53 protein-coding genes and 1 other annotated feature (2 of these 54 cut by a window edge) are annotated in these 57,671 nt (G+C 46.6%); of the genes, 46 read left to right on the top strand and 7 right to left on the bottom strand.

Annotated elements, in window-relative coordinates:
• The 7 genes from AXG56_RS10955 to AXG56_RS10925 all read left to right on the top strand — a co-directional run.
• Positions 1 to 617, top strand: partial view of a carbohydrate ABC transporter permease gene (locus tag AXG56_RS10955; protein WP_008633264.1) — the 3' portion only. Its footprint begins 337 nt before the window's first position; only the last 617 of its 954 coding nucleotides appear in the window; its start codon lies beyond the left edge, outside the window; it ends in the stop codon at positions 615 to 617.
• Positions 614 to 1,435: a carbohydrate ABC transporter permease gene (locus AXG56_RS10950; RefSeq protein ID WP_008633261.1), complete on the top strand. Its 822-nt coding sequence runs from the start codon at positions 614 to 616 to the stop codon at positions 1,433 to 1,435. The genes AXG56_RS10955 and AXG56_RS10950 overlap by 4 nt, the downstream gene beginning before the upstream one ends.
• A 25-nt stretch (positions 1,436 to 1,460) precedes the next feature.
• A complete protein-coding gene (locus AXG56_RS10945; protein WP_062514453.1) occupies positions 1,461 to 2,567 on the top strand; it encodes a Gfo/Idh/MocA family protein in 1,107 nt (368 codons plus the stop codon).
• Positions 2,564 to 3,607 carry a Gfo/Idh/MocA family protein gene (locus AXG56_RS10940; protein WP_062514451.1) on the top strand — a complete coding sequence of 348 codons (1,044 nt, stop codon included), beginning with the start codon at positions 2,564 to 2,566 and terminating at the stop codon, positions 3,605 to 3,607. Before AXG56_RS10945 ends, AXG56_RS10940 begins: the two co-directional genes overlap by 4 nt.
• Positions 3,608 to 3,752: 145 nt before the next feature.
• A complete protein-coding gene (locus AXG56_RS10935; RefSeq protein ID WP_008633253.1) occupies positions 3,753 to 4,823 on the top strand; it encodes a peptidyl-alpha-hydroxyglycine alpha-amidating lyase family protein in 1,071 nt (356 codons plus the stop codon).
• 335 nt (positions 4,824 to 5,158) lie between these two features.
• On the top strand, positions 5,159 to 5,902 hold the full coding sequence (locus AXG56_RS10930; protein WP_062514450.1) for an SDR family NAD(P)-dependent oxidoreductase: 744 nt from the start codon (positions 5,159 to 5,161) through the stop codon (positions 5,900 to 5,902).
• A gap of 5 nt (positions 5,903 to 5,907) precedes the next feature.
• Positions 5,908 to 6,333 (top strand): GNAT family N-acetyltransferase, encoded by a 426-nt coding sequence (locus AXG56_RS10925; RefSeq protein ID WP_035388300.1) that lies wholly within the window; start codon positions 5,908 to 5,910, stop codon positions 6,331 to 6,333.
• A 106-nt stretch (positions 6,334 to 6,439) separates the two neighbouring features.
• Here AXG56_RS10925 and AXG56_RS10920 read toward each other — a convergent pair whose 3' ends face one another.
• Complete coding sequence (locus AXG56_RS10920) at positions 6,440 to 7,600, bottom strand: ROK family transcriptional regulator (RefSeq protein WP_062514448.1); 1,161 nt, start codon at positions 7,598 to 7,600, stop codon at positions 6,440 to 6,442.
• Positions 7,601 to 7,722: 122 nt separating this feature from the next.
• Between AXG56_RS10920 and AXG56_RS10915 the strand changes: the two genes are divergently transcribed.
• From AXG56_RS10915 to AXG56_RS10800, 26 genes are all read left to right on the top strand, one after another.
• A complete protein-coding gene (locus AXG56_RS10915) occupies positions 7,723 to 8,733 on the top strand; it encodes a TRAP transporter substrate-binding protein (RefSeq protein ID WP_008633245.1) in 1,011 nt (336 codons plus the stop codon).
• A gap of 219 nt (positions 8,734 to 8,952) precedes the next feature.
• Positions 8,953 to 9,435, top strand: a complete 483-nt coding sequence (locus AXG56_RS10910; RefSeq protein ID WP_026578105.1) for a TRAP transporter small permease — start codon at positions 8,953 to 8,955, stop codon at positions 9,433 to 9,435.
• 11 nt (positions 9,436 to 9,446) lie between these two features.
• On the top strand, positions 9,447 to 10,745 hold the full coding sequence (locus tag AXG56_RS10905) for a TRAP transporter large permease (protein WP_026578106.1): 1,299 nt from the start codon (positions 9,447 to 9,449) through the stop codon (positions 10,743 to 10,745).
• 23 nt (positions 10,746 to 10,768) lie between these two features.
• Positions 10,769 to 13,159, top strand: coding sequence for a TIM-barrel domain-containing protein (locus tag AXG56_RS10900; RefSeq protein ID WP_062514446.1), 2,391 nt, complete (start codon positions 10,769 to 10,771; stop codon positions 13,157 to 13,159).
• Positions 13,160 to 13,174: 15 nt separating this feature from the next.
• On the top strand, positions 13,175 to 14,572 hold the full coding sequence (uxaC, locus tag AXG56_RS10895; protein ID WP_062514444.1) for a glucuronate isomerase: 1,398 nt from the start codon (positions 13,175 to 13,177) through the stop codon (positions 14,570 to 14,572).
• Between the two features lie 14 nt (positions 14,573 to 14,586).
• Positions 14,587 to 15,630, top strand: a complete 1,044-nt coding sequence (locus AXG56_RS10890; RefSeq protein WP_008633230.1) for a mannonate dehydratase — start codon at positions 14,587 to 14,589, stop codon at positions 15,628 to 15,630.
• On the top strand, positions 15,630 to 16,472 hold the full coding sequence (locus tag AXG56_RS10885) for an SDR family oxidoreductase (protein WP_026578110.1): 843 nt from the start codon (positions 15,630 to 15,632) through the stop codon (positions 16,470 to 16,472). The genes AXG56_RS10890 and AXG56_RS10885 overlap by 1 nt, the downstream gene beginning before the upstream one ends.
• A gap of 11 nt (positions 16,473 to 16,483) precedes the next feature.
• Positions 16,484 to 17,116 (top strand): bifunctional 2-keto-4-hydroxyglutarate aldolase/2-keto-3-deoxy-6-phosphogluconate aldolase, encoded by a 633-nt coding sequence (locus tag AXG56_RS10880; RefSeq protein WP_062514442.1) that lies wholly within the window; start codon positions 16,484 to 16,486, stop codon positions 17,114 to 17,116.
• On the top strand, positions 17,113 to 18,114 hold the full coding sequence (locus AXG56_RS10875) for a sugar kinase (RefSeq protein WP_062514440.1): 1,002 nt from the start codon (positions 17,113 to 17,115) through the stop codon (positions 18,112 to 18,114). The genes AXG56_RS10880 and AXG56_RS10875 overlap by 4 nt, the downstream gene beginning before the upstream one ends.
• A gap of 117 nt (positions 18,115 to 18,231) precedes the next feature.
• The gene (locus AXG56_RS10870) at positions 18,232 to 18,789 is read left to right on the top strand and encodes a hypothetical protein (RefSeq protein ID WP_026578112.1); all 558 of its coding nucleotides are present in this window, start codon (positions 18,232 to 18,234) and stop codon (positions 18,787 to 18,789) included.
• Between the two features lie 159 nt (positions 18,790 to 18,948).
• Positions 18,949 to 19,200, top strand: coding sequence for a hypothetical protein (locus tag AXG56_RS10865; RefSeq protein WP_235601495.1), 252 nt, complete (start codon positions 18,949 to 18,951; stop codon positions 19,198 to 19,200).
• An 11-nt stretch (positions 19,201 to 19,211) separates the two neighbouring features.
• Positions 19,212 to 19,670 carry a DUF1648 domain-containing protein gene (locus AXG56_RS10860; RefSeq protein ID WP_062514438.1) on the top strand — a complete coding sequence of 153 codons (459 nt, stop codon included), beginning with the start codon at positions 19,212 to 19,214 and terminating at the stop codon, positions 19,668 to 19,670.
• Positions 19,671 to 19,708: 38 nt separating this feature from the next.
• On the top strand, positions 19,709 to 19,915 hold the full coding sequence (locus AXG56_RS19315; RefSeq protein WP_153017417.1) for a hypothetical protein: 207 nt from the start codon (positions 19,709 to 19,711) through the stop codon (positions 19,913 to 19,915).
• A 23-nt stretch (positions 19,916 to 19,938) separates the two neighbouring features.
• Positions 19,939 to 20,466, top strand: coding sequence for a GrpB family protein (locus tag AXG56_RS10855; RefSeq protein WP_082794470.1), 528 nt, complete (start codon positions 19,939 to 19,941; stop codon positions 20,464 to 20,466).
• 136 nt (positions 20,467 to 20,602) lie between these two features.
• Positions 20,603 to 21,229: a TetR/AcrR family transcriptional regulator gene (locus tag AXG56_RS10850; RefSeq protein ID WP_008633207.1), complete on the top strand. Its 627-nt coding sequence runs from the start codon at positions 20,603 to 20,605 to the stop codon at positions 21,227 to 21,229.
• Between the two features lie 2 nt (positions 21,230 to 21,231).
• Positions 21,232 to 22,713 (top strand): DHA2 family efflux MFS transporter permease subunit, encoded by a 1,482-nt coding sequence (locus tag AXG56_RS10845; protein WP_008633206.1) that lies wholly within the window; start codon positions 21,232 to 21,234, stop codon positions 22,711 to 22,713.
• A gap of 117 nt (positions 22,714 to 22,830) precedes the next feature.
• The gene (locus AXG56_RS10840) at positions 22,831 to 23,559 is read left to right on the top strand and encodes a ZIP family metal transporter (RefSeq protein WP_062514436.1); all 729 of its coding nucleotides are present in this window, start codon (positions 22,831 to 22,833) and stop codon (positions 23,557 to 23,559) included.
• Positions 23,560 to 23,592: 33 nt separating this feature from the next.
• Positions 23,593 to 25,227 carry a spore germination protein gene (locus AXG56_RS10835; protein ID WP_062514433.1) on the top strand — a complete coding sequence of 545 codons (1,635 nt, stop codon included), beginning with the start codon at positions 23,593 to 23,595 and terminating at the stop codon, positions 25,225 to 25,227.
• 15 nt (positions 25,228 to 25,242) lie between these two features.
• Complete coding sequence (locus AXG56_RS10830; RefSeq protein WP_008633199.1) at positions 25,243 to 26,337, top strand: GerAB/ArcD/ProY family transporter; 1,095 nt, start codon at positions 25,243 to 25,245, stop codon at positions 26,335 to 26,337.
• Between the two features lies 1 nt (position 26,338).
• On the top strand, positions 26,339 to 27,469 hold the full coding sequence (locus AXG56_RS10825) for a Ger(x)C family spore germination protein (RefSeq protein ID WP_062514431.1): 1,131 nt from the start codon (positions 26,339 to 26,341) through the stop codon (positions 27,467 to 27,469).
• A gap of 137 nt (positions 27,470 to 27,606) precedes the next feature.
• Positions 27,607 to 28,971 carry a hypothetical protein gene (locus tag AXG56_RS10820; protein ID WP_026578117.1) on the top strand — a complete coding sequence of 455 codons (1,365 nt, stop codon included), beginning with the start codon at positions 27,607 to 27,609 and terminating at the stop codon, positions 28,969 to 28,971.
• 237 nt (positions 28,972 to 29,208) lie between these two features.
• Complete coding sequence (locus AXG56_RS19460; protein WP_161484912.1) at positions 29,209 to 29,370, top strand: hypothetical protein; 162 nt, start codon at positions 29,209 to 29,211, stop codon at positions 29,368 to 29,370.
• Positions 29,371 to 29,493: 123 nt separating this feature from the next.
• Positions 29,494 to 31,068 carry a sensor domain-containing diguanylate cyclase gene (locus tag AXG56_RS10815; RefSeq protein WP_062514429.1) on the top strand — a complete coding sequence of 525 codons (1,575 nt, stop codon included), beginning with the start codon at positions 29,494 to 29,496 and terminating at the stop codon, positions 31,066 to 31,068.
• Positions 31,069 to 31,147: 79 nt separating this feature from the next.
• Complete coding sequence (locus AXG56_RS10810; protein WP_062514427.1) at positions 31,148 to 32,077, top strand: aldo/keto reductase; 930 nt, start codon at positions 31,148 to 31,150, stop codon at positions 32,075 to 32,077.
• Positions 32,078 to 32,134: 57 nt separating this feature from the next.
• Complete coding sequence (gene pcp, locus AXG56_RS10805; RefSeq protein ID WP_026578118.1) at positions 32,135 to 32,746, top strand: pyroglutamyl-peptidase I; 612 nt, start codon at positions 32,135 to 32,137, stop codon at positions 32,744 to 32,746.
• 363 nt (positions 32,747 to 33,109) lie between these two features.
• Positions 33,110 to 34,540, top strand: coding sequence for a peptide MFS transporter (locus AXG56_RS10800; RefSeq protein ID WP_051348920.1), 1,431 nt, complete (start codon positions 33,110 to 33,112; stop codon positions 34,538 to 34,540).
• Positions 34,541 to 34,578: 38 nt separating this feature from the next.
• Here AXG56_RS10800 and AXG56_RS10795 read toward each other — a convergent pair whose 3' ends face one another.
• The 3 genes from AXG56_RS10795 to AXG56_RS10785 all read right to left on the bottom strand — a co-directional run bounded on the left by AXG56_RS10795 (position 34,579) and on the right by AXG56_RS10785 (position 37,170).
• Complete coding sequence (locus AXG56_RS10795; protein ID WP_062514425.1) at positions 34,579 to 35,085, bottom strand: DoxX family protein; 507 nt, start codon at positions 35,083 to 35,085, stop codon at positions 34,579 to 34,581.
• Positions 35,086 to 35,297: 212 nt separating this feature from the next.
• Entirely contained in the window at positions 35,298 to 35,498 is a 201-nt protein-coding gene (locus tag AXG56_RS10790) for a hypothetical protein (RefSeq protein ID WP_008638683.1), read from the bottom strand.
• Between the two features lie 328 nt (positions 35,499 to 35,826).
• A complete protein-coding gene (locus AXG56_RS10785) occupies positions 35,827 to 37,170 on the bottom strand; it encodes a sodium-dependent transporter (RefSeq protein WP_062514423.1) in 1,344 nt (447 codons plus the stop codon).
• A gap of 101 nt (positions 37,171 to 37,271) precedes the next feature.
• Positions 37,272 to 37,485: a binding site (T-box leader), on the bottom strand.
• A gap of 285 nt (positions 37,486 to 37,770) precedes the next feature.
• Between AXG56_RS10785 and AXG56_RS10780 the strand changes: the two genes are divergently transcribed.
• The 12 genes from AXG56_RS10780 (at position 37,771) to AXG56_RS10725 (ending at position 55,143) form a co-directional block, all read left to right on the top strand.
• The gene (locus AXG56_RS10780; RefSeq protein WP_062514421.1) at positions 37,771 to 38,202 is read left to right on the top strand and encodes a VOC family protein; all 432 of its coding nucleotides are present in this window, start codon (positions 37,771 to 37,773) and stop codon (positions 38,200 to 38,202) included.
• A 368-nt stretch (positions 38,203 to 38,570) separates the two neighbouring features.
• On the top strand, positions 38,571 to 40,184 hold the full coding sequence (locus AXG56_RS10775) for a DUF6583 family protein (RefSeq protein WP_008638692.1): 1,614 nt from the start codon (positions 38,571 to 38,573) through the stop codon (positions 40,182 to 40,184).
• A gap of 39 nt (positions 40,185 to 40,223) precedes the next feature.
• Entirely contained in the window at positions 40,224 to 41,438 is a 1,215-nt protein-coding gene (locus AXG56_RS10770) for an ABC transporter permease (protein WP_062514419.1), read from the top strand.
• Complete coding sequence (locus AXG56_RS10765; RefSeq protein WP_062514417.1) at positions 41,407 to 42,432, top strand: ABC transporter permease; 1,026 nt, start codon at positions 41,407 to 41,409, stop codon at positions 42,430 to 42,432. Before AXG56_RS10770 ends, AXG56_RS10765 begins: the two co-directional genes overlap by 32 nt.
• 15 nt (positions 42,433 to 42,447) lie before the next feature.
• Positions 42,448 to 43,173 carry an ABC transporter ATP-binding protein gene (locus AXG56_RS10760; protein ID WP_062514415.1) on the top strand — a complete coding sequence of 242 codons (726 nt, stop codon included), beginning with the start codon at positions 42,448 to 42,450 and terminating at the stop codon, positions 43,171 to 43,173.
• 256 nt (positions 43,174 to 43,429) lie between these two features.
• On the top strand, positions 43,430 to 47,392 hold the full coding sequence (locus AXG56_RS10755; RefSeq protein ID WP_062514413.1) for a cell wall-binding repeat-containing protein: 3,963 nt from the start codon (positions 43,430 to 43,432) through the stop codon (positions 47,390 to 47,392).
• Positions 47,393 to 47,422: 30 nt separating this feature from the next.
• Entirely contained in the window at positions 47,423 to 49,894 is a 2,472-nt protein-coding gene (locus AXG56_RS10750; RefSeq protein ID WP_062514411.1) for a cell wall-binding repeat-containing protein, read from the top strand.
• A 253-nt stretch (positions 49,895 to 50,147) separates the two neighbouring features.
• On the top strand, positions 50,148 to 51,332 hold the full coding sequence (gene pgsB, locus AXG56_RS10745) for a poly-gamma-glutamate synthase PgsB (RefSeq protein WP_026578124.1): 1,185 nt from the start codon (positions 50,148 to 50,150) through the stop codon (positions 51,330 to 51,332).
• A gap of 14 nt (positions 51,333 to 51,346) precedes the next feature.
• On the top strand, positions 51,347 to 51,796 hold the full coding sequence (gene pgsC / locus AXG56_RS10740) for a poly-gamma-glutamate biosynthesis protein PgsC (RefSeq protein WP_008636774.1): 450 nt from the start codon (positions 51,347 to 51,349) through the stop codon (positions 51,794 to 51,796).
• A gap of 12 nt (positions 51,797 to 51,808) precedes the next feature.
• Positions 51,809 to 52,963, top strand: coding sequence for a CapA family protein (locus AXG56_RS10735; protein WP_008636772.1), 1,155 nt, complete (start codon positions 51,809 to 51,811; stop codon positions 52,961 to 52,963).
• Between the two features lie 31 nt (positions 52,964 to 52,994).
• On the top strand, positions 52,995 to 53,333 hold the full coding sequence (locus AXG56_RS10730; protein ID WP_026578125.1) for a hypothetical protein: 339 nt from the start codon (positions 52,995 to 52,997) through the stop codon (positions 53,331 to 53,333).
• A 160-nt stretch (positions 53,334 to 53,493) separates the two neighbouring features.
• Entirely contained in the window at positions 53,494 to 55,143 is a 1,650-nt protein-coding gene (locus tag AXG56_RS10725) for a gamma-glutamyltransferase family protein (protein ID WP_062514409.1), read from the top strand.
• A gap of 66 nt (positions 55,144 to 55,209) precedes the next feature.
• Here the strand turns inward: AXG56_RS10725 and AXG56_RS10720 are convergent, their stop codons facing one another.
• The 3 genes from AXG56_RS10720 to AXG56_RS10710 form a co-directional block, all read right to left on the bottom strand.
• On the bottom strand, positions 55,210 to 56,541 hold the full coding sequence (locus AXG56_RS10720; RefSeq protein WP_062514407.1) for a hypothetical protein: 1,332 nt from the start codon (positions 56,539 to 56,541) through the stop codon (positions 55,210 to 55,212).
• Positions 56,542 to 56,676: 135 nt separating this feature from the next.
• On the bottom strand, positions 56,677 to 56,901 hold the full coding sequence (locus AXG56_RS10715; RefSeq protein WP_008636768.1) for a hypothetical protein: 225 nt from the start codon (positions 56,899 to 56,901) through the stop codon (positions 56,677 to 56,679).
• Positions 56,901 to 57,254 (bottom strand): helix-turn-helix domain-containing protein, encoded by a 354-nt coding sequence (locus AXG56_RS10710; RefSeq protein ID WP_062514404.1) that lies wholly within the window; start codon positions 57,252 to 57,254, stop codon positions 56,901 to 56,903. The genes AXG56_RS10715 and AXG56_RS10710 overlap by 1 nt, the downstream gene beginning before the upstream one ends.
• 118 nt (positions 57,255 to 57,372) lie before the next feature.
• Here AXG56_RS10710 and AXG56_RS10705 point away from each other — a divergent pair, with 118 nt between their 5' ends.
• Positions 57,373 to 57,671: the 5' portion of a lactoylglutathione lyase family protein gene (locus AXG56_RS10705; protein WP_026578129.1), read on the top strand. The gene runs 196 nt beyond the window's last position; the window shows 299 of its 495 coding nt (coding positions 1-299); it begins with the start codon at positions 57,373 to 57,375; the stop codon falls past the right edge of the window.

Below are 57,671 nucleotides of genomic sequence, written 5' to 3'. Positions count from 1 at the left end.
CTTTGATGCTGTTTGCCCCGGTCAAAGGCATCCGTTTCATGAGCAGCGTTTACTTCTTTCCTTTCCTCATGTCGACGGTCGCCATCGGTCTCTTGTGGGTGCTCATGTTCGATCCGATTAACGGTATCGTCAATAATATCGTGTCCCTCTTCGGTGTAGAAAACGTCGCCTGGCTCAGTCAAGCCGACACCGCCATGTTCGCCGTCCTGCTTGTTGTCGTCTGGCAGTTCGCCCCTTTCTATATGATTCTCTTCAAAGCGGCGATCGTCGGTATTCCGGAAGACCTGTATGAAGCAGCCAAGATGGACGGAGCGAACGCTTTACATAAGTTCATCCATATCACGCTGCCGATGCTGATGCCGACTATTGTGAGCAGCTCTATTCTCGCTATCGTCGGTTCCCTGAAGGCGTTTGATATCTTCTATATCATGACAGGCGGCGGCCCGAACCATGGGACCGAGCTGATGGGCACCTATATGTTCAAACAAGCTTTCGTCAATTTCAATATGGGGTATGCGAGTGCGATCGCCTTCCTGATGTTTTTCATCGCTTTGATTGTGACCATCATCATTCAGATGCTTGATTTCTATCGTAAAAAGAAAGGAGCACTGCTATGACAGCGACATTCAAGCGCATTCCGTTATATGTCTTTGCCATTCTTCTGCTCGTCTTCACCGGCTTTCCGTTCCTGTATATGATTTCGACGGCATTGAAGACGCAGGCCGATTTCTTTGAAAAGCCGTTTGCCTTCTTTTCTTCCTTCAACTTAGAGAACTTCGCCGCCGTGTTTGAAATGGGGCTGACCCGTTACTTCTTCAACAGTATTCTGATTTCCGTGCTTGCTGTCGGCATCGTCATGTTCATTGCAGCACTCGCGAGTTATCCGCTGAGCCGGATGAAATTCAAATTCAACCGCGTTCTGTTCCTGCTTTTCATCTCCGGGATGATGCTGCCGATCCATGCGACGCTGATCCCGATTTTCAAGTTTACGGAAAACATCGGCCTATATGATACGATCTGGGCGCTGCTCGGACCGTATATCGCCTTTAGTCTGCCGATATCGATCTTCATCCTGACACAATTCATGCAGGAAATTCCGAAATCGCTCGAAGAAGCAGCGAAGATGGATGGGTGTACCCACTTCGGCGTCTTCTGGCGGGTGATTTTGCCGATGCTGACTCCGGCATTGATGACGGTGCTGATCTACAACTTCATCCACTTATGGAATGAGTTCATCTTTGCCCTTGTGCTGATCTCAAGTCCCGAGAACATGACGCTCCCGCTTGGTCTCCAAGACTTTAAAGGAGAATTCTCCGTCAACGTCCCCGGCTTGATGGCAGCCCTTACCCTTGCCAGTCTTCCGATCCTGATCGTGTACTTATTCTCACAGGAGAAAGTCGTGAAGGGACTTGCCGGCGGGGCCGTGAAAGAATAATAGAGAGAAAGAAGAGGTGGAAGAAATGACAATTCGCGCAGGAATAATCGGTTGTGGAACGATCAGCGATATTTATTTGAAAAATAGTCAGGAATTTGCGAGCTTCGATATCATCGCTTGTGCCGATGTCGATCTGGACCGCGCTCGTGAGAAAGCAGAGGCTTACGGCGTCGAGCGCGCCCTCACGGTAACGGAGCTGTTGGAGGACGAAGCGGTCGACGTCGTCATCAATCTGACACCGCCGCTCGTTCATAAGGAAATTACGATGGGAGCGCTTCGAAACGGGAAGCACGTTTACAGCGAAAAGCCCCTTGCCGTCACATTAGAAGACGGAAGAGAAATCCTCGCCTTTGCGGAAGAACAGAATTTGAAGGTGGGTGTCGCTCCGGATACGTTCCTAGGTGCAGGCCTCCAGACTTGTCAGGGGCTTATGGAGAAAGGAGCGATCGGTATTCCATTGTCCGGCCTCGCTTTCATGATGAATCTTGGTCCGGAACGCTGGCACCACCATCCGGAGTTCTTTTACCAGAAAGGAGGAGGGCCGCTGTTTGATATGGGACCTTACTATTTGACTGCCCTTATCCAGCTGCTCGGTCCGATTAAGTCCATTATGGCTGTCGCGACGACAAGCCCCGCGGAACGTGCAATTGCAAGTGGTCCTAAGGAGGGGACAGTCCTTTCTGTCGAAACCCCAACCCACTATTCCGGTATCCTCGAAATGGAACAGGGGGCTCTTGTCACCTTAACGATGAGCTTCGATGCAGCACCGGCGGAAGGCTCGCTGATCGAGCTTTACGGAACAGAAGGGGCTTTGAAAGTGCCGGACCCGAACACGTTCGGGGGCCCTGTTTCCTATAAGAAACGCGGGGAAGATGTCTGGCAGGAAGTCTCCGTTCCATCGGTCTATTCAGAGAACAGCCGCGGAATCGGTCTTGCCGATATGGCGGAGGCGATCAAGCACGGGACGCCGTTCCGAACGCATGGGTCTCTTGCCTATCATGTCCTGGAAGCGATGCATGCCTTCCATACTTCTTCTGATTCCGGAAAGAAGGTTGACCTTACAAGTACGGTGACTCCGTCGCCGCTCCGTGAAGATAGTTATCAAATGAGTGAAAGGATGAATCAATCATGAATAAGATCAGAGTTGGAGTCATCGGCTGCGGCAGTATTGCACAAAAGCGCCACCTGCTGGAATATAAAACGAATCCGAATGTAGAAATCGCTGCGGTCTGTGATGTCATCAACGACCGGGCGCTGGCTGTAGCAGAATCATACGGCGCCGAGGCGTTCTTCGATTACAGAGAACTGTTGAAGCGGGCGGATATAGATGCAGTCAGCGTCTGCCTCCCGAATGCTCTGCATGCCCCTGTAACCATTGCTGCCCTGGAAGCGAAGAAGCATGTCCTCTGTGAAAAGCCGATGGCTGTATCCAGCGAGGAAGCACAGGCGATGATCACCGCTGCCGAAGCAAACGGGAAGAAGCTGATGGTCGCTCATAACCAGCGCTTCGTCGCTTCGCACCAGAAAGCGAAGCAGATGCTTGAGGACGGAGAGCTCGGCAGAATCTACAGCTTCCGGACGACCTTCGGCCACGGTGGTCCGGAAAATTGGAGCATCGACGGCGCAGACAGCTGGTTCTTCGATAAAGAGAAAGCGTTCGTCGGCGCGATGGGGGACCTCGGCGTCCATAAAGCGGACCTGATCCGCTACCTGCTCGGTGAAGTCGATGAAATAAGTTCATTCGTCCAGACGACTGCCAAAGAGAACACCGAAGTGGATGATAACGCCGTCTGTATCCTGAAGATGGACAGTGGTATCATCGGGACACTGACTGCCAGCTGGTCCTACGTTGCCGGCGGGGACAATGCTACCGTCTTATACGGCGAGAAGGGGGTCATGGAGCTTGAGAACGACCCGGACTATTCCTTCCGAATCCGCTACAAGACCGGAGAAGTCCTGAACTTCGAACTGGATAAAATCCAGACAAATGAGGAAGGCGGTCAGACGACGACCCATGTAATCGATCATTTCGTTGACTCCATCTTTCATGATCGTGAACCTTTGATTACCGGGGAAGAAGGTAGAAAATCATTAGAAGTGATCCTGTCCGCCCTGGAAGCGAGTGAGATGGGGAAAGTGGTGAAAGTGACTGGCAGGGTGCCGGTGAAATAAAGAAGAGAGCGGTTTCCTTAGAAATAGAGGAATCCGCTCTCTTCTTTTTACGTCTCTGGTCCTAGATAAATTAAAACCGCAGCCTGTCGTAATATTCTCTTTGGCCCGCTAAAGTAGGTAAGGGGAAAAGACAGGGGGAGAAAAAATGAAAAGATACATTATCATTCTAGTTATTTCTATATGTGCCGTTTTCCTATGGTGGGGAATGGGAAATATAGAACCTATATACAAAAGATCTATTGAACCAAAAGAGGCTGCTTCTTTCTATGATAACGAGGTATTATGGCCGAGAACAGAGAGCGACAAACAGCTTGCGGGAGAGGCCAGCGGGGTTGCCGTCAACTCAAAGGGAGATATTTATTACTTACATCGGGGAAGCTCTTCTTTTGGTGACAAGTCCTTAGTAGAAGAACCTGCTGTTATCGTACTTGACGGAAAGACGAAGGAAGTGAAGGAAAGATGGGGGAGAAACATATTTCAGTCTCCTCATGGAATTGAGATCGATTCCAAGGATAATGTTTGGATTACAGATATTCTCCAAAACAAAGTTTTTCAATTCAATTCTAGTGGGGAAATGATACGGACATTTGGTTCTGATTACCCGTTTTATATGGAATCTGCTCTCCGCATACGTAACGTTCTTCCGGGATTTCCTACTGGAATGGATGCGTACACGTTTGCTCGCCCGACGGATGTTACCGTTATGGAGGACGGATCTTTCGTGGTCAGCGATGGGTACCGTAACAACAGGATTGTTAAGTTTGATAAAAATGGAAAACTTGAGTGGGAACGTAATGAAAGGGGAACGAAATCTGGGGAATTTCATCTTCCTCACGGTATCACACATGATGAAAATGGACGCATCTATGTAGCTGATCGGAGCAATGCGAGAGTACAGGTTTTTGCGAAGGATGGGAATTATATAGAAACCTGGACCCAGGACGAACTGGGACGGCCTTTTGGTATTGATGCAGGTTCAGATGGCAAGATTTATATTGCTGACGGCGGGAATGAATTATATGAGAATGGAGGGAAAGGATCCAATCAAGTTGTCATCATGAATCAACAAGGCGTAATTTTAGAACGGTTTGGTGAATGGGGGTCTGGTCAAGGAGCAATGAAAATCCCGCATGATATTACTGTTCTTCCAAACGGAGACATACTGGTTGCAGATTTAAAAAACAGCAGGCTGGTCACCTTTACCCCTCAACAATAAAAAAAGATAGGTGCCGGAGAAAACGGTTATTCGAGCCATTAAATTATAAACTATGTACCGTCTTCCTGATATGAGAGGACGGTCTTTTAATGTCTTTCATTTATAAATCCTGTTTTCTGCAGAACTACTATTTAGATATAGCTGTTCTTCTCATTATGAATGGGCTCTTTCCACTCGTCGTTTGAGCTTTTTAAGGAAGATGCTCTCTTCATTAAGATTAATAGGATATATTTTCCTGAAATATTTTTCAGAAAAATAAATGTAAACCAATTTTGGAGATAGTATAATGATGGTGTTTACCAATTTTGATAATTTATTACATACAGGAGTAGGAGATGGAACGTGTGTGGAATAGTGGAAAAGTCATTGTCACTGGTGCTGCCTCCGGAATCGGAAAGGCAATTGTTAACCATTGTCTTCAGGAACAGACCGCCGTCATTGCTTGTGATATCAAGGAGGACGCATTGTATGATTTGAAACAATCCATGGGAGGTAAGGAACGTCTGTATACCTATCGACTGGATATAAGTAAATATGAAGATGTGGAGAAGTTCTTTGAGTATGTTACAGAAGAACATCCAGATACGAACGGTTTAGTCAACAATGCCGGCATTTATCTTGCAAAAAACATTATGCAATATGAACCGGAGGAAATAGACCGCGTGCTTGATATCAATATTAAAGGGGCGGTGTATTTTTCCAAGTTCTTCGGTAAATGTCTATTTGAGTCGAAGCGGAGAGGATCGATCGTCAACCTGTCGAGTGTATCCGCTTTGGACGGCAGCACGGATGCCATTTACGGTCTCTCGAAATCCGCTTTGATCGGCTTAACAAAAAGCTGTGCGATCAATTACTCTCCGTACATCCGGGTTAACGCAGTTGCCCCGACCATCGTTCAGACACCGATGATGAGTCAAATCCCTGCATGGAGAGTGGAGGAGTATTTTGCAAGTGAACTGATTGATACGCCGGTTCTTCCTGAGGATGTGGCAGATACGGTCGTTTTTCTTTTGTCGGAGAAGGCCAAGCACTATACTGGTGCGACGTTCGATCTGAACAATGGCGGCTATTTGAGATAAGGAGGATGAAGGTGAAAGAATTGGTTTCCAAACAGGAGATTATCGCTGCTTTTCCCGTCATGAAACAGCTCCGGACTCATCTTACCGAATCCGCTTACCTCGATTTGGTGACAGAAGCGCAGCGAGTGGACCGCTACCGTCTTTTTGCGTGGATGGAAGACGAAAAGCTCGTGGCCGTTGCGGGAGTGAAACCGATGACGACACTCTACTATGGACGATTCGTGTGGGTGTGTGACTTGGTGACGGACGAAAAGCACCGTTCGAAAGGCTGTGGCGAGAAGCTGTTAAACGCCGTCCATCACTGGGCTGTTGGAGAAGGGTATGAGAGTGTGGCTCTCTCATCCGGTCTCCAGCGCAAAGACGCCCACCGGTTTTACATGGATAAAATGGGCTATGATCAAGTTAGTTTTGTATTTAAGAAGACTTTATAGCAAAAAAAGTCAGCCTGAACGGCTGGCTTTTTTTATGGATCCGCTTATGGGAATGTCGGGCAGTTCTCCTGTAACGTCAGCCACCTCCATATGTCAGCGTCCTGGATTAAAAATAGTTATAGGCCTTCAAGTTCAGCGTTTCTACCTGATAGTAATTTTTTAACGCGAGCATGGCTCCTCCCAAGGAACAGGCATCCTTACCCAGTGTAGACGTAAGAATCGCATCATAATTATTAATCTTAGATGTCAAACGTTGTTTCAGGTGTTCGAGCAGTTCCTGGTGATGGAGGAGGAACTCGCTGTTCAAAATTGTAATTTGCGGATTGAAGATGTTAATGATGTTATTCAGTCCAATCGCCAAGTAATCGAGGAACCTTGTCAAAAGCTCAGGATGATCCTGCCAAACGGAATCATCTATTGTGGTTAAACAGTCAATAGGAACGCCTTTATCGTTCAATGCTCTGATTAACGCCTGTTCCGACGCATACAGCTCCCAGCAGCCTTGATTTCCGCAAGGGCACGGCAGGCCGCCTTTTTCCACGATCATATGACCGATTTCTCCAGCAAACCCCTGATATCCACGATAGATTCGATTGTTCTCCAATATACCGAGTCCAATGCCTGAATACATGGTAACGGTAAATAAATCCGGCAGGGGATGGTTAAATACCTGCTCTGCATACACCGTTAAGTTTGCGTTGTTATCGATGAATATCGGCACGTTAAAATGTTTCTGCATTTCGTCTTTTAATTCAACGTCGATCCAATCCAATTTCGGCGTGTACACCACGTCATTGGAATTATGGACGATGCCGTGGATGCCTACCCCTATGCCAACAAGACCTTTTGGAGAATCCATAATTTTGCATTCCTTGGCAATCGTCTGTAGGGATTGTATGATGTGCTCGATGTTCTCTCCTGATCCTTTTTCTTTCATCTCAATATGGTAAGTACGGATCGGCTTTCCAAGTAAATTGGTTACTTGTACTTGAGTGCTGGGATAGTCGATATCTACACCGATAGTGAATCCTGCATTTTCATTCATCTGCAGTAAAATCGCTTTTCTTCCGCCTCTCGACACATCCGGGGAACGTTCGAGCACCAGTTCCTCCTCCATCATTTGATTAATCTGTGCAGATACGGTCGAGCGATTTAAACCAGTGATTCGCGACAGCTCTATTCTAGAGATGGACTGGTTCTCAATAATTTTTTCAATCAATATTCTCTTGTTTAAAGCCTTGATATAAGTAGCATCTGCTGTATTCATCTGAAAACCCTTTCAAAAAAGTCTTGAAATATTCAATCTTTAAATTTATTATATAGCTAACAGTTTGTTGTGTAAACAAACAAAGTTTTGAAAGCGCCATCAGAATAGGAAAGGGAGTGGAAGTGTTGAAGAAGGTTGTGGTCTGGTCATTAATGTTGGTTGGGAGTTTGCTGCTTCTTGCAGGATGTGGTAATTCGGAGGAAGCTTCAGGTAACGGCAGTAAAACGAAAGAGTTGAAATTAGCACATAACATGAGTGAGGAGCATTCCATACACAAAGCTTTGGAAAAATTTTCGGAGTCTGTAGATGAGAAGACGAATGGAGAAGTGAAAGTGAAAATTTACGCCAATGGAGTGCTTGGTGGAGAGAAAGAAGTCCTGGAGCAGCTGCAAAGTGGTGCGGTGGATATGACGAAGGTAAGTGCAGGAGCATTGGAGAGCTTCTCATCCGATTACTCTATCTTCTCCCTTCCATACCTTTTTGAAAGCAAAGATCATTACCGGGCGGTCATGGAGTCGGACGTTCCGGATAGTATATATCAATCGACGGCAGAAAAAGGGTTTATCGGAATTGGTTACTTTGACTCCGGTGCTAGAAGTTTCTATACAAAGGATACACCAATAGAAAAGCCGGAAGATTTAAAAGGTGTAAAGGTACGCGTGATGGACAGCCCTAGTGCTATTGAAATGGTGGAGTTGTTCGGAGGTACACCGACGCCGATGCCTTACGGAGAAATTTATACGGCGCTTCAACAAGGAGTGGTTGACGGAGCCGAGAGTAATGAAACGGCCTTAACGACAGGAAAACATGGAGAAGTAGCAAAGGTTTTCTCGCGCAACGAACATACAATCATTCCTGATGTTCTGATCATTAACAAGGAAACATGGGAAGGGCTGACAGAAGATCAGCAGAAAGCCTTCCAGGAAGCGGCACAGGAAGCAACAGCATACCATACAGAAATGTGGGATAAATCTATTGAAGAAGCGGTGAAGGAAGCAGAAGAGATGGGCGTGGAATTTTACGATGTAGACAAGGCACCATTTATTGAAGCTGTCCAACCGATGCACGATACATTTAAAGAAGATCCGAAGATGGCTGAAGTAATGGAAGAAATTGAATCATTAAAGCCATAAATGTTTGGAGTGTTTAACTGGAACGTGAAAGCTTGTTGGTATAGAACGGTCAGGCTTTCACGCTTCCTACATAAGGTATCTGTTGATAAATAAAATTCACGCACTTATGAAAACGATTTCAATTGTGGTGTGTTACACGATACTTGTTGGATATGAAGTTCGGTTCAACCAAAAGAAGTACGGGCTGATGGTGCGTTAGATTGGAGGAAGGAGATACCAATGGTAGATAAAGTGAAAAAAACATTAGACCGCATAATTTTATCCGTAACAACAGTTTTTACTATAGCGCTTGTTCTTGGAGCCCTTTGGCAAGTGGCCAGCCGTTACTTAATCAGCGCGCCCAGCACGTTCACGGGGGAGCTGCTGCGTTTTTTACTTGTATGGACGTCCATTCTCGGGGCCACCTATGCCTTTGGTTCCAATCAACACTTAGCAATCACCTTTATGAAGAACAAGTTTAAAGGGAAGCGGCGTTTAATGCTTCGTATCATCAATGATCTGTTTATCCTTGCTTTTGCCCTTTTGATTATGGTGAAAGGCGGGATGGAAGTAGTAAGCATCACGATGAGTCAAACGACTCCGATTCTGAATCTGCCGATGGGTTACGTTTATTCTATTATGCCGATCAGCGGGGTGCTCGTAGTCCTTTATAAATTATTACTGCTGAAAGAATATCAGCAAGAGTTGAAAGGTGAGGTGTAGAGAATATGGATATAGCTCTACAAGCTTCTCTCGTGCTTTTTGGTGTTTTTTTTCTACTATTAATCATCGGTGTTCCTATCTCAGTAGGAATCGGTGTTTCCTCCTTTGTTACTGCTCTTCTGGTCGTCCCGATGGATGTAGCTGTATTTACAGCAGCTCAGAAGATGGTGCAGGGGATCAACAGCTTTTCTCTGCTTGCCGTCATTTTCTTCATTTTATCTGGAAGCATTATGAACAACGGTGGTATTGCCATCCGGTTGATCAATCTTGCCAAGCTGATCGGAGGTCGTCTCCCGGGCTCTTTGGCACACACAAACGTTGTCGGGAACATGCTGTTTGGCTCGATATCCGGTTCTGCCGTTGCTTCCGCAGCAGCCATTGGTAAAGTAATGACGCCTCTGCAGGAGAAAGAGGGGTATGACAAATCCTATTCGGCGGCTGTTAATATTGCCTCTTCTCCGGCAGGGTTGTTAATCCCACCGAGCAGCGTCTTAATCCTTTACTCTCTGGTCAGTGGAGGAACATCGATATCGGCTTTATTTATTGCAGGTTACCTGCCGGGCATCTTGATGGGTCTTTCTGTCATGATTGTCGCTTACTTCATTGCGAAGAAGCAATCCTATCCAGTTGCAGAACGCCCCAGTTTTTCGCAGGGGGTGAAAGTATTCCTGGATGCTATCCCGAGTCTTTTGTTGATTGTTATCGTTATCGGCGGAATAGTCGCTGGAATTTTCACTGCAACGGAAGGGGCTGCGGTGGCCGTTCTTTATTCGGTCATTCTGGCGGCGGTTTACCGGGAAATTAAGTGGAAGGACATCCCTGGGATACTGACAGAAACAGTAGTAATGACCGGAATCGTCCTGTTTTTAGTTGGAGCTTCCTCCATCATGTCCTGGGTCATGGCCTTTACCGGGATACCAACAGCCATAACAGATCTATTATTACAGGCATCTGAGAATCCTATCATTATATTGTTAATTATGAATATTATCCTCCTTATTGTAGGAACATTCATGGATTTGACTCCGGCCGTTCTGATCTTCACACCGATCTTCCTTCCGATTGCGGTGCAGCTCGGCATGGATCCTGTGCATTTCGGTATCGTCCTGGTGTTCAACCTGTGTATCGGTATTATGACCCCGCCGGTAGGGAGTGCTTTGTTTGTCGGATGCAGTGTCGCCAATGTGTCTATTGAATCGGTTCTTAAGCCGCTGACCAAAATGTTCGTAGCTTTAATTATTGCTTTGATGCTTATCACATACATTCCGTGGATCAGTATGGTGCTGCCGCGTTTATTCGGACTCACTTGATGAGAGGAAAGGAGTAAAGAAGAATGATATCAACATTAACTTTTTGCTTAACCGAACAGAAGCCTAATGTATTAACCTTTCAGGCAGAAGACAATATCGTCCAATTATATATTTTAGAGGAGCGGATTTTCCGTGTGTACAACCGGATGGAATCAGCTCATAGTCTGGGGCAAACGTGGACAATTGCGCCTGGCATGGAGGATGTTCCTTTTGCGGGGCGGGACCGTTTTGACTTATCTCCGTTTTCTTTACCTTCATACGATGTGAAAGAAGAAGAAGGGACGGTTCAGGTATGGACTAACTCCTTAAAAGCAGTCATTCATATGGATGGATTCTGTATCGACTGGTATGAGAAGGAACATGACAGCTGGAGGAAAATAGCCGGAGACCGCAAAACACAAAGCTATAACTTCAGTAAGCAGCTGGGAGAAGGGGTATCGCACTATATGGAGCGCGATGCCCGGGATCATTACTACGGGCTCGGAGAAAAAGGCGGAAGGATGGACCGACACCATAAAAGGTACCAAATGCGGACGATCGATGCCATGGGATACGATGCGGAACATACAGACCCGTTATACAAACATCTTCCATTCTATCTGGTGCATTCTCCGGTAACGGATAGTTCTTACGGGATTTATTACGATAATTACTCTGACAGCACCTTTGATATGGGGGCGGAGCTGGACAACTACCATGGGTTGTACCGCTATTACCATGCCAAGAATGGCGACCTTGATTATTATTTCATTCTTGGTCCCGAAATCAAAGATGTGGTGGAAACCTACACCTGGATGACCGGCCGGACTATCTTTCCTCCAAAATGGAGTCTCGGTTATTCAGGTTCTACGATGACCTATACGGATGAACCGGATGCTCAGGATCAACTGAAGAAGTTCGTGGAGGCCTGTAAAGCATACGACATCCCTTGCGATTCCTTTCAGTTGTCTTCCGGATATACATCCATCGGAGATAAGCGTTATGTATTCCACTGGAACAAAAGCAAAATTCCAGATCCGCAGGGAATGAACGATCATTTTCATGATCACGGTATCCAAGTATGTGCCAACATTAAACCAGCGCTGCTTGTCGACCACCCGGAGTATGAAAAACTGAAAGACCAGCAGCTCTTCATCAAAGATTACACCGGAATAAATCCGGAGGTCTCCCAGTTTTGGGATGAGCTTGGATCTTACCTGGACTTTACGAATGAAGCAACGGTTCACTGGTGGAAGGATCGTGTCAAAGAAACGTTGCTTGCTTATGGAATTGATTCTACATGGAACGATAACAACGAATATGAAATATGGGATGAACGAGCACTGGCGGACGGTTTCGGTAAGCAGGTGCCGGTATCTCTTTTAAAACCGATCCAGACTTTGTTGATGATGAAAGCATCTTATGAAGCGCAGAGAGAGTATGCACCAGAAAGGCGTCCTTATTTGATATCCAGATCAGGCGGCCCTGGTATGCACCGTTATGTGCAGACTTGGTCAGGAGATAATTATACCGATTGGAAAACTATCCGCTACAACCAGAAGATGGGCCTCAGTCTTAGCCTTTCCGGGATTTACAACTTCGGTCATGATGTGGGTGGATTTGCAGGGAAAGCTCCGGAACCGGAGTTATTTATCCGCTGGATACAAAATGGTATCTTCCATCCAAGATTTACGATTCACTCCTGGAACGACGACAAAACGGTCAACGTTCCCTGGATGTACGAAGAACACGTGGAGGAGATCCGCTATTGGATGAAAGAACGTGTCAAGTGGCTGCCTTATCTCTATCACCTGTTATATCAAGCTCATGCAGAACATCAGCCAATGTTGACTCCGACCTTTTACCATTTCGAAAAGGACCCGCATACGTTCGAGGAGAGCGATGATTTCCTAGTAGGTAAAGATCTGTTGGTTGCTAATGTAATGGAGAAGGGGCAGAAAGAAAGAACGGTGTACCTTCCTGAAAATAAGGATGGTTGGTATGACATTGCCTCTCACATATGGCATGCAGGAGGGCAGTCTTTAACTCTTCCTGTTTCTATCCATACCGTTCCATTATTTGCTCAAGGTGGATCTGTGCTCCCGATTCGAGACGGTGCCGTGACTTTCGCAACGAAAGATAAGGACGAGCGGGGACTATTGATTTTTCCTTCTAAGGAAACAGGTGAGAGCAGAAGGAAGGTTTATGAGGATGACGGAGAAACGATGGAGTACGAACAAGGAAACTGCAGTTGGATTAAAGCAGTAATGAAAACAACACCGGATGTGGTTCAAGTACATGTAGAACTGGAAGGGAAGTACCGACCTCCATATGAATCTGTGAATCTTTACTTCCCTGAAACAGAGGAGCGGACCATAGAAGTGAATGGAGAGCGATTGACGGAACATACGTATCAATGGAACTTAAATAAATAGAGGAGGGGATTGGATATGCCGCAATTATTGACTGATGACTTTCTACTGACCACCGCTTATGCGAAAGAGTTATACCATGATTATGCCAGGGACATGCCGATCATCGATTTTCATAATCACCTTCCTCCACAGGAAGTAGCGGATGACAGCAGCTTTGAGACCATTACGGATGTCTGGTTGTCCGGAGACCATTACAAATGGAGATTGATGCGGGCAAACGGGATAAAGGAGCACTTCATAACAGGGAACGCATCCAAGAAAGAGAAATTTGATGCTTGGGCAGAAACAGTGCCGAATACATTAGGAAATCCTCTCTTCCAATGGACGCAGATGGAATTAAAAAACTACTTTGGCATTCATGACTTCCTCTCACCGGAGACGGCCGACGACATATGGGAAAGAACCAATGCCGCATTGAAAGAAAAGAGTATGTCGGTTCGAAGCCTTTTGGCAAAGGATCGAGTGGAATTTCTCGGTACGACCGATGACCCGACCGATGATTTATCTGCTCATCAATGGATAGCAAAGGAACAGTTGGATGTGAAAGTCGCTCCTTCCTTCCGTCCGGATCAAGCACTTAATATCGCTGGTGCCGGGTTTATCAGCTGGACAGAGAAACTAGGAGAAGTAGTGGATGAAAACCTTAATACTTATAAAGACTTCCTTACTGCTCTCTCCAACAGGATAGAGTATTTCGATCAGCACGGATGCCGTGCATCGGATCATGGACTGAACCGGATGTTCTATGAAGAGAGTACAGAAGCAGAGGTTGAAAGGATTTATCAGAAGCGCTTGAATGGTGGCGTTTTGACGGATCTGGAAGTAGAAAAATACCAGACAAGGACGCTTCTTCATTTAGCTGCGGACTATTCCGAGCGGGGCTGGGTGATGCAGTTACATATCGGTCCGCTTCGGAATAATAATACAAAAATGCTTGAAGCTATCGGCAGGGATTCCGGATACGACTCTATCGGGGATGCTCCTTTGGCGGATGCCCTGTCAAGGTTCCTTGATTCTCTGGAATATGAGGATACCCTTCCGAAAACCGTCCTCTTCGGTCTGAACCCAAGAGATAACTATATCCTGGCAACGATGGCTGGAAACTTTCAGGATGGAAGCATCCCGGGGAAAGTCCAGTTCGGTACTGCCTGGTGGTTTAATGACCATATTGATGGAATGGAAGATCAGATGAAGATTCTTGCGAATGTCGGACTGATAAGGCACTTCATCGGCATGCTGACAGATTCCCGTTCGTTCTTGTCCTTTTCCAGGCATGAGTATTTCCGGAGGATTCTTTGTAACCTGCTCGGGCGATGGATGGAGGAAGGAAGAGTGCCTGCAGATTCGAAATGGCTGGGAAGCTATGTGCAGGATATATCCTATTACAACGCAAAGCGCTACTTTAATTTATAGAGAGGAGTGATCTGATGGAAATGAGCTTTCGCTGGTACAACCACGAGGATCCGGTGACGTTGGAGAACATTAAACAAATCCCCCGGATGGAAGGCATTGTTACCGCTATTTATGATATCCCTGCAGGAGAAATATGGCCATATGAGCGGATAATGGATTTGAAGGAAGTCATAGAACAAGCTGGACTTAAATGGAATGTGGTAGAGAGTGTACCCGTTCATGAAGATATCAAGCTGGGCCGTCCTGCAAGGGATCGTTATATAAAGAATTATCAACAAACGCTGAGGAATTTGAAGAAAGCCGGCATCCATACCATCTGCTATAATTTCATGCCGGTTTTTGACTGGACACGGACGAATTTACATGAAAGTCTCCCGGACGGATCCACTTCTTTAGCCTATTCCGAAGAAGAGGCGCGCTCCATTGATCCTCTGAGTGGGGAATTGGTTCTTCCGGGCTGGGATCTTTCCTATCAAACTTCTGAACTTGAATCTATCATGGAAGCCTATCGTGGTATGGAAGAAAGCCAACTGATGAATCATCTGATCTACTTCCTGGAGGAAATCATTCCTGTAGCGGAAGAAGAGAACCTTTGTATGGCTATCCATCCGGATGATCCACCATGGTCGATATTCGGTTTACCGCGCATCATCACAAATGAGGAGAATATCACCTATTTATTACAGAAAGTGAACAGTCCTTCTAACGGCATCACCTTCTGCACGGGATCTTATGGAGCGGATCGAAACAATAATCTATTTGATATTTTGGAAGCAGCCAAAGGCCGTATCCATTTCGTTCATGCGAGAAACGTGAAGTGGACCGGGGAGAAGTCTTTCCAGGAAACCTCTCATTCAATTCATGATGGTTCTCTTCCTATGGTTGATGTCATGAAAAAATTAGTAGACGACGGTTTTGTGGGTCCGATTCGACCCGATCACGGACGCATGATTTGGGGAGAAGAAGGCCGGCCTGGCTATGGATTGTTTGACCGTGCACTGGGGGCCTCTTACCTGAACGGCATTCTTGATACAATCGCAAGAATGGAGGAAGAATGATGCATCTGCCATTTCAAGTTGATTTAACGGATAAAGTAGCAGTGGTAACAGGGGGAAGCGGTGTTCTTGGAGCGATTATGAGTCAATCCCTCGCTGAGTGCGGAGCAAAGGTTGCCATTCTTGCACGTAATAAAGAAAAGATTACAAAGACGGTGGAACAGATTCAAAAGTCCGGAGGAGAAGCAAAGGGTTTCAGTGTTGACGTTTTAAATAAAGGCGAATTACAAGAAATAAGGGACGAAATTTTCAAGGAATGGGGAAGCGTCGACATTTTGATAAACGGCGCAGGTGGAAATCATACCAAAGCAACGACGAGTCAGGAATATTTAGATATGAGTGATTCTGACGCTCAGACATTCTTTGATTTGGACACCGAGGCTGTCGATGATCTGTTCCGGTTGAACTTCTCGGGTACACTGATTCCGACACAAGTATTCGCCGAGGGCATGGTGGAGCGTGATGGCGCGACCATCATAAATATATCATCCATGAACGCTTTCACTCCTCTCACGAAAATACCTGCCTACAGCGGGGCAAAAGCAGCGATCAGTAACTTTACGCAATGGCTTTCCGTTCATTTTTCTAAAGTGGGGATCCGCGTGAATGCGATAGCCCCTGGATTTTTTCTTACGGACCAAAACAGAGACCTGTTAATAGATACAACGGGCGATTATACGTCGCGGGCAGATAAAATCATATCCCAAACCCCAATGGATCGTTTTGGAGAGCCGGAAGAACTGATCGGGACGTTACTGTGGCTTGTGGATCGCCACTCATCCAGCTTTGTCAACGGAGTAGTTGTACCGATTGATGGTGGTTTTTCAGCATATTCTGGAGTCTAGGAGGAACGGACATGCGTAAATATGAAATATACAAAGAATTGATAGATCAAAAATTAACGGTGGTAATCAGAGGGGATAGCTATGAAGAAGCAGTGCATACAGCGGAAGCATGCGTGCGTGGCGGCATCCAAAGCCTTGAGATTACCTTTACAATCCCTCAAGCAGATGAAGTCATCCGGCATTTTGCCGATCGGGACGACGTACTCGTCGGGGCTGGTTCGGTTCTGGATGCGGAAACAGCGAAATTGGCCATCCATGCAGGTGCACGCTTCGTGGTAGGGCCGAATTTCAATAAAGAAACTTCTATTCTCTGCAATCGTTATCAAATCCCTTACATACCAGGTTGTATGACGGTGAATGAAACAGTGGCTGCCCTTGAATCTGGTGCTTCCATTGTCAAGCTGTTTCCTGGGCAGGCCTTCTCGCCATCCCATATCAAGGCGGTTAAAGGTCCAATTCCTCAAGTGGAAGTTATGCCGACTGGTGGAGTAAGTTTAGATAACGTTCAAGAGTGGCTGAAAGCTGGCGCGATTATGGTTGGAATAGGCGGGGATATCACCAAGCCCGGCAGCATCGGTGATTATGAAGCGGTGAAAGAAAGAGCGAAAGCTTATGTCCAAGCAGTAAAGGAGTGCGTCGTGTGACGAAAATCGTTACGTTAGGGGAAGTATTGCTCCGGTTGAATGCTCCATCTTATGAACGCTTGAAAGAAACCGGTATGTTTGAACGGTTTATCGGCGGAGCGGAAGTGAATGTGTCCGTTGCTCTTTCCCAATTTGGCCATGAAGTGTCACTGGTCTCTGCTCTTCCTCCAAACGATGTCGGGGAGAATGCGCTTGCTTTTTTAAGGAAGAATCAAGTGGATGTGAGCAAAGTGAAGTCGGTAGAGGGGAGAATGGGGATCTATTTTGTAGAAGAAGGCTATGGTTCCCGTCCCTCCAAGGTTACGTATGACCGCTCTTATTCTTCTTTTACCAATCTGACTGCGGAGGATTTTGATTGGGAGGAAATCTTTGAGGGGTGTTCTCTCTTCTATGTATCGGGCATTACACCTGCACTCAGTCCTGTCGCAAAAGCTATCACCCTGGAAGCATGTAAAGAGGCTGAGCGAAATGGGATAACGGTATGCTTTGACTGCAACTATAGAAGTAAATTGTGGAGTCAGTCAGAAGCGAAGGAGGCCTTTGAAGAAATCTTTCCTTATGTCGATATCTGTTTTGCAGGGATGAAGGATTTTGAATACACGCTGGGTTATGGAGATAGTCCTTCCACTGACAGAGAGCGGCTTAGGTACTATTACGAGAAAGCTTCCGAAAGATATGGTATCAGCGTATTTGCCTGCACAGACAGACATGTGATGGATGGACAGCAGCATCGTTTGCAGGGATTTCTGTACAAAGACGGATCCTTGCACGAAACATCTCCGCATACGTTCAAGGTCCTCGATCGTATCGGTGGCGGCGATAGTTTTGCGTCCGGCGTTATCCACGGTAATCTGAAGAATTACGATATCCAGGAGATCTTAGAATTCGGTTTAGGAGCCAGCATATTGAAGCATACCGTGAAAGGGGACCACTTCTCTTTTACGGAAGCGGATGTAACCGATCTGGTGCAAAGCCAAACTGTGGATGTGGCGAGGTAGTAAGAAAAAGATACGTGTCCTATTCAGGACACGTATCTTTTTCTTTGACATCTTCCTGACTCATATCCTTTGTAAGATGAACCTGTAACACAAATATTGTTTACAGGAGGATACCAAATGAAAAACGTATTATCGAAGAAAGCCATCACAGGAGCGCTTGCGCTGGCCATCGCGATTCCGGGTGTTGCCTTTGCTGCCACGTCAGATTCCGAGTCCGGAGAGTCTGCGTTTGAAACCGAAGTCCGCGAGCTTCTCCAGCAGTTTAAGAGTGGGGACATCACCGAAGATGAAGCAGTTGATCAGCTGAAGGAGCAGGGATTCCATCGGGGCGGGCACGGCTTTGAGGCGCTGGATGAAGAGACGAAAGCGAAAGTCGACGCCATCCGCGATCAGGTGGAAGCAGGTGAGATGACGGAAGAGGAAGCGAGAGATCAGATGGAAGCGCTCGGCCTGAAAGGCCCCCATCACGGAAAAGGTGGATTCATGGAGAACTTAACCGATGAGCAGAAGCAGGTGATGGAAGAGGTACGCGATCAAGTGGAAGCCGGCACGATGACGAAAGAGGAGGCAGACGCCCGTTTGGAAGAAGCGGGAATAGACCTGCCAGACCGTCCGGATATGCAGGATGGAACGGATCCTGATGAAACGGAAGTCTCCCAGACGACAGCCTTGTGAACGCAGCTTGGAAGACCTTCTCGAAAAGAGAGGGTCTTTTTTCTATATACCAAATCCATAATGGGACAGGGCATTGGATCATAGCGTAACTATTGATGAATGTCATATATTTTGGAATAATTGGAAGTATGTAATGAGAAAGGGGTGTGAAAGGAAGAGATGAAACGAACCATGGCACGGATATCCATCTGTTTATTTGCTCTCAGCCTTATCCTGTATATTGTCATGCTGCTTGGGAACGACGCTTACCTTCTTATCAGTGTCGTACTTGCCGTCTTCGGATTGATTGCAGGAGTGTTTTCTGAGAAGGGGCTCTACAAGCGCATCGGTTTGATCGGGAACGGGGCCTTGGTGATAGTAACGATCGTTATCCCCCTTATTGTCACAACCTTCTTCTGGAACACGCCGTGAAAAAGGAGATCATGATACAGCGGTCTATCGCTTTGTTGACAGCCGCAGCTCTCCTTTTCCACAGCGTCCAGCTGGGTGTTCATCTGCCGGATCTGCCGAGGAACATCCCCATCCACTTCACCAATACTGTTCCCGATAAATGGGGGTCCAAGTACTTCCCGTTCCTTCTTCCGGTCATCGGTATCCTCAGCTGGCGGTTGATCGGTCTGTTAAAACGCCGGCCGGAGAAGCTGAATTACATCAATCTAACCGAGAAAAACAAAAAGATACAATACGAACGGGCCGTTCTCTTCCTCGTCGTAATTCAAAATACGATTCTTCTCATTGTTCTGTCCGCAAATCAGGATTTCCTGATGCAGGCGGCAGGAAGAGAGGTTTCTTTCTACTTTTATACGGCCATCGGTTTAATGGCTGCGCTGTTCTTTGTCTGCATGTATCAATTGTTCTGGGCTGCATTATTACGGGAATGAACTTATACGTCGTCCCTTTCTTCATAAGGGGCTTTCCGGTGAGTGTCTATGTCAGGAAGGGTGCTCCGGTTGTTCCGACCTTCGTAAACGTCGTCAAGCGGCGTGTAAGCCTCGCCTTCGGAAACTTTTTTCTTCGTCAGCTTTCGGATGAAGCTGATGAGCAGCAAAACGGCCATCAGGATTATAAGGACAGTAGCGATAGAACATTCCTCCTTTATCTATTATATACTGTAACAAAAGGGTAGCAGCGGTGGAAAGGGGAGAGACCTTGCGTAACGTAGAAGTCACCAGTTACAACGAAGCATGGCCGGCAATGTTCGAAAAAGAAGCGGATTCGCTCCGGAAGATTTTCGGGGAAGTGGTCCCGGCTATTCATCATATTGGCAGCACGGCAGTCCCTGGTCTGCATGCGAAGCCGGTCATTGATATCCTACCGGTCGTAACCGACATTTCCGTTGTCGATACATACGAAGAGAAAATGACGGCCCATGGTTATGAAGCAAAAGGGGAAAACGGGATCGCCGGCCGGCGCTTCTTTCAAAAGGGCGGGGACGACCGGACCCACCATGTCCACGTGTTTTCGAAGGGCAGCAGCGAAATCGTCCGCCATCTCGCTTTTCGTGATTATTTACGCGCGCACAAGCGGGCGAGAGAAGAATACGGGCGCTTGAAAGCGGAGCTTGCCGTCAGGTTCCCCGAGGATATTGATGCCTATATTGCAGGAAAGAACAACGTTGTCAAAGAGATAGAAAAGCAAGCAATGATTTGGTATCGGACGAAGGCCGGGAGACGGTGATCTCCCGGCTTATTTTTTTGAAAATAAAAAATGTGACACCGTGTCACTTTTTAGTTGACTATTCGAATCAAGGGGAGTAATATACATACTATCAGTTGGATGTGACACCGTGTCACAATGTGGGGGAAAGCATACTATGCCGAAACAAACATTCTTCAATTTACCAGAAGAGAAGCAGGAAGCGCTGATGAAGGCAGCGCGTGCCGAGTTTTCTAGAGCACCGCTTCACGATGCTTCGATTTCCAACATCATTAAAGGATGCGGAGTATCCAGAGGCAGTTTTTATCAGTATTTCGAGGATAAGGAGGACGTGTTCTTCTATCTGTTGAAACAGCACTCGAAAGAGAGGCAGGCTTTGTTCATTTCTTATCTGCAGCAGACAGAAGGGAACATATTCGAAGCGATGACGAATTTGTTCCACCAGACGCTGGATGAGTTTGAAGAGGAAGAGAACCGCTTGTTCTTCAAGCACGTGTTTCTGAACATGAATCACAAAGTGCAGAATACGTTTACGAATGGGGAAACAAGGGATCGATTCCTTACTTACTTGAATGATATCCGGCAGTATATCGATGAGAGTTTGCTGGATGTAAGAAATGAAGAAGAATTGTACCATGCGATCCATCTCGTTCGTGTGGTGATGTTCAATAATATGATCCGGCATTTTGCGAAAGGTTTATCAAAAGAGAAAGCGATGGAGCAGTTTGCGATCGAGCTCAGGCTTCTGAAGCGCGGCTTGTCCATCAGGAATGAGGAGGAATAAGTATGGCTGAACAAACACAACAAGTAGAGAAACAGCCGATCAACCGTATAGCGATCGTATCGGTACTGTTAGTCAGTGCGTTTGTGGCAATATTAAATCAGACGTTGTTGAACACGGCTCTGCCGAATATTATGGAAACATTGAATGTTACCGCTAATACATCCCAGTGGTTGATGACGGGATTCATGCTCGTCAACGGGGTAATGATTCCGATCACTGCCTTTTTAATAGGAAAGTTCACGACGAGACGCTTGTTCTTTACAGCGATGACGCTGTTTACGATTGGTACCGTCGTAGCGGCAGCTGCACCTAACTTCTCGGTGCTGCTTATCGGCCGTTTGATCCAGGCGAGCGGTGCCGGTATTATGATGCCGCTCATGCAGACGGTTATGTTGATGATTTTCCCAGTCGAGAAGCGGGGGACGGTCATGGGGATGGCGGGACTTGTCATCGCCTTCGGTCCGGCAATCGGGCCGACATTGTCCGGGTATCTCGTCGAAGAATATTCCTGGAGAACACCGTTTCTCATTATTATTCCGATTGCCATCGGAGCCATCATCTTCGGTGCCTTTGCGCTTAAGAACGTAACGGAACAGACGAACCCGACGATCGATGTGCTGTCCATTATCCTGTCTACCTTCGGATTCGGCGGACTGCTTTACGGATTCAGCAGCGCCGGTAATGACGGCTGGTCCAGTCCGAACGTGTATATTACGTTGATTATCGGTGTCGTCGCCCTTGCGTCGTTCATCATCCGTCAGTTCCGTTTGGAAACACCGATCCTAGAGTTCCGTGTGTTCGGTAACAAAATTTACGCCCTTGCCGCTGTCATCACGATGATCGTCATGATGTCCATGCTCGGTGCAGAATTGCTCCTGCCGATCTACATGCAGACGATGCGCGGATTCACAGCACTTGAATCTGGTCTGATGCTGCTTCCGGGAGCGCTCGTCATGGGAATCATGTCTCCCATCACCGGAAGGATTTTTGATAAGATCGGAGCACGCTGGCTGGCGATTACCGGACTTACCATCATCGCATCAATGACGTACGTCTTCTCCAACTTGACGGCGGACACGAGTTACAGCTTCATCGTGACAATCTATGCGATCCGCATGATGGGTGTCGCAATGGTTATGATGCCGGTATCTACAGCAGGGTTGAACCAGTTGTCTAAAGAGTGGATCCCGCATGGTACAGCGATGAACAACACGCTTCGTACCATCGCAGGTTCCATCGGTACGGCACTGCTTGTAACAGTGATGACGAATGCGTCCAAAGACTATACGCCGTCTGCCGGTGAACAGCCGCAGAACATAATGTCCAATGCCCTTATCCACGGCATTGATGTAGCGTTCCTTGTCGCAACCATCATTGCGATAGTCGGGCTACTGTTGTCCTTCTTCATCAAAGGAAAGCCGAAGAAAGAAAAGAAAGTGCCTGCTGCGGAAACGAAGGCAGAGCCGGCCTTGCAGACAAACTAACCAGAAACGAAATCCTCTCACAACCGTGAGGGGATTTTTTTGTTTATACCGGCCCACATAGCCTGCCTTTTTTAACACACACTAGAAGAATATAACGGAATTAGAAAGGTGAGGGCTATGTGGACAGCAGCGTTCTGGGGAGGAGTCGCAGGATCGGCGGTATTTATCGGCTCGCTAGTCGGCCTCTTTTTCACCATGAAGAAGAGTTGGATCGGGGCCATCATGGCATTCGGTACCGGCGTTTTGATCGGTGCTGCTTCGTTTGAACTCCTGCTTGATTCGGTTCATGAAGGAGGACTAAAAACAACGACGCTTGGATTTCTCGGCGGAGCCCTGCTGTTTACGATCGTTGAATTTGTCCTTGCAAGAAAAGGCGGGAAAGAGCGTAAGCGTTCCCGTGAGAATCCTCAAGGATCCTCCGGGATGGCGATCTTCTTCGGTACGATCATCGATGCCATTCCAGAGTCCGTCATCATCGGCGTCAGTCTGCTCGAAGGAGGCGGAGTGAGCTGGCTCCTCGTCATCGCCATCTTCATCAGTAATTTTCCAGAGGGCCTCTCTTCCAGCGTCGGATTGAAAAAGGATGGTTACTCTAATCGGAAGATCCTGTTTTTATGGGGGGTCGTCCTCGTGTTATCTGCGCTTAGTTCCCTGACCGGTTACGTTTTTCTTGAAGGTGCCTCGGACGGGCTGATCGCCTTCATCGGAGCGTTCGCGGCCGGAGGGGTCATTGCGATGGTGACGGCTGCCATGATGCCGGAAGCGTATGAGGAAGGCGGCGCTGCCGTCGGTTTTATCGCCTCGGTCGGTTTATTGTGTTCCTTGATTCTCACGCACTTTCAGTAAGAATAGCCAAACTATTAGTAAGGAGGGAATACCATGGAATCTGTGTTAGCGTTCCTTACAAGGACGGATGTGTATGTAGGTATCGTTGTCTTGATTCTGTTTCCGGTTTTTGCGACGAAAGCGGCCCATGGTATTGTCGACTTGCGGCGAAAGGCACGAGGGACTAGGACAACGTACGAGAAAGAACAGGAGAGAGAACCAATTGGAGACCTTCTTAAAGAGAATAAAAAGAAAATAGATGACCGGATCGGGATGAATGCAGACATTACAACACGTAACTTCAAGCTAGGGGAAGACGGCCCATCTAGTGCCCTTATCCATATCGACGGTCTTGTGAACGTGGAGGAAATCAATAATTTTGTTTTGAAACCGCTGATGTCAGATGGTGCAGGTAAGCGGAAGCATTGGAGAAAAGATGCGTTGAAGCAGCATCTGCTTGACCACGTGATCAGTGTAGCCGGGATTAAAGAAGTGGAAGATATCGAGAGCGGCATCAAGGGAGTCATGACCGGGTCGGCGTTGTTGCTTGTGGACGGCGTGGAGGTCGGGATTGTTCTTGATGTGAAAGGGTGGAAGTCAAGAGCGATTGAAGAGCCGCCTACAGAAGCGCTTGTCCGTGGTCCTCGTATCGGGTTCATCGAAAACATTCGTGACAATACCTCTATCCTGAGGAGACTAACGAATGACCCGAACTTGACTATCCTTAATTTTGAAATAGGCGATCGGTCAAAAAAGGATTTGGCCATCGTCTATATCAAAGATATTGCAAACGAAGAGCTGCTGCAGGAAGTCATTCAGCGGGTGAAGAATATCGATATCGATGATGCCCTTGAGTCCGGTTACATTGAGCAGCTCATCGAAGATAATTATTTATCCATCTTTCCACAGGTGCAGGCGACGGAGCGCCCGGATCGGGTGATGGGAGGTTTACTGGAAGGACGGATCTCTATTCTTCTTGACGGAACACCGTACGCGTTAATCGTGCCGGCGACGTTCGCTATGATGATACAGTCTCCGGAGGATTATTATGAGCGCTGGATTCCAATGTCCCTGATTCGGATGCTAAGATATTTTGCTGCTATCTTAAGCATTTTTCTGCCGTCGTTTTATGTCGCCTTCATTTCCTTTCATCAAGGAATGATTCCGACAGAGCTCGCTCTTGCCATTGCCAGCACGCGGATAGGGGTCCCTTTTCCGACGATCATTGAAGCGCTCTTAATGGAACTTGCCATCGAAATGCTGAGAGAAGCGGGCCTGCGCCTTCCGCGTCCGGTGGGGCAGACGATCGGGCTTGTCGGTGCCATCATCATCGGGGAAGCGGCCGTTCAGGCGGGACTCGTCAGCCCCATTATGGTCATCGTTGTTGCCACGACGGCGATTGCCTCCTTTGTTTCGCCTCAATACGGGATGGGAGTCGCACTTCGGGTGCTGCGCTTTGTTGCCATGTTCTTTGCTGCCTTTCTAGGTTTATATGGGATCATTTTGTTTTTCCTGCTTCTATGTATTCACGTCGTCAAACTGCGGAGCTTCGGTGTACCGTACGTTACACCGGCAACGATTTACAATTGGAGCGAAGTGAAAGATTTCATCTTCCGACTGCCTCTGTTCGTTATGAAACAAAGACCGAAGGAGTTTTTTCCAAAAGAGCGAACGCGCCGGAAGTTTTAAAAGGAGTACGGGTCTATGAATACAGGTTCAGATAAATTAACGACACCTCAGACTATTGCGCTGCTCGGCTCGATGCTTGTTGCTGTCGGTATTTTCACGCTGCCCCGGGCATTGGCGGAGAAAGTGAATACGCCGGATGTGTGGATACCGATCTTGATTGGTGGAGGTATTACTCTGGGCGCCGGATTTTTGATCATTGTCCTCAGTCTGCGTTTTCCAGAAAAGCATTTCTTTCAGTACAATCAAATCATTACGGGCAGGTTCATCGGAACACTCATCAGTCTTTTATTTATTTCCTATACGATTACTCTGGCTGCTTATGAAATACGTGCGATGGCGGAGCTTACGCAATTCTACCTGCTTGAAGATACACCGTTGTCCGTCATTATGATCAGCATGCTGCTTGTCGGTATTTATTTGTCGGTCGGAGGAATCAATCCCATTGCGCGGATGTTCGAGTTTCTCTATCCTGTATCCATTTTCTTCTTTCTTATGATCATCTTGCTCGGTCTGAAGATATTCCATATCGACAACTTACGCCCTGTTCTCGGACAGGGAATCGGTCCTGTGCTGGAAGGTATATCCCCGACGCTGTTGACGTTCAGCGGTGTGGAATTCATGCTCGTTTGGATTGCTCTCATGAAGATGCCGAAGAAAGCGTTCCAGGTCGTCGGCTGGGGTGTCGGCGTGACGGTTCTTCTTTATTTAGTCACGGTCGTCGTCGTTGTCGGTGCGCTGTCTATCGATCGAACAAAAATCGATACATGGCCCACGTTTTCTTTAATTCAGCAGTACGAATATACAGGGGTGTTCTTCGAGCGATTCGACGCCGTCTTTCTCGTCGTCTGGTTGATTCAAATCTTTGCGACGTATATCGCCTGTCACTATATAGCCGCAACCGGCCTGGCGTTCACATTTAAAACCAAATATAAGAAGGTTTGCTATCTTCTGCTCCCGGTCGTTTATTTGATTGCGCTGATTCCGGAAGATTATAATCAGATGGCTGTGATGGGGGATTACATAGGCTATTCGAGCATTGTTTTCTCGATGGCTATTCCAGCTTTACTTTTGGGGATTGCTGTTATCAGAAAGCAGAAGGGAAGCGGATGAGATGAAGACCACCTATCGTCTTTTGTCTATACTTCTAGCTTTCATTGTGCTGACTGGGTGCTGGGATAACAAAGATATTGAAGAGCTGTCATTCATTCTTGGAGCTGCTTTCGATAAATCCGAAGATGAAGAGAATCCGATTGAATACACCGGCCAACTGGCAACTTTACAAAATGAAAACGTCGGTCCTTCCAATTTGCCGCCCTTTCATAATTTCACGTTAACAGGAGATTCCATACACGAGATTATCCGTGAATTGGCCATGGAAGAACCGAATCCTTTATATACAAACCATCTAAAGGTCATCATCCTGCAGGAAAACCTGCTTGAGGATTACCCGATGTCATCGATTCTTAACCAAGTGACGAGGGATAACGTTTCCAGGATGAGTCCGCGGATGTTCCTGACCAGGGAGTCGGGGAAAGAGGTATTGTCTGTGGAAGGGAATGCAGATATACCAAGTACTTATCTAAGGGAATTGACGAACAACCATACGCGGACGACCGGACTTCTTCCTTCGGTCCGTCTTGGTGATGCCGTCACCTACTTGTCAACCAAATCCAGTTTTCTGATGCCGAATGTAGAACTTGTGAACAATGATATCAAGCTGAATGGAGCAGGTATTATTAAAGGAAGGACACAGAAATACGCAGGCCATCTCGATCAGTCAGATGTGGAAGGTGTGAATTGGATTAAAGGACAGGCAACCGGCGGGGTTGTAAAGATGAAAAATGACGATGGGGTCGTCACCGTGTACGAGCTTCAGACGTTGGATACGAAGGTAATACCTAAATGGAGCGGTGGAACACTCTCCTTCCAGGTGAACGTTACCTCATCCGGTTGGATCACCGAAGATTGGTCGCAGGAAGGAGACTCTTTCGAATCTGCCCAGCTTGAAAAAGTAGAAAAGGAGACCTCTAAAGAAGTGACCAGGATGATGGAAGATGTGATGAAGAAGATTCAGGAGGAATACGCAGCGGATGTCGTCGGTTTCCACGAACGTTTCCGGATTGCCTATCCGAAAGAATGGGAACGGGTAAAAGGAGAATGGGATGAGCTGTTCGCAGAAGCGGATGTCACGTTCGATGTAGATATCACTGTAACTGGATTCGGTTCAGAGGGGACGAAGTAGGTCGGTGCATATAGACACCGGCCTTTTTCTGCTGCTATTCGTCAACAAACGAGCCGTCAGCATTGAAATAATTTCCACGAATGTTTAGTATGAGGGCATTAATGACTTTAGCAAGCCATCCAGTTAGGAGATGTACTATGCCGCAGCTAACCAACTACTTGTATCTATTCTATTCATTTGTCTTCCTTTTGAATATCATCCACGTATTCTGGCAGAATGCCGTACTTTACACAGGAATCGGTATCCTTGCGATCATCATGATTGCCATCAGCTTTCCACGTGCTGATAAGGTTTTCAAGGTTCTTGGTACCGTTCTGATTGCAGCCGGTACCTTTTTCTACTTTTCAAGCGATGCGGGCCTTCGGGATATTCCGGATGCTTTTGCAGGAAATATCAGCCTTCTGTTCCTCGTCTCCATGCTTCCCTGGATGAACAGCGCCGTGAAGGCAGGTCGCTACAATACACTGTTGAAGTCTTTGATTGGAAACAAAGACCGTCGTCTCAGTAAGCTTTACGGACGCAGTGAGCTGACAATGGTGTCGCTTGCTGCTTTCCTGAACTTATCCTCTGCGACCGTTTCCCAGGATTTGTTGAAAGAAAAGTTGAAAAACGTCCCTGCGAACGTACGTAATAATTTTGTAGCGATGGTGACGTTGAGAGGCTATTCTCTCGCCCTGTTATGGAGTCCGCTTGAGATTCTATTGGCAACCGCTATTTTCATAACAGGAGCCAATTATCTGGCAGTCCTGCCGTGGATGATCGCGATTTCTATTATAGGGATCCTGCTCGATTCGGCGTTTGCGAGGTTCTTGTTCCGGAACGAATCCTTACCGGAAGAAGATACGGCCAAGAACATTCCGATGGATAAAAAGAAATTCTTTCAGTTCATAGCCGCCCTGGCCCTGTTTCTAGGAGTCGTCGTTTTCCTAGGCAATGTCATCCAACTCGATTTCCTGTTCTCTGTGACGATTTCCATCTTTCCTTTCGCGTTTTTATGGGCAGTGGTGATCCATAGAAGAAGGAGTTTCTTCCACATCGGATGGCCGACGTGGAAGTGGAATACGAACAGGCTCGACAATTTTATCGTTCTGCTTGTTACGCTGTCCTTTTTAACAGAGACGCTGACGGCATCGCCTTACCTGCAATACATACAGGATCCGATCATTGCTTTGGAAGGCCGGCCGATTCTGATTATGTTCTTCATACAGGCGGCATTCCTCTTCATCACACTGCTTGGTGTTCACCCGATTGCAACGATGGGGATTTTCGGTGGAATAAGCGGACTCCTGCTGGGAGCGTTCCCTCCGGTCACGCTCGTCATTCTCCTCTCCAGCTGTGCCATCGCGACCGTCCCGTCTGCACCTTATGGACTTATTGTCACGATCACATCCGTCGCCTTGAAGCGGAATCCATATCAGATTGTGCTTCGGAATCTGCCCTATACGATCGGTCTCGGCTTTGTCGGGATAGGAGTTTCCCTGCTGTCCATGCTTTTCTATTAATTATTTACAGAAATTACTAGTTTAGCAGCTGGAGATTTTGGATACATTGGTAGATAGGAACCAATCAATGTGCTGTTTCATTACCGTATCAGTTGCAAATTTCGCTGTTTTTCAACATAATCTTAACAGAGGCAAAACATAGATAACCCTCGGCGAAGAGACAGACAGGTTTTCTGAGAAATTCTAAGATGAGTGTCCGTACGTCATTGGTGAATAATTAGAAAGAGGGGAAACAAAATGAGGGAAGATATGATCCGTGTGTTGGACCAAAGGGATTTTCTGGTGAAGGAAAACAAGAGGCTCCAGGAACAGTTGGAGCATGAACGCCTGAAAGTGTCCGTGTTGAAAAGGGAACTAGAGAAAGAAGAAAAGAGAACGCTCGTACCAAGCGGTGCGTGAATATAGAGTAATGCCGGACCATCCTACCTGGTCCGGTTTTTTCTTTTCTAAAGATTCTACTGGATTCGACACGCGCGCTGTGAGATTATAATGGAAAGCCGTACATACAGGGAGGGGTTTTCCATGCAGGAACTATTGATCTATATCTGCCTATATCTTCTGCCCGCAGGAATGATGTTCCATTTAGCTCTCGATGTATGGGGGAGGAACCGGAGAAGCACCGAACATATCCTTCTCGGAAGCTACATTTTCTTATACGGAACATTGTTCTTCTTCGAATTCATCCGCAACCAGGTCGATATTTCCTACAGTCCATTCATCACCACTTACCTGTTCGGAAACGCAGGTCTGCTTCTATTATCGCTATCTCTTCATTTTATCTTCAAGGTTACCCACCTTTATAAACGAATGGCTGCTTATTTGTATCCTTGGATCTTTTACGTCCCTGCCGTCCCGGTGCTTCTGACCCTGCTGCTGCAGACGAATCTGACGAATAGTGCGGCATTTGAACACGTCGGTTTGTTCCACTACCCTGAGTACAATACGGAATACCTGATGACGATGACCATCGGGAACGTCTTTCACTTCGGTATTGTACTCCTGCTCGTGTACCTCTATAAAACAGCCAGGGTACCTGTTCAAAAACGTGTATTGAAAACGTTGATGATCGTAGCCGGACTTGTTCTTATCTGGGATGTCATCTTCGGATATTTGGAGATCCGAGGCTTCCTGCCGCCGTATCCATATATCTATGGCGGTATTATCTGGGCTTTTGCATTAAATATTGCCATGAAAAAGTTCGATTTCCTTGCTTCTTACAGTAGAAGATTCTCCATCTTATATGATCTAAATCCATCGTCCATCCTTTTAATAGATAGAAAGGGAAGGATCGACAGTGCGAATCCGGCGACGAACAAACTGCTCCGCTATGTAAAACTTACCGGACACAATCTGACCGATTCCCTTGCTGAATCCTTCAAGGAGGCGACAATGTCCGCCTTGGATGAGGCTTTTGAGACGGGAGGGAAATTCTCCGGACTCGAATCTAAAATCGTCACGGCCGATGGCCGGGAACGATTCGTTCTTATCGACGGTGATTTCCTGCTGATCGACCAGCGTATCTATCTGATGCTTATCATACGGGATATCCATATGATGAAAGAAGCCCGATCTACCGCCGAGTTTCTCGCCTACCATGACCCGCTCACAAAACTCCCGAACCGCCGCCGATTTTATGAGAAAGCAGAGGGAGCGCTCGCACGGAAAGAAAATATGGCCCTTCTCGTTTTCGATCTGGACGGATTTAAAACCATTAATGATACTTACGGCCACCAAGTAGGCGATGATTTTCTCGTTCATATCGCCGACAGCCTGACAGAATTCATCCCACCAGACGGATTTGCTGCCCGCGTCGGCGGGGATGAATTTTACGGAATGATTCATTATGAAAATCGCGAAGAACTGGAGTCGAGAGTTACCTTCTTGACGAAAGAAATAAGACAGCGCGTCTTTCACTATGGAACCATAGACATTCCTGTACGCTTCAGTCTCGGCATCAGCTGCTTTCCGGAGCATGGAGATGAGTTGGAAGTGTTGATAGCGAAGGCGGACGAGGCGATGTACGTGGTTAAGCAGGAAAGCCGAAATGGACACAGCTTCTGGTCGAGCCGGACGGGAGTTACAACCCCCTCTAAATAGGACCGGTGCAGATGGTTTTTCATCGCTTTCTTCGTGGTACATAATAGGAGAGTAGTGATAATAAGGGAGATGAATAGTTATGGACAAATCTATCCGTTTAGGTAAATCTGACTTGCACATCAATCCGATCGGCCTTGGAACGAATGCTGTCGGCGGACATAACCTCTACCCGAACCTTGATGAAGAGCAGGGGAAGGATGTCGTCCGTACAGCGATTAACCAAGGGATGAACTTTCTTGATACAGCCTTCATTTATGGGCCGGAGCGTTCAGAAGAGCTTGTCGGGCAGGTCATGAAAGAATACAAGCGTGAAGAGATCATCCTTGCGACAAAAGGCGCCCACGAATTCAAAGGGGACGATGTGGTCATAAACAACCGGCCTGAATTTCTAAAACAAGCGGTCGAAGGAAGCTTGAAGCGTCTGGATACCGATTATATCGACCTCTTCTACATTCACTTCCCTGATGAAGATACACCGAAGGATGAAGCAGTCGGTATGTTGAAAGATTTGAAAGATCAAGGGAAAATCCGCTCGATCGGAGTTTCCAACTTCTCTGTCGAACAACTGAAAGAAGCCAATAAAGACGGCTATGTTGACGTCATTCAGGGTGAATACAACCTGTTTAAACGCGAAGCAGAAAAGGATATGCTGCCTTACACAGCAGACAACCAAATTTCCTTTGTGCCTTATTTCCCATTCGCATCCGGACTGCTTGCAGGTAAGTATGATGAAAATACGACATTCAATGACCTGCGTGCGAAGGATCCGCTTTTCCAGGGAGAAGCATTTAAACAGAACCTCGCCAAAGTTGAGCAGCTCCGCCCGATCGCTGAGCAGAAGGGTGTGGAAATTCCACATATTGTTCTCGCCTGGTATTTGAATCAGCCGTCCATCGACGCCGTTATACCTGGTGCAAAACGTGCATCCCAGGTCATTGATAACTTGAAGACGTTGGAAGTCTCCTTGACGGATGATGATATTTCCAAGATCGATCATATATTTTCATAACGTCAAGAACTCGGAACTCCCTTAACGGGGAGTTCTATTTTTTAGGGAGCTGATCTTTTGAAAAAACTATTACTAACAGGGTTTGAACCATTTCTCCATTTTCCAATCAATCCCACGCAGCAGATCGTGGAAGAACTTAAAGGAAGCGAGATGAATGGATATAGAATAGAAGGAGAAATCCTTCCTGTAGATTTTAACCGGTCAGGAAAGGAAATAAAGAAGCATATAGACCGCGTTCAACCGGATGCAGTTATTTCCCTCGGTTTGGCAGGAGGACGTGACAAAGTGACCCCGGAGCGAGTCGCTGTCAACTGGAATGAAAGCAGCGAGAAGGACAATGAGGGAAATACATCCGAAGGAGAAAAGATTTATTCTCAGGGTCCGGACGGAATCTTCTCCACGCTTCCAGTGAAAGAGATGGTTCAAGTCATAAAAAAGAACGGTTTTCCGTCGGAAATATCTAACACAGCAGGGACTTACTTATGTAACCATGTGATGTACCAGGTGCTCTATTATTTCCGACAACAGAATCGAAGTACACCATCAGGATTCATACATATTCCCGCGTCACATGAATTAGCCGTTCGACACGGAAATCTCCCGAGCTGGTCTCTGGAAGACTTGGCAGCAGCGGTAAAAGCTGCGATTGAAGTAGTAACTTATGATTAATCTGACTTTTTCGACGTCCTTTTCCTTATTCATGAGGAAAAGGACGTTTTTTGTATGGACCGTGTCCCTATTGGGAATACAGCTGACACGATCCATCATTTCCCGGGAAATGTAGAGATGTGGACTTTGGATAAGAGGAAACGCGTAAAAAGGATAACTGTTTCGTGTTTCGAAAAATTCCAATGAAAAAATTATGGAGGAATCTACCTTTTTGTGTGTTTATAACAATTGATATATCAACATCCCGCTATTATTATCTAAAAAATTTTAATTATAGTAAAATAAAGACTTTTTCATTTATTACTTACATATGTCGAATTTTGATTTATAATGAAATTTCTAAAAACTAACACACTTTTACAAATGGAGGGAATAATAGTGCAGGCAACTATTGATAACGCACCGAAACAAGGTAATGGAAAACATCCGCCTGGTTTATTCCTGCTCTTCATTACGGAAATGTGGGAACGCTACAGTTATTACGGCATTCGTTCCTTCCTTGTTCTATACTTGACGGCTGAGCTGGTAAGCGGCGGTCTTGGAATGAGTGACAGCCAAGCGCTTGTTCTATATGGTAACTATATCGGTCTCGTTTACTTGACTCCGATGATCGGCGGCTGGCTGACGGACAAGTTCATGGGATTGCGGACAGGGATCACCATTGGTGGTATTACAATGGCCCTTGGTGACTTTACGCTGTTCCTCGTGCAAGAGCAATGGGGATTATACTTAGGCTTGCTTCTATTAATTATAGGTAACGGTTTCTTTAAACCGAATATTTCCACCCTCGTGGGTGAGCTCTATGATAAGAATGATTCAAGGAAAGACTCTGCATTCACCATCTTCTATATGGGAATCAATCTTGGTGCTTTCTTCTCACCATTGATTGCGGGTCTCCTTTATCAGGATATTTTTTACTCCACCGTAAATGGAGTAGAGCACTTCGGTTTCAAATTCGCATTCCTTGCATCTTCTCTCGGTATGATCATCGGTCAGGTTCTTTTTAATGCACTTTCTAAGAAATACTTGGGTGATATCGGTACGAAGCCTGCCCGTACGAAGGCGGCTCCCGTAAAAAAAGAGAAGGCGAAGCCGCTTACGAAACAAGAGAAACAGCGGACGTTGGTCATATTGATTCTCGCTGTGTTTGTCATCATGTTCTGGGTAGGATTCGAACAGGCAGGTGCATCGTTCACGTTATACACACGAGATTTCATCGACCGTACCATTTTCGGTTATGAAATTCCTGTATCCTGGTTCCAGTCTTTGAACCCGCTGTTCATCCTGCTGTTTGCTCCAGTCGTGTCAGCTATATGGTTGAAACTGACGAAAACGAAGCGTGGGGATTTCAGTGTACCGACAAAAATGGCGTTCGGCCTCATTCTGTTAGGACTTGGTTTCATGGTCTTGATCCCTGCAGTAATGGCCACAGGCAGTGATCCGGATAATGTAACGATGAAAGTAAGCGCTGGCTTCATGGTGATCACGTACCTGCTTCATACGATAGGAGAGCTTTGTCTGTCACCAATCGGCTTGTCGATGGTTACGAAAATGTCCCCTGTCAAGTTCGCCTCTGTGTTAATGGGCGTATGGTTCTTAAGTAACGCAGCATCCAACAAGCTTGCCGGTGTCGTTGCATCATGGACGACAGAGGCAGGTTACCTGGAGATCTATGTTTATATCGGTCTGGCTGCCATCGTTCTCGGCTTCATTCTTCTCGCATTGACCAAGCAGATTCAGAAACTGATGAACTTGGAAGAGCTGGAGAAAGAAGATCAAATGAAAACAGCATAACGAAGAAAGGACTTCCAATTAAGGAAGTCCTTTTTTTTTTACGTATGAGCAAGCACTCGTTTATGCCGCTTCTGTTCTGTTTTCTTCATCAAATATGGGAGCACCCAGCGGTCGAGGCCGTAACGTCCTGCGTTCGCACCTGCGACGAGGAGGAATATGGTTAATATCGCCATTTGCGGATTGGTGCTTGTCGTTCCGCTTAACAGGAAGCTGAAGTTCATCATGATTCCGCCAAGAGCGGCAAGGTTCGTAAATAAGCCGAGTATCAATGCCAGACCTACGAGAACTTCGCCCCACATGACGAGGAAGGCGAACAGTTCGTGGTTTGGAAGTGCCACTTGTTCAAGAAATACGGCCCACCAGCTTTGGACAGCTGGATGCGCCCCTTCCGCTTTGCCGATCGCCCCTTGCAGAAACCCCTGAACTTCGAAGCCTCCTGTTAATTTTCCAATACCGGAAGTCAGCCACACATACCCAAGATACAACCGTACGAACGTCAACACACCAGCAGCAACCTTGTTATTCCGCAAAAGATCATTAACCATTTTTCTCACTCCTTTTAGTTTGTTCACCACTTCACATGATAATGGATAAGAGCTCTTCCTTTCACTTACAGTATAAGCTGGAGAAGGATGGAGGGCTATAACTTTGTTCACCATTTCACAAATTGGACGATAACATATGTCTTTATCATGACTATTGCACGGTTCCTGTTTACTTTTATGAAAAGAAGCCTCCAAAGTATAGAGGCTTCTTTTCACACTGCTTGGTCCTTTCGTAAACGCAGGTGCTTCATCCCTTTGAAAATACGGAAAATGCTGTTAGCTGCAATCAGTGTTCCAATCGCCATATAGAAGACTTGGAAGCCATCGAGGGCATAAACCGTGACGATGAAAAAGGCCAGCACAAGGATGATTCCGTGAAAAATAGTATTGAAAAGCATGAATCGTTTAGTCACTCGTAATCACTCCGTTCCTTGGTTTTCTACCTCATGGTACCTCAATTATCTGGAAAATAAAAGAAGGGATCTTTCATGATTTTATAAAAAAAGAACAGAGGGGGGTATCCCTCTGTTCTTTCAACTTGGTGAAGTAATACATTTCATAGGTAGCGGAAGTGTTTAAAACGGGACGCCTTCCACGGGGCGGCAGGTGAGCGTCCTCATCGCTGCATTATTCCGCCGTTGGACGCTGCCTGTTTCTCTCCGCCCCTTGCCGTAATGGGGCTTCCATAATCACATCGAGGTAATTCGAGCTTACAACTCTTTTCTCAACCGGATAAGTTTTTTAGATAACTCCGATCACATCAAGCATAACGATGATGATTAGTAAGGGTGCGACATAGCGAAGCAGGATGAACCACACATTGAACAACCCTTTTTTCAGACTGCTGCCATGACTGAGTTCTTCATATAAAGCGCTTTTCTTCATTTTATTTGCGACAAACAGGGCAATCAACAGGGAACCAATCGGGAACAGGACGTTACTGACGGCGTAATCCATGTTGTCGAAGAACGTACGGCCGAACAGCGTATAGTCTGCGAGTAAGCCGTAGGAAAGTGTGGACGGCGTACCGACGATAAAGATCGCAAGTCCGATGATCCAGGCCCATTTTTTCCTTTTCCGAGTGTCTCCTTTTGATAGGACGGAAACGATGATCTCAAGCATCGAGAAGGCAGAGGTCAAAGCTGCGAATAGGAACAAAAGCAGGAATGCCCCGAAGAATACCATGCCGAAAGGAAGCTGGCTGAAGATCGTCGGGAGTACCTGGAATAGCAACACAGGCCCAGCATCCGGTTCAAGTCCGAAGGCGAAGACAGCAGGGAAAATAGCAAGCCCCGCCAACAATACGATGAAGATGTTCATTCCACCGATGGAAAAGGCCGCTCTAGGAAGACTTTCTGATTTTGGCAGGTAAGAGCTGTACGTCACCATGACGGACACGCCGACACTAAGAGTGAAGAAGGACTGCCCCATTGCTTCCAGAACGGTTTGTGATGTTACTTTGCTGAAATCCGGCTGCAGCAGGAACGTGATTCCTTCCACAGCTCCGTCGAGCGTCACAGCACGGATGACAAGCAGGATAAATAGTAAGAATAAGACCGGCATCATAATTTTACTGGCTTGCTCAATACCCTTTTGAACGCCTCGGGCTACTACTAGAATCGTAAGGATCATAAAGATAAACTGGACGAGCAGGCTGATTCCGGGATTGGAAATGGTGCTCCCGAAAACATCCGCGTAATCGGTTGAGGACAAATCATTGAGTTGGCCCGTGATGACTTTGTATAAATAAGCCACAATCCAGCCGCCGATGACACTATAGAAGGATAAAAGCAGGAATGAAGTAATCATTCCGAGAATACCTACCCAATGCCACTTCGTCCGGGGGGCGATTTCTTTATAGGATGCAATGGCGTCTTTCTGGGATGTACGTCCAATGGAGAATTCCGCCAGAAGCAGCGGAAGCCCGAGAAACAAAGTAAATAAGATGAAGAGAAGAAAGAATGCTCCTCCTCCATTTTGACCGGCAATATACGGGAATTTCCATATTGCACCCAGTCCGATAGCGGATCCTGCGGCTGCAAGAATGAAGCCGAGCTTGGATGTCCATTGCTCTTGTTGTTTCATAGTGACTAAGCTCCTTTTCCAATGAAATTGAAAGACTCTTTGGCGCAGAGAACCACTAAAGTCTTCCTCCGAAAAAACAATAAAAAATCGCCCCTACATGCCGTAGGGACGATTTTTTATCGCGGTACCACCCTGGTTATGGAGACAAAAAATCCCCATCACTCAAACGTATAACGGTCGTCACCGTCTTCTGCCCGAAGGCAAAAAAAGCTCCAGAAATGAAATTCACGTACCTTTTGTGTGCCGGTTCCCACCAACCACCGGTTCTCTGTGACAGGGAAAAAGTCGCTACTGTATTTCTTTCAAAGCCGTTCTGCATGTTTATTGGTTGTTATCATTTTTATCATGCTTTCTATAAGGTTGTCAATCTATTTTGGAAATAGCGGAAGGCCGTATAGAAATAGTCCCTGTCAGAAGGGGTGTTTGCAAGTGGGAGTGGAAAAATTTAGATAGACAAAGGGATTTCGAGTGTTATAAACCCAAGGCGAAAAAAGGAACAATATTTTCGGAATAATCAAAATATAGGTGGCGTCCCGTCTTTTCTTGGTGTATCCTTAATAGGAACATACGTTCTTAAAAATTGAAGAAGGAGTGGTTGAAATGTCTATCAAATTGACCCCTTATTTAGTGTTCGACGGGAATGCAAGAGAGGCACTGGCTTTTTATGAAGAAGCACTCCAGGGCCGTATAACAGGAATCATGAAGTTCAAGGACATGCCTGAAAACCCTGATCATCCACTGCCGGACGAAATGAAAGACCGGATTATGCATGCACAATTGAAAGCAGGAGAGGCAGACATCATGTTTTCAGATTCGTATCCCGGCATGTCTTTAAAACAGGGAGAAAACGTCCAATTGGCCATTCTTCCTGATGATGAGGAGACGGCGCAGCATATCTTCGACGCGCTTGCGGCGGAAGGGGAGACCATCATGCCTCTGCAGAAGACGGATTGGAGTCCGGTCTACGGGCAGGTAAAGGACAAGTTCGGCATCACATTCCAAATTAATGTGGATGAGGAACCTTCCAGCTGATCTTTACTTTCTTTTATTTGTGGGAGATACTGTCTGACTGTGTCTCCCTTTCCTCCTTCAATCCTTCAATATAACTCTCCAACATCAATTGTATAATAATGGTCATAAGCTCAGCTGCCCTCCGATAGGATAAATACGTGCTGACTTTTCCAGTCCCTCCGGTCCAAAATATGCTGAATAGATATTTAGTTGGATAATCCAGGCATATTTTTTGTATTTTTTTGCCGATTATGTGTAGGAATGGGGTATATATCGGTGTATAATGAGGAAGGTTTTTCAAGAAATATGGACATTTCTTGAAACTTTTCTCAAACGACTCACGTAAGTATAGTCAGAAATGGTATTAAAAAGAAGAAAGGGAGAGGTACATGAGCGAACAACCAAAGAAAAAAGGGATGAATAAGTGGTTAATTATCATCCTGACAGTCGTAGTTATTGCAGCAATCGGAGGAACGGCTTTTGCATTACTTAAAGAGAACAATCCTATGGTTATGTACATGGATGCTCAGAAGAATACGATCGATGAGCAGACAGAACGCATGGCTGAATACACAGAAGACCAGATGGAACTTGCAGACCGTCAAATGAAAGAAGCGTATAAGTCGGAAGGCACAGTGACAATGGATATGAATTTCCAAGGAGACCAGGTTCAACAGGTCTTCCCTGAAGTAGCGATGATTCAAGGGGTACTTTCAACCGTACAGTTGAATCTCGACAGCAAGTACAATCCTGAAACAAAGGAACTTTACGGAGGCATGGATCTGCAGATGCAGGGAAGCAGTTTGGCAAATGGTAACTTCTATCAGAGCGAAGATACTTTCGCTGCACAGGCTCCATTTGTATATGATAAGTATTTTGCATTCGGCAACGATCAGCTTGGTGATGTCCTTACCAAATACACAGGATCTTCCGAAGGTTTGGAAGAACTCCCTAATTTCGCTGAATATGCGCAGTCTCAAATGACGCAGGAAGAAGCGAAAGAAATGTTGACAGAGTATGCAGTAGCTTTGGGTAAAGAGTTGAAGCAGGATCAGTTCACGCTTTCTGAAGGCGAAGAATATGAAGGCGAGAAATATGATAAAGTAACGATTGAAATCAGTGAAAAAGAAGCGAAGCAGATGCTTGTTACCCTTCTTGAGAAAGTGAAAGAAGATGAGCGCATCCAGGATACGCTGGAACAGCAGGCAGCGCTTCAAGGAAATGTCGAAGGAGTTCAAATGGAAGACCTTCAGGCAGAGCTTGATAAAGCAATCGAAAATATCGACAAAGTTAAAATCCCTGGTGGAATCACTGGTGAAGCCTACATCAAGGACGATTTAGTAGCCCACCAGACTTGGACAATGAACATTGCTGATGATACGGACGAAACAATTAAGGTTGCAATCTCTAACGACTACATGAAGGATGGCGAAGATAAGTACACGTCTACCTTTGATGTTAACCTTTCCCCTGACAGTAAAGACGAGAGCATTGCTGTTAAGTATGAAGAGAAAGGTGAAGAGAAAGATAAAGGACTTCACGTTGATTATACAATCGGAGTGAAATCAGACTTCGAGCAGGATAACTTTACAGCCGACCTTCTTTTGAACACGGACTATACGAACGAAGGTTCTAAGTCAGACTTCGAACTGAAACTTGGCGGAGAAGCTTTCGAACAGCAGGCAATGCCGGCGATTTCTGGATTTATTAACACGACTTCCAAGGAAGACGGCGACAATAAAGTCAACCAGAAAACAGATTTCGGTTTGAATCTGAGCATGGATGATCCTGCGATGGGCAATATGTCTGCAGACATTGAGTTCAATTTCGACAACAACTTGACGTTTACGGATGACCTTGAGTTCCCGGCACTGGAAGAGAACAACACAGTTCAGCTTATGGACGTTTCTGATGAGGAAATGATGCAGATTGGTCAAGAAGTTCAAATGAACTTCCAGGAACATCTTAACTCCATTATGGGCGGTTTCGGTGCAGGTTTCTAATCCGATGAACACCCTGAATGAGAAAAGGAGGCAGGTCGTATGAATGGGTTCTCGTTATTGCGTTATGAAATGAGGGCAGCCGTCAAACGGCCTGCCCCTCTTTTTTTATCTATTGCTATTCCCTTACTATTGATCGTACTCGTAGCATTGATGCTTCAAAGTTTCGTAGAAGAAGGCGCAGAGCCTGTACGGGCGGCGGTGGTTGATGAGGACGATACGTTCCAGACAAAAGCACTTATCAATCAGCTTTCAGAAGAGAAGCGGCTGAGTCAGGCATTGACGCTTACCCCGATGGATGCGAAAGAGGCAGAAGCGGCTTTTGAACAAGGGGAGCTTGCCGGTGTCATGATGATTCCGGAAGGATTTACGAGCAGTCTGATGAACGGTGAGAATGATCCAATCGTTGTCATGACGAATGAAGACGATCCTGTGGATGCAACGATGCTTCAAGTACTTCTGGATAGTGGAGCCGACTACATATCGGCATCCCAGAGTGCTGTTAATGCTGTTTATGATTTAAGTATCCGCGAAATGCCTGAAGGGGAAAGAAACAGGCGGCTTCAGGAGGTCATCATAACTTATAGTTTATTCGCACTGGACCGGAACGATGTTTTTGAGGAAGAGATGGTGGTTTCAGGAGCCGGTATCGGATGGGAGAGGCATGCGTATCTCGCTGTTATGATGACGTTCATCTTCCTTTTTCTCGTTTGTTATCAGATGCTCGACGGAAACAGGGAAACAGGGTCCATTCTGATGAGGTGGCGGATGGCTGATATCACCTTTGTCCATTGGGTCATGGCAAAGCAGTGGAAATGGGGCCTTGTAACATTTGGAATGTTGGAGCTGCTCGTTGCAATCACTTCCCGCACAGATGCTGCATTGGTGCAGTCTGCTACCCTTCATCTTGGGCTTCTGCTTGCCGCATTGTGGATGTCTGCCTTTGCCGTTCTCCTTTTCTCCCTACAAATCCCGGCAGGCATGAGGTTCTTAATCTTATTTGTTATATCCATTATCGGTCTTTTAAGTGCTGGGGCATGGGTGCCGAGAATTTATTTACCTGAGTGGCTGTCCCAGAACTGGAATCCTTATCAATTAAGTTATGATGTCTTTCAATCAGCTCTGCTCGATGAGGAGGAACGGGGACATCTGACAGGCTTGGCTTTGTGGGGCGTAGGTTTGAACATTCTTGGCTTGGCGGCTGCATTATGGAGGGAGAAGCGGGATGCTTACTTATCTATCTTTACATCTAAATAAATGGAAGAAGCGCCCGGTTCTTTTTCTGCTGCTTTTCTTATTTCCACTTCTTTCGACATGTATTTTATATCCATTGCTTGAAAGGACAGCAGAAGAGACGGCTGTGCCGGTAGCCATTGCTGACGAGGATGACAGTTCCTACTCACGAATCATTCTCGAACGTCTTCAAGAGGCAGAACGGCTCCGTTTTACTGCTATGACGAAAGAAGAAGCAGAAAAAGCGGTAAGGAAAGGTACCATGGAGGCTGCCTTTATTTTGGAAAGCGGCCTTGAAGATACGATACGGCTTGGGCAGGTGGACAATGTCGTCACATGGATACGGGCGGATGAATCACTATTAGACGTTTTTGCTAAAGAGGCGGTTGGAGCTCAAGTTATGCGGCTTGCCCTCAATGCAAAAGCAGGGGTGGACGTCTCGGCAGCGAACGGCACGGCATCCTTTGAAGAAGCGTTTGCTTATTCGGAAGAGTTCTGGGAACCGGAGCCTTTGTTCCAAGTCCGCTTTACGGAACGATCCCCGGAAAATCCATCAATGGAAGCTCCTAAACTGGAAGGCTGGCAGGTGATGGTTATCCAATTATTCTTCTTATACAGCTGGATGCTTGCTCTCTTCTTCCTTCGAACAATATTGGCTGACGATCGAGAAGGACGCCTTGATCGTATCCGATTGCTGCAGGGGACAACGACGCGCTATTTCTTTCATCATTTTCTATTGTTCGGTTTAGTTGGAATCGGCAGCTTCGCTCTGAGTATCTGCGGACTCTTTTATTTCGCTGCTACTCCTCAAGAGTTAATCGAGGAATGGGTCATCCGCAGTATCCTTGTATTCGCTGTTACTTTATTTATCACCTGGTGTTTATTCATGGGGACGGGGAGAAAACGGTGGTCGATTCCTGTCTTACTGCTGCTTGCCCTCGCATCATTCATGCTCACCGTATCCGGAATCGGATACCTCGATATGTGGCCCCATTACTGGCTCGTGAAGAAATGGTAGGAAGGGAGTACAGGCATGATTCATTTACAAAACGTTTCCAAGAAATATAAGCGAAAAGAAGTGCTTGAACCGTTTACTCTGACGATTCGAGAGGGAAGCTCCGTCGGTGTCATTGGTCCAAACGGTGCCGGTAAGTCCACGTTTCTAAAATTGGTTGCATCCCTCGATCGTCCTACGAAAGGAAAAGTCTTCTATGATGACATACCGTATGACAAGGCCGTGCGCCGTGTCCGGGCAGATATTGGTTACGTGCCACAGGACATTGCGCTCTATGAGGAATTGACAGTCAAAGAACAGATTTCCTTTTGGAGAAAACTGGAGAAGGGGAAAGTAGATGAAGGTTTTCTTCAGACGATGATCGAAATGCTGCGGCTTGACGAAGTGTACCAGCAGCGGGTGGATCGCCTTTCCGGGGGGTGGAAACGGAAAGTAAACTTATGCATCGGGCTGATGCGGAATCCTCGAATCTGTCTTTTGGATGAGCCTACGGCCGGCGTTGATCTGGCAGCGAAGGAGGATATTCTATCATGGTTAAGGCAGCTTCATGCAGATGGAAAGACGCTCATTTATATCAGCCATGACTGGTATGAATTAAAAACGCTGAGTGATGAGTTCCTTCTCTTTGCTGAAAAGAAACCGATCTTCCAAGGATCGCAGGCAGAGTGGAGGGAAAGGAAAGAAGAACTGCTTAAGTCCTATGAATCTCACAAAGAGTTAAAGCGTATTCTTGAATTTTCATAAATGAGACTTATTGGAAGACAGGGTCGGATGAATCAAGTGTCATTTGGTGTAGAATCCTCTCACTTTTTGAGGGGCTTCCTTCTTTTTATATAGTTCCAATCAACCGGATTTCTTTCCTTAGGGAGGAATCCGGTTTTTTATAAACGGAAATATTCATTATTTTACTAATTTTTTATACAATTTACACTAATGTTACATTTAATGTTATATAATGAATATTGTTGCAGAAATTAAAATTAATATGGGAGGTTTTGTTTTGAAGAAGAACTACTTCGTACGCAGTGTGAGTTCTGTGGTTGTCGGTTCGCTCGTTCTTGGAGCTTTCACGCTTCCAGCCGGAAATGTCCGCGCAGAAGCACCGACCGCTGATGATCTGCTGATCTCAGAGTATATCGAAGGATCCTCGTTCAACAAAGCTTTGGAATTGTACAACGGGACAGGCAGCGACCTGGACTTGAGTGCCTTCACGCTAGAAACCTATTTTAATGGAAAAGCAGTAGACCCCGCCGAGCTCCAGCTCGAAGGAACCCTCAAAGCTGGTGAAGTTTATGTAATCGCCCACGCGCAAGCAGGAAAAGAAATCATGAATGTCGCCGATACCACGAATTCGCAGGTCGCTAACTTCAATGGTGACGACGTCATCGTTCTGAAGAAGAACGGTGAAGTCATCGATTCAATCGGCCAGATTGGATCCACCGACAAATACGCACTAGATGTGACACTGACCAGGAAGACGGACAGCCTGGCAGGCGATGTCAATCCTGATGATGCTTTTGACACCAGCACCTCATTTAAAAGCCTACCAAAAGATACATTTACTCATTTAGGGAAATACCCGGATGATGCCGATTCAGGTGATCCGGAAGATCCAGCTGCTCTCACAAGTATTGCGGATGCAAGAACGAATGACATTGGTACTGCAGTAAAAGTACAAGGTGTCGTGACAGCAATGTTCGAAGCCGGCGGCCAGACGAACGCATACATACAGGATGACACAGCAGGCATCATTGTCCGTGCTTCCGGTTTGAAGGCAAATGTCGGTGATGAAATAACAGCCGAAGGAAAGTTCGCAAGCTACTATGGAATGGCTCAGATTGAAACCGGCGGGGACAAAGTCGTCGTTACGACCCCTGCTAAAGGAGTACCGGCGCCTCAAGTCGTACAAGCGGCTGATTTTCAGGCAGAGTCCGGGGAAGCAATCGAAGGTGAATTCGTTCAAGTGGATGATATAGAAGTTACTGGTGAGAACGACCGTGGAGACTTCATTGCCGAAGATGACAGCGGCGAGTTCCTGATCAGTCCGGCAACTGCTCTTGCTCTGGAAAGCGGTAAAACATACGAAAGGCTGCAAGGTGTCGTTAATTACAGCTTTGATGAGTACCGTCTCGTGCCGAGAGATGAGGGCGATATCATTGAGAAGCTCTTCTCCGTGACGGCCAGCCCGGGAAGCGGGACAGTCAGTACCGGTACGAAGGTTACTCTGCAGACGGCCCAGCCGGATGCAGCGATACATTATACATTGGACGGAACATCTCCCTCAGCAGACAGCAAAGCCTATGAAGGACCGATTGAGCTTACCGAAGACACGGTAGTCAAGGCTGTCGTCGTGAAAGAAGACGGCGAAACGAGCGAAGTATCTACATTCTCCTATGATGTCTTGGATGTGGAGGATATTGCTATTCATGATATTCAAGGGGAAGCCCACAGCTCTCCTTATGAGGGAGTCAACGTATCAAGTGTCGGTGGCATCGTTACGGCTCTGGATGGAACGAACGGCTTTTACATGCAGGAGCCTGATCCAGATGATAATGATGCAACATCAGAAGGAATCTATGTCTACGCGAAAGGTTCCGGTGTGAAAGTCGGCGATGAAGTGTCGGTAAATGGAGAAGTGAAGGAATGGCGGGAGGACGGTTATGATGATGCAGCAGACCTTCTGACGACGCAGATTACTTCCACGTCCGTCGCTGTACAGTCCTCGGGCAATGATCTACCGGCAGCCATTGTTCTCGGGGAAGACAGGATTCCTCCAACCGTAACAATTAAAGAAGGAGACGCTTTTGATCCTGATAAAAACGGTTTGGATTTTTATGAAAGTCTGGAAGGAATGCGGGTGGAACTCAAGGATGCCACGGTCACCGGCCCACCTAAATATGACGAGCTCCCTGTCTATGTGAATACGAACGATGACCAGTTGTTTACAAATGCCGGAGGGCTGCTGGCTTCTCCTGAAGATTACAATCCGGAACGAATCCAGCTTGACGTAGATGGATTGGATGTCAACGCCAAAGTAGGAGACAAGTTGGATGGTTCTGTCACCGGAGTCGTCAGCTATGACTACAGTAATTTCAAAATCCGCCTGACGAGCGATTTTCCTGAAATTATTGATGGCGGAACGAAAAGAGAGACGACCAAGCTGGAAAATGTCGAAGATGAACTGAATATCGCGTCCTATAACGTGGAGAATTTCTCTGCATCCACAGATCAGGATAAAGTCAATAAAATCGCCGAGTCGATCAACGCGAACCTGAAACAGCCGGATATCATCGGACTTGTCGAAGTCCAGGATAACAACGGGGCAGAAGATGACGGGACGGTCGAAGCGGATGAGTCTTATCAGAAATTAATAGATGCCATTAAAGCAGATGGCGGGCCGGAGTATGCCTTTACGGACATCGCTCCTGTCAATAAACAGGATGGTGGTCAGCCGGGAGGAAACATTCGTGTCGGCTTCCTTTACAATCCCGACCGTGTAACGATGACAGATAAAAAGGACGGAGACGCGGAGACGGCTGTCGAAGTGTCGGAAGATGGATTAAGCCTGAATCCGGGCCGTGTCGATCCGCTGAACGAAGCGTTTGAAGACTCGCGGAAGTCCTTGGCGGCAGAATTTGAATTCCAGGGAGAGAAAGTAATTGTCGTTGCCAACCACTTCAATTCTAAAGGTGGAGACGATGCGCTCTTCGGAGCCAATCATCCTGTGGAGCTTGGAAGTGAAGTGCAGCGAATGAAGCAAGCAGCCGTTCTTAACGGTTTTGTCCAGGATGTTATAGACAACGTGGATGATGCGAACGTCGTCGTACTTGGCGACTTGAACGACTTTGAGTTTTCGAAGCCGTTGGAAACGTTGAAAGGCGATATTTTAACAAACATGACAGAAATGCTGCCGATCACAGAACGTTATTCCTATAACTACCAGGGGAATGCCCAGGTGCTCGACCATATCCTGGTCAGCAATAACCTTGCCAAATTGGCGGAAATCGACAGTGTAAACATTAACTCAAATTTCTCTGAAGCAGACGGCAGAGCAAGTGACCACGATCCGATGCTTGCTCAATTGGAATTCGGTACGCAGGTAGAGCGCGTGTCTGGAGAAGACCGATATAAAACCGCTATTGAAGTATCTAAGCAGGGATGGGAGGAAGCAGATACCGTTGTTATTGCACGTGGAGACTCCTTCCCGGATGCTCTGGCAGGTGCACCGCTTGCCTTTAAAGAGGACGCACCGATTCTTTTAACGAAGTCGAAACGTCTTTCGGCTGAAGTGAAGGCGGAAATCGAACGGTTGGGTGCGAAGAAGGCCATTATCTTAGGTGGAACAGGCGCAGTATCTGACTATGTCGGGTACCAGCTTAAGGGAGAAGGTTTGTCCGTAGAACGGATCAAAGGTGCTGATCGATATGAAACAGCAGCGAACATCGCTGCCCGCCTGGACGGCAGCCCGGATAAAGCAGTCATAGCGGATGGGAGAAACTACCCGGATGCATTGTCAGCTGCCTCCTATGCAGCGGCCAACGGCTACCCGATTCTTCTGACTAAGACGGATAAACTGCCTGCGGAAACGAAACGTGCGTTGTCCGGTATGGAAGAGACCATCGTTCTCGGCGGAACGGCGGCAGTCAGTGAAGAGATCTTGAAGAAATTGCCGAATGCAACAAGGTACAGTGGTGCCACGCGTTATGATACGTCCGCAGAAATAGCTGGAAAACTGTTCGGAAAGACGAATCATGCCTTCGTCGCAACAGGAGCGGATTTTGCAGATGCGTTGACAGGTTCTGTTCTTGCAGCGAAGGAGAATGCCCCGATGCTGCTCGTGCAGAAACAGCAGATTCCTGAATCTATCGAACAAGTTATAGAAGAACAGGATTACAGTCAATATCACATTCTCGGTGGAACGAATGCGGTAAGTGATGATGTCATGGATGATTTAAAAGAGTAAATCATAACGATATAGGGGAGAGGTAGAACCATGAAGAAACTTAAACCATTGGCGGTTGTTGCTGCCACAGGAGCCATCGCTCTAGGTACGTTCGCTTTGCCATCGGGGGAAGTCCAGGCGGCAGAGGGGGATTTTGACTTAACCATCATGCACAGCAATGACACGCACGCGCATCTATCCAGTGTTGCCCGTAAGGTGACACTGGTCGATCAAATCCGTGCAGCGCGTGACAATTCCATTCTGCTGGATGCCGGGGATGTATTCTCCGGAACGCTTTTCTACAATCAGTACAAGGGTCTTGCTGATGTGAAGTTTATGAATATGATGGGCTATGATGCCATGGTCCCAGGAAACCATGAGTTCGACGACGGTCCTGAGCCGCTTGCCAACTTTATTGCGGAAGCAGATTTCCCGATTGTCAGTGCCAACATTGATTACAGCAAAAACGAACGATTGAATGCGGTATTTAAAAATGAAATCGGAAAACCGGGGGAAGCGGGAAACATTTATCCTGCAACGATCATTGATGTGGATGGCGAACAAGTCGGCGTATTCGGATTAACATCGGAAGAGACGGCATACCTATCTAATCCCGGAGAAACGATAGCTTTTGAAGATTACATTGAAAAAGCAGAAGAAACGGTGAAAATGCTTGAAGATGCGGGTGTAAACAAGGTCATCGCCTTAACACACGTCGGGGTCACTTATGATGACGATTTGGCTGAAAAAGTTGACGGCATCGACGTTATCATCGGCGGACACAGCCATACGCAGCTTGATGAGGCCGTTGTTTATGATGAGGGCGGAGAACCTACCATTGTCGTTCAAACGGGGGAATATAGTGAATTCCTTGGAGATCTTCAAGTAAGCTTCGACGAGGAAGGCGTCCTTACTGATTGGGACGAGAACCTGATCGAAATTGACGCTAAGAACGAAGACGAGGAGTATATCATTGAGGCGGATCCTGAGGCGCAGGAACTGCTGACCGAATTGGAAAAACCTCTGGATGAGCTGAAGCAGCAGGTGGTAGGAGAGACGACAGTTCCTCTGAACGGGGAACGGGCAGATGTCCGCCAGGGAGAGACCAACCTTGGGAACTTGATAACAGATTCCATGCTTTGGAAAGCACAAACGAGCGTTCCGGAAGCATCTATTGCCATTCATAACGGTGGAGGAATCCGTGCTTCCATCGATCAAGGTGAGATTACAATGGGTGAGGTATTGACGACAATGCCTTTTGCCAACAACCTTGTAACGCTTGATCTGACAGGAGACCAGATTCACCGTGCGCTTGAAAATGGTGTGAGCGATCTGGAAAACGGCGGCGGTCGTTTTGCCCACGTTTCCGGACTGCAGTACACGTTCGACCGCTCCAATGAAGTCGGTGAACGAATTGTCGATGTTAAAGTGAAGACGGACGACGGGTTTGAACCACTCGATCTGGACAAAGAATATACAATTGCGACGAACGCTTTCATTGCTGACGGCGGAGATGGCTATACAAGCTTCAAGGAAGCGAAAGATGCCGGTAAGATGAAAGAATTGTTCTTCGTTGACTATCAAGTATTCACGGAATATTTAGATGCAAAAGAAACCGTGTCCCCGAAAGAAGAAGGAAGAATCATCGAGAAGGCGACCGAGCGTGTTAAAGGAGCCGATCGTTATGAGACAGCCATCGAAATCTCGAAAAAAGGCTGGGATCACGCAGATACGGTTGTCATTGCACGCGGCGACGAATTCGCTGATGCCTTAGCTGGTGCGCCGCTTGCCTACCAGAAGGATGCGCCGATTCTTTTGACGAAGACAGATGGTCTGAGCAGTAAAGTGACAGAAGAAATCAAACGCCTTGGTGCGAAGAATGCGGTTATCCTTGGAGGTACCGGTGCCGTATCCAACTATGTGAAATATCAGCTTAACGGTATAGGGGTCCAGGTCGAGCGTATTTCCGGTAAGAACCGGTTCCAAACCGCTGCCGGTATCGCTGCACGTCTTGGTGGAAATCCTGAGAACGTCATCGTAGCCGACGGCTTCAATTACCCAGATGCACTTGCAGTCGCTCCATACGCAGCGAAGGAAGGGTATCCGATTCTGTTATCTAAGACAGATAAGCTTCCTGCTATCACGAAGACAGCTCTCCGTGATTTCGACCAGAGTATCATCGTCGGTGGAACAAACGCTGTTTCGGAAGATGTAGAAGCTATGCTTCCTGCTCCGACCCGCTACAAAGGAGCCGATCGTTATGAAACAGCCTCCATCATTGCTGAGAAACTGACCGCACCAAAAGGGAAAACTTTTGTTGCGACAGGAGCGGATTTCGCTGATGCACTTACAGGGTCTGTCCTTGCTGCCAAACAAGATGCATCCATGCTTCTTGTCCGAAAAGACAAGCTGCCGGTAACGACAGAAGAAACAATCGAAAAACTTGATTTGAACAATTTCCAAGTCCTTGGCGGAACGAATGCCGTCAGTGATGAGGTAGCAGATCAATTAGAGCAGGAATAATATACTGGAAAAACCACCTTCCCAATGGGAGGTGGTTTTTTTGTATGGAAAATTCGGAATATAACATTCTTTTTGAATTGTTTATTAAAATTCTAAAATATCCCTCTTTTTTTAAGGGGGTTATTATTTATTATTCGACAAATAGTTATTTTCTATGAAACAGATATTGTAGAATACTATCACTTATTCTATAATAATTGAGGTTATTGTAGAGATTAGTAAAGAATTTACACCATAGAGGAAGTGAAAAGACATGTTACTTATTCCGATCGTATTGATTTTGGTTCTTGTCATTGGTGCCCTGGAGTGGCAGCAGCACAAGAAACATATCAATGCGCTCCCGATCCGTGTCAACGTGAACGGGGTTCGCGGAAAGTCAACCGTCACCCGCCTGATCACGGGGGTCGTTAAAGAAGCAGGTTATAAAACGATTGGAAAGACGACGGGAACATCCGCCCGCATGATTTTCTGGGATACACCGGAAGAACAGCCGATCAAGCGTCGTGCGGAGGGCCCGAATATCCGTGAACAGCGGATGGTTGTTAAAGAGGCGGCAGATCGCGGTGCAGAAGCGCTGATCAGTGAGTGTATGGCGGTTAACCCTGATTATCAAGTCACATTCCAGGAGAAAATGCTGCAGGCCAATATCGGGGTTATTGTCAATGTTTTGGAGGACCACATGGATGTGCTTGGGCCGACACTGGATGAAGTGGCGGATTCCTTTACAGCGACCATTCCATACAACGGACATTTGATCGTGACAGAAAGCCCTTATCTTGATATGTTTCGTGAAACAGCACAGGAACGTAATACTAAAGTTATTGTTGCAGATAATTCAAGAATACCGGATGACTTTCTGTTGAAGTTTGAGTATATGGTGTTTCCGGAAAATGCATCGCTTGCTCTTGCCGTAGCAGAAGCCATCGGTATCGATGAAGAGACCGCTTTCCGGGGAATGTTGAATGCCCAGCCCGATCCAGGGGCAATGCGTATTCTCCCACTTGGAAACTATGAAAATCCTTCCTACTTCGTCAACGGGTTCGCGGCAAATGATGCCACTTCGACGATTAATATATGGAAACGGGTCGAGTTTCTAGGCTATCCAACTGAAAATCCGATTGTCATTATGAACTGCCGGGAGGACCGGGTCGATCGTACAGAACAGTTTGCCGAAGATGTCCTTCCATACATTCCAACAGATACACTTGTGTTGATCGGAGAAACGACGGAGCCGATTGTACAAGCCGTTGAAGAAGGAAGCATCAGGGTCGAGAACTTTATCGATCTGGAAGGAAAGTCTACGGACGAGATTATGGACGTGTTGGCTGGAATGATGAACGGCCGTGTCCTTTATGGTGTCGGTAACATCCATGGTGCAGCCGAACCGATGATTGAGCAATTACAGGAATATAAGGTTCAAAAACCACAAGTCATCTAGGAGGAAACAGATAAATGTTCGGTTCTGATTTATATATATCCCTCGTTTTGGGAATCATCTTGAGTTTAATATTTGCAGAAAAAACAGGCGTCCTGCCTGCGGGTCTTGTCGTCCCAGGATATTTGGCCCTCGTTTTTGATCAGCCAATCTTCTTGGCTGTCGTCTTTTTCCTGAGTTTGTTAACCTATGTGATCGTTACATACGGTATATCTAAATTCACTATTCTATACGGCCGTAGGAAATTCGCAGCTATGCTCAGTACGGGAATTGTGCTGAAGCTGCTGTTTGACTTTCTATATCCTGTCGTACCATTCGAAATCATGGAATTCCGTGGGATCGGGGTCATCGTACCTGGGTTGATTGCAAATACGATGCAGAAGCAGGGACTCGTCTTGACGACGGTCAGTACCCTTCTGCTCAGCGGTTTGACCTTCCTGATCATGACGGTTTATTACCTGATATAGGGTGGATGTAAAATGTCAAAAAAACTAACCTTTCAAGAAAAGTATTTAAAGACGCTGAAGCGGCAGAAAAAATCAACGAACAAACATGTCTGGATTGCCCTTCTTATCCTTACCTTGTTTATCGTCGGATTCGAATGGCTTTATTCACCGTCCGCTCCGGAAGCGGAACAGAAAGAGGGTTCTACATTCCGAGCCTCTTTCGTTGGTGACATGATGTTCGGCCGCCACGTAACGGATGTCCGGGATAAAAATGGGACGGATTACTTATTTGAGAATGTTTCCCCTTATTTCCAATCGTCTGATTATGTTACGGGAAACTTTGAAAATGCGGTAACGCTTGGAGAAGAAGATGCCTACACGGAAACAGATAAAGCGATTCTGCTCCGTTCGAATGAGGAACCGATTGAAGCTTTGAAAGCGAACAACTTCACCAATATCAATCTGGCAAATAACCACACGATGGACTACGGTGAACAAGGCTTGCTGGATACGACAGCATCACTGAAGCAATCGGGACTCGACTATGTTGGGGCTGGGGAAGATTTAGGAGAAGCAGAAGCAATCGATTATCAGGAAATCAATGGAATGACTGTGGCAACGCTTGGCGTAACGGATGTGACGGTTCCTGGATTCCGAGCCCTTGAATTCGGAGCAGGCGTGGCTGTGTCGGACCTGGACAGCGTTCTTCCAAGGGTCAAGGAAGCCGAAGAGAATGCGGATATGGTCTTCGTCCATATCCACTGGGGAGCCGAATATGATAACGAGCCGCATCCGAGACAGGAGGAAATGGCGCATGCGATCGTCGATGCGGGAGCAGACGTAATCATCGGCCACCATCCACACGTCTTATCGCCTGTGGAAGTCTATGACGATTCCGTCATCTTTTACAGTCTGGGCAACTTCATTTTTGACCAGGGGTGGTCCCGTACAAGAGACAGTGCCCTTGTTCAATATGATTTGATGGAAGATGGGACCGGACGTTTTGAAATAAATCCGATGCGGATCCGGGAAGCGCGGCCTTCCTTGACGAAGAATCCGTACACGCAGAAGAAAATCTTCATGCAGCTGACTCGCGGTCAGCCGGACGATAACTATACAGAAGAGAACGGCAAGCTCGTCATAGAAGTAGATCATTCCGATATTCTGAAGGAACAGAAAGCGCGTTAATTTCATTTTTATCATAAGGAGCTTATAGATAATGAAACTAGTTAAATCAATCGTACCCTTTGCTTTGTTGGCTGCTGCTCTCGTTTTTATGACACAATTCAAACAGGTAGAATCTCTTTCAGCGAACGAGGAAGTGCATATTGAGACATTCCAGAAACAGCAGGAAGAAGCGGAAGCACAGCCTGTGACCAGAGGCTCTGATAATATGGAAGCTGTGTCGAATGAAGCAGAGAAAGAATACGCCATCACAAGCGACGGCAGTGTCGTCCGCGTCTATGATGAAGAAGGCCAGCAAGTCTATGAAACTTCCCTTGCCGATTGGGAAGCGAACAAAGCGGACTACTACGAAAAGTACCAGTTAGGGTCTTAATACCCAAAGCACATCGACAACGGTGTGCTTTTTTCGTCGTATTGTTCTTCCGGGAGAAATCGCTTATAATTAGGAACGTTATTTTTGCCACATAGTGTATTAAATTAATAGAAGCAGATGATAAGTCAGTGGATATGGAAGAGGAAGGGAGCACGAATGCTTGGAGAATAAAGGTATATTCATCACCTTATTTATCGTCGTCATTTTAGGCGTCGGTTTCATTTATTACAGTCAAGGAAAATTCGATTTCCTGAAAAGTGACGAAACGGATTATGAGGTCGAGTCAACACCGGCCTTGGAAACGGCGAATGGGTACGGGGTCAGCTCCTCCCATCCACTTGCAGTCAAAGTCGGTATGGAAGTATTGGAAAACGGCGGAAATGCTGTAGATGCCGCAGTAGCGGTCAGCTATACGCTGGGGGTCGTTGAGCCGTACGGTTCCGGAATCGGCGGTGGAGGAGAGATGCTCGTCCTGCCTTCCGGAGAAGAGACACCGGTCAACTATAAGTATAAAGAAATCGCTCCCCCATCCGGAGCTAAGCCGGCAAGTAATTTTGCCATTCCTGGTGTAGTCAAAGGGATGGAGGCTGTGCATGAGGACTATGGAACGGTGGATATGGCAGAACTGATCGAGCCTGCCATCGGGTATGCGGAGAACGGATTTGCCAACGACCGCTTCATCACGGAACGTTTGACGGCCGCTTCCTACAGGATGCGTGCTTCGGATACGCCGAACTTCTTCCCAGAAGGGCGTCCGATTCAGCCGAATGAAACGCTCGTCCAGAAGAATTTGGCTGAAACGCTGCGTTTGATTCAAAAGGACGGAGCAGATGCGTTTTACAATGGACCAATCGCAGATGAAATCGTTGCACATGTCGACGGTCTTAAAAAGAGTGATTTCACTTCCTATGAGATTCAAAAGGATGAAGCTGTTCACGGGAAGTTTGCCGGGTATGACGTGTATTCGGCAGCACCTCCTCTTGCAGGACCGACATTGATTCAGTCACTGCAGATGGCAGACATGCTTGATATTAAGAGTGCGCAGGGAAATGATGCGGACTTCATCCACTTAATTGGAGAAATTTCGAAGCGGACGTATCATGATCGGTTGAGTGAAATAGCCGATCCCCGTTATTTTGACAATGACTTCGACAAGCTTACAGATATCGATTATGCAGAAGAGATGGCTTCGACTATTTCTATGGACCGATTGTCTGAAGATTACCAAGTCAACGATTCGGTAGCGGACGAAGAGGATGATGATAACACGACCCACTTTGTAGTTATTGATAAAGACGGAATGGTCGTTACGGCAACGCACTCACTGAGTAACTTTTTCGGGTCCGGTCAGAACGTCGCTGGTGTCTTTCTGAATGATACGATGCGGAATTTCAGCAAGAGCGAAACAGGTGCGAACAAGTATGAACCTGGGAAACACCCAAGGAGCTTTACAGCGCCGACGATACTGAGGAATGAAGATCAATTGATCGGAATCGGTACGCCGGGAGGAAAACGGATTCCAATGGTGTTGACACAAGTACTTACCAGAAACCTTGTGTATGAGGAACCGCTAGAGGATGCGGTCAAGGAACCACGTTTCTACATCGAAGATGACGATATTTATGTCGAGAAGGAATTCGATGAGGAAACGAGGCAGAAGCTTACAGAACGTGGATACACCGTCCATTTGGAGGATTCTCCGTTCTATTACGGTGGAATCCAGGGGCTGGTCGTTGATAAGCAGAACAGCACCATGTACGGCGTCGGAGACGACCGCCGCGGTGGTGCCTGGCAGGTTAAAGAAGAGTAGGAATTGACTCTTGAAAATCCAAAAAAAGCAGGAAGCCTTAGGCTTCCTGCTTTTTTTTATCTACAATTATGCGTTTGTTTTTTTACGGGCTACGGCGAAAGCTCCACCGACTGCAAGGACAGCTGCTGCCATCCATACCCACATGGACATGGAGTTGGAAGCTGTTCCACCCATACCTGTATCAGGCATTGTTTCAGGCATTACTTCAGAAGAGAATTTGTCCGGCATTTGTGTCGCGATTGCTCCGGAAAGAGCCGTTCCAATTGTGGACATACGTTTGAACCCTTCGTCGTATGTCTGGTAAGCCATTTCGTAATCTTCATCCATATAAGAAGAAACGACGTCAAGCACATCTTGTTCGTGAGCCATCAGTACTTGTTCAGCTGTTTCAGCAGGGAGGTTGCCTTCTGTTGCTGTCTCAAGGAAAGCACCCAGTTCTTTCGGGAAATCCTGAGTAAGGGACTGTTTCGCTGCGTCCGCTTTATCCATATCTTCGTTCATCATCGCCATACCAAGGTCTGCACTGTCTTTATACTGGGAAGCGAAGATGTCAGCAAATTGTTGTGCGCCTTCCTCACCGTAGATAGAGGAAACGGCAGCTTTCATATCCATAGCGTTTTCTTCCAGTTTCTCTGTTACGATCTCTGCATCATCCGCACCTTGGGTCTGTTTCAGGCTTGTAAGTGTCTGGTAGCCGAAGTGTACACCCAACAGCTGATTGAACGTCATGCGAAGGTCGGCAGCTGGTGTGACGGCTTTTGTATCATTGAACTTTTCAGGCATTTGCTTAACAATAGCGTCAGAAAGAGCTGTACCGATTGTGTACATGCGCTCGAAACCTTCATCAAACTGATTGTAAGCTTCTTCGTAGTTACCATTTACATAACTTGTTGCAACATCGATGACATCCTGCTCATGAGCCATCAATACTTCTGTAGCTGTTTCAGCTGGAAGGTTGCCTTCTGTAGCTGTTCCAAGGAAGGCACCGAACTCTTTCGGGAAGTCTTCTGTAAGTGCTTGAGAAGCTTCTGTCGTGTCGCCGTCTTTCAGAGCTTGTCCCAATTGAGTGCTGTCTTCATACTGGGAAGAAAGGATGTCTGCGAACTGCTTCGCGCCTTCTTCCCCGTACAGTGACTCGATTGCAGCCGTCATTTCATCGGCATTTTTCTCGAGCATTTCACGGGCAACATCAGCATCAGGAGCGTCCTGATAGGTTTTGATTGCTGTAAGTACTTGGTATTCAAAGTGAGCGGAAAGTAGACTGCTTAAGTCAGCTCTTAAATCAGCGGCCGGTGTTTGGACCGGTGTTTTCGCCTCATCCTTACTGTCTGCGAATGCGAGGGATGGAACCATAAGCATGACTGCCATCAATACGGCAAAAATTCGTTTAAACTTCATTGTTGTTTCCTCTCCTTTTTGAGTCTTATTTGTTTTCTTTCACTCAGCTATCGGAGAGGAGAGAAGCTTGGATCACTTTTTGACGAAAAAAGTTTTATTTATTTTTATTTCATTTGTACAGAGTAGCGAAAACAGTTATGTCAGCCAAGCCATCAGGCCGATGAAAGAGAAGAATCCTCCTGGAATGATATAGATGAATCCGATTGTTTTCTTGTCATCTGTCATAAACTGCCAACCGAAAGCGATAAGGATCAAACCGGCAGTGAAAAGTGTGATCTCTATCGACGTGCTTTGGTTCATTAAGGAGTATAGAAAAGCGAGTAGTGCAAAGGCGAGCAGTCCTTTCTGCCATAAACCCATTATAATTCTCCTTTCTCGTTAGATTCGGATCCATGTTCTGTTCCCCAGCGGTGCATGGCTTCCAAAATAGGAAGTAATGTTTTTCCGGAAGCCGTGATCGAGTACTCCACTTTCGGGGGAATTGTATTATAAGCAGTTCTATTGATGAATCCATCTTCTTCCAGTTCTTTCAGCTGTTGACTCAAAACTTTATGGGAGACGCCGGGAAGAAGTCTGCGGAGTGCATTGTACCGATGTGTACCATCGACGGTCAGGTGCCAGAGGATGACCGTTTTCCACTTGCCGCCTATTTTGTTCAATGTGTACTCAATTGAACATTTTAGTTTTCCGTTTGAATCCAAAGATGCATCCATTTCTTCCTTCCTTTCTTACCTGCGGGTTAGTGTCTTACAAAAAAGTGCATACTTACGTAAGGAACTTCTCCCTATTATAATGGGTTCTGAAAGAAAAAAGAAACTAGGAGGAAGTATTATGCTACCATATCCACGCTCGTTTTCTCATATAGGTCTATCCGTTCCTGATTTGGATGAAGCAGTTAAATTTTATACAGAGGTCTTCGGCTGGTATGTCATTATGGCCCCGTCTCCTGTGAAAAATGATGATTCACCAATCGGCCAGATGTGCCGGGACGTCTTCGGGAATGATTGGGAGGAATTCCGGATCGCCCACCTGGCTACAGGAGATAAGATCGGAGTGGAGATGTTTGAATTCCCGAATAATGAAAAACCGGAGAACAACTTCGAATATTGGAAGACCGGTATTTTTCACTT

Origin of the sequence: Halobacillus sp. KGW1 (assembly GCF_001592845.1) — a bacterium.
Lineage (GTDB): Bacteria > Bacillota > Bacilli > Bacillales > Halobacillaceae > Halobacillus.
The sequence above is the reverse complement of the archived record's forward strand: the minus strand, read 5'-3'. Positions and strand labels throughout refer to the sequence as shown.

What these genes read in the sequence shown, in the direction of transcription:
- AXG56_RS10920 (WP_062514448.1), bottom strand. Translation starts at nt 7,600, where the DNA reads ATGAATACAGCAGATGCTACTTATATCAAGGCTTTAAACAAGAGAATA.
- AXG56_RS10940 (WP_062514451.1), top strand. Translation starts at nt 2,564, where the DNA reads ATGAATAAGATCAGAGTTGGAGTCATCGGCTGCGGCAGTATTGCACAA.
- AXG56_RS10840 (WP_062514436.1), top strand. Translation starts at nt 22,831, where the DNA reads ATGTGGACAGCAGCGTTCTGGGGAGGAGTCGCAGGATCGGCGGTATTT.
- AXG56_RS10780 (WP_062514421.1), top strand. Translation starts at nt 37,771, where the DNA reads ATGTCTATCAAATTGACCCCTTATTTAGTGTTCGACGGGAATGCAAGA.
- AXG56_RS10770 (WP_062514419.1), top strand. Translation starts at nt 40,224, where the DNA reads ATGAATGGGTTCTCGTTATTGCGTTATGAAATGAGGGCAGCCGTCAAA.
- AXG56_RS10815 (WP_062514429.1), top strand. Translation starts at nt 29,494, where the DNA reads ATGCAGGAACTATTGATCTATATCTGCCTATATCTTCTGCCCGCAGGA.
- AXG56_RS10760 (WP_062514415.1), top strand. Translation starts at nt 42,448, where the DNA reads ATGATTCATTTACAAAACGTTTCCAAGAAATATAAGCGAAAAGAAGTG.
- AXG56_RS10800 (WP_051348920.1), top strand. Translation starts at nt 33,110, where the DNA reads ATGGAGGGAATAATAGTGCAGGCAACTATTGATAACGCACCGAAACAA.
- AXG56_RS10925 (WP_035388300.1), top strand. Translation starts at nt 5,908, where the DNA reads ATGAAGGTGAAAGAATTGGTTTCCAAACAGGAGATTATCGCTGCTTTT.
- AXG56_RS10890 (WP_008633230.1), top strand. Translation starts at nt 14,587, where the DNA reads ATGGAAATGAGCTTTCGCTGGTACAACCACGAGGATCCGGTGACGTTG.
- pgsC (WP_008636774.1), top strand. Translation starts at nt 51,347, where the DNA reads ATGTTCGGTTCTGATTTATATATATCCCTCGTTTTGGGAATCATCTTG.
- AXG56_RS10850 (WP_008633207.1), top strand. Translation starts at nt 20,603, where the DNA reads ATGCCGAAACAAACATTCTTCAATTTACCAGAAGAGAAGCAGGAAGCG.
- AXG56_RS10830 (WP_008633199.1), top strand. Translation starts at nt 25,243, where the DNA reads ATGAATACAGGTTCAGATAAATTAACGACACCTCAGACTATTGCGCTG.
- AXG56_RS10810 (WP_062514427.1), top strand. Translation starts at nt 31,148, where the DNA reads ATGGACAAATCTATCCGTTTAGGTAAATCTGACTTGCACATCAATCCG.
- AXG56_RS10820 (WP_026578117.1), top strand. Translation starts at nt 27,607, where the DNA reads ATGCCGCAGCTAACCAACTACTTGTATCTATTCTATTCATTTGTCTTC.
- AXG56_RS10730 (WP_026578125.1), top strand. Translation starts at nt 52,995, where the DNA reads ATGAAACTAGTTAAATCAATCGTACCCTTTGCTTTGTTGGCTGCTGCT.
- AXG56_RS10945 (WP_062514453.1), top strand. Translation starts at nt 1,461, where the DNA reads ATGACAATTCGCGCAGGAATAATCGGTTGTGGAACGATCAGCGATATT.
- AXG56_RS10935 (WP_008633253.1), top strand. Translation starts at nt 3,753, where the DNA reads ATGAAAAGATACATTATCATTCTAGTTATTTCTATATGTGCCGTTTTC.
- AXG56_RS10835 (WP_062514433.1), top strand. Translation starts at nt 23,593, where the DNA reads ATGGAATCTGTGTTAGCGTTCCTTACAAGGACGGATGTGTATGTAGGT.
- AXG56_RS19460 (WP_161484912.1), top strand. Translation starts at nt 29,209, where the DNA reads ATGAGGGAAGATATGATCCGTGTGTTGGACCAAAGGGATTTTCTGGTG.
- AXG56_RS10885 (WP_026578110.1), top strand. Translation starts at nt 15,630, where the DNA reads ATGCATCTGCCATTTCAAGTTGATTTAACGGATAAAGTAGCAGTGGTA.
- AXG56_RS10720 (WP_062514407.1), bottom strand. Translation starts at nt 56,541, where the DNA reads ATGAAGTTTAAACGAATTTTTGCCGTATTGATGGCAGTCATGCTTATG.
- pgsB (WP_026578124.1), top strand. Translation starts at nt 50,148, where the DNA reads ATGTTACTTATTCCGATCGTATTGATTTTGGTTCTTGTCATTGGTGCC.
- AXG56_RS10930 (WP_062514450.1), top strand. Translation starts at nt 5,159, where the DNA reads ATGGAACGTGTGTGGAATAGTGGAAAAGTCATTGTCACTGGTGCTGCC.
- AXG56_RS10860 (WP_062514438.1), top strand. Translation starts at nt 19,212, where the DNA reads ATGATACAGCGGTCTATCGCTTTGTTGACAGCCGCAGCTCTCCTTTTC.
- AXG56_RS10765 (WP_062514417.1), top strand. Translation starts at nt 41,407, where the DNA reads ATGCTTACTTATCTATCTTTACATCTAAATAAATGGAAGAAGCGCCCG.
- AXG56_RS10880 (WP_062514442.1), top strand. Translation starts at nt 16,484, where the DNA reads ATGCGTAAATATGAAATATACAAAGAATTGATAGATCAAAAATTAACG.
- AXG56_RS10870 (WP_026578112.1), top strand. Translation starts at nt 18,232, where the DNA reads ATGAAAAACGTATTATCGAAGAAAGCCATCACAGGAGCGCTTGCGCTG.
- uxaC (WP_062514444.1), top strand. Translation starts at nt 13,175, where the DNA reads ATGCCGCAATTATTGACTGATGACTTTCTACTGACCACCGCTTATGCG.
- AXG56_RS10950 (WP_008633261.1), top strand. Translation starts at nt 614, where the DNA reads ATGACAGCGACATTCAAGCGCATTCCGTTATATGTCTTTGCCATTCTT.
- AXG56_RS10710 (WP_062514404.1), bottom strand. Translation starts at nt 57,254, where the DNA reads ATGGATGCATCTTTGGATTCAAACGGAAAACTAAAATGTTCAATTGAG.
- AXG56_RS10900 (WP_062514446.1), top strand. Translation starts at nt 10,769, where the DNA reads ATGATATCAACATTAACTTTTTGCTTAACCGAACAGAAGCCTAATGTA.
- AXG56_RS10785 (WP_062514423.1), bottom strand. Translation starts at nt 37,170, where the DNA reads ATGAAACAACAAGAGCAATGGACATCCAAGCTCGGCTTCATTCTTGCA.
- AXG56_RS10865 (WP_235601495.1), top strand. Translation starts at nt 18,949, where the DNA reads ATGAAACGAACCATGGCACGGATATCCATCTGTTTATTTGCTCTCAGC.
- AXG56_RS10845 (WP_008633206.1), top strand. Translation starts at nt 21,232, where the DNA reads ATGGCTGAACAAACACAACAAGTAGAGAAACAGCCGATCAACCGTATA.
- AXG56_RS10795 (WP_062514425.1), bottom strand. Translation starts at nt 35,085, where the DNA reads ATGGTTAATGATCTTTTGCGGAATAACAAGGTTGCTGCTGGTGTGTTG.
- AXG56_RS10825 (WP_062514431.1), top strand. Translation starts at nt 26,339, where the DNA reads ATGAAGACCACCTATCGTCTTTTGTCTATACTTCTAGCTTTCATTGTG.
- AXG56_RS10910 (WP_026578105.1), top strand. Translation starts at nt 8,953, where the DNA reads ATGGTAGATAAAGTGAAAAAAACATTAGACCGCATAATTTTATCCGTA.
- AXG56_RS10715 (WP_008636768.1), bottom strand. Translation starts at nt 56,901, where the DNA reads ATGGGTTTATGGCAGAAAGGACTGCTCGCCTTTGCACTACTCGCTTTT.
- AXG56_RS10775 (WP_008638692.1), top strand. Translation starts at nt 38,571, where the DNA reads ATGAGCGAACAACCAAAGAAAAAAGGGATGAATAAGTGGTTAATTATC.
- AXG56_RS10735 (WP_008636772.1), top strand. Translation starts at nt 51,809, where the DNA reads ATGTCAAAAAAACTAACCTTTCAAGAAAAGTATTTAAAGACGCTGAAG.
- AXG56_RS10750 (WP_062514411.1), top strand. Translation starts at nt 47,423, where the DNA reads ATGAAGAAACTTAAACCATTGGCGGTTGTTGCTGCCACAGGAGCCATC.